Annotated in this window: 53 protein-coding genes (2 of these 53 cut by a window edge); 33 read left to right on the top strand and 20 right to left on the bottom strand. The window is 40.6% G+C overall.

Going from position 1 to position 57,671, the window contains the following annotated elements; genetic code table 11:
• Positions 1-765 carry the 5' portion of a putative porin gene (locus AM608_RS10800; RefSeq protein WP_053581747.1) on the bottom strand. 1,200 nt of this gene lie to the left of the window's left edge, so 765 of the gene's 1,965 nt are visible here — the first part of the coding sequence; it begins with the start codon at positions 763-765; the stop codon falls past the left edge of the window.
• A 431-nt stretch (positions 766-1,196) separates the two neighbouring features.
• Here AM608_RS10800 and AM608_RS10795 point away from each other — a divergent pair, with 431 nt between their 5' ends.
• Positions 1,197-1,829, top strand: coding sequence for an HdeD family acid-resistance protein (locus AM608_RS10795; RefSeq protein WP_053581746.1), 633 nt, complete (start codon positions 1,197-1,199; stop codon positions 1,827-1,829).
• A gap of 216 nt (positions 1,830-2,045) precedes the next feature.
• Here AM608_RS10795 and AM608_RS10790 read toward each other — a convergent pair whose 3' ends face one another.
• The 5 genes from AM608_RS10790 to AM608_RS10770 all read right to left on the bottom strand — a co-directional run bounded on the left by AM608_RS10790 (position 2,046) and on the right by AM608_RS10770 (position 7,173).
• Positions 2,046-3,752, bottom strand: coding sequence for a DASS family sodium-coupled anion symporter (locus AM608_RS10790; protein WP_053581745.1), 1,707 nt, complete (start codon positions 3,750-3,752; stop codon positions 2,046-2,048).
• Positions 3,749-4,222, bottom strand: a complete 474-nt coding sequence (locus AM608_RS10785) for a CYTH domain-containing protein (RefSeq protein ID WP_009417413.1) — start codon at positions 4,220-4,222, stop codon at positions 3,749-3,751. Before AM608_RS10785 ends, AM608_RS10790 begins: the two co-directional genes overlap by 4 nt.
• A 3-nt stretch (positions 4,223-4,225) precedes the next feature.
• Entirely contained in the window at positions 4,226-4,870 is a 645-nt protein-coding gene (locus tag AM608_RS10780) for a hypothetical protein (RefSeq protein WP_053581744.1), read from the bottom strand.
• 83 nt (positions 4,871-4,953) lie between these two features.
• Positions 4,954-5,784 carry a lamin tail domain-containing protein gene (locus tag AM608_RS10775; protein WP_009411329.1) on the bottom strand — a complete coding sequence of 277 codons (831 nt, stop codon included), beginning with the start codon at positions 5,782-5,784 and terminating at the stop codon, positions 4,954-4,956.
• Positions 5,785-5,811: 27 nt separating this feature from the next.
• On the bottom strand, positions 5,812-7,173 hold the full coding sequence (locus tag AM608_RS10770) for an OprO/OprP family phosphate-selective porin (RefSeq protein ID WP_009411328.1): 1,362 nt from the start codon (positions 7,171-7,173) through the stop codon (positions 5,812-5,814).
• Between the two features lie 1,013 nt (positions 7,174-8,186).
• On the opposite strand from AM608_RS10770, the gene AM608_RS10765 reads away from it, so the two are divergent.
• The 9 genes from AM608_RS10765 (at position 8,187) to AM608_RS10725 (ending at position 19,912) form a co-directional block, all read left to right on the top strand.
• A complete protein-coding gene (locus AM608_RS10765) occupies positions 8,187-10,535 on the top strand; it encodes a hypothetical protein (protein ID WP_053581743.1) in 2,349 nt (782 codons plus the stop codon).
• 7 nt (positions 10,536-10,542) lie between these two features.
• Positions 10,543-11,382 carry a prephenate dehydrogenase gene (locus tag AM608_RS10760; RefSeq protein ID WP_053581742.1) on the top strand — a complete coding sequence of 280 codons (840 nt, stop codon included), beginning with the start codon at positions 10,543-10,545 and terminating at the stop codon, positions 11,380-11,382.
• A gap of 197 nt (positions 11,383-11,579) precedes the next feature.
• The gene (locus AM608_RS10755) at positions 11,580-12,512 is read left to right on the top strand and encodes a YbbR-like domain-containing protein (protein WP_048746829.1); all 933 of its coding nucleotides are present in this window, start codon (positions 11,580-11,582) and stop codon (positions 12,510-12,512) included.
• On the top strand, positions 12,509-13,093 hold the full coding sequence (coaE, locus tag AM608_RS10750; protein WP_053581741.1) for a dephospho-CoA kinase: 585 nt from the start codon (positions 12,509-12,511) through the stop codon (positions 13,091-13,093). Before AM608_RS10755 ends, coaE begins: the two co-directional genes overlap by 4 nt.
• A gap of 27 nt (positions 13,094-13,120) precedes the next feature.
• Entirely contained in the window at positions 13,121-13,822 is a 702-nt protein-coding gene (locus AM608_RS10745) for a cytochrome c3 family protein (RefSeq protein ID WP_053581740.1), read from the top strand.
• Positions 13,823-13,845: 23 nt separating this feature from the next.
• Positions 13,846-16,725, top strand: a complete 2,880-nt coding sequence (locus AM608_RS10740) for a 4Fe-4S dicluster domain-containing protein (RefSeq protein ID WP_053581872.1) — start codon at positions 13,846-13,848, stop codon at positions 16,723-16,725.
• Positions 16,715-18,538 (top strand): quinol:electron acceptor oxidoreductase subunit ActD, encoded by a 1,824-nt coding sequence (locus AM608_RS10735; protein ID WP_053581739.1) that lies wholly within the window; start codon positions 16,715-16,717, stop codon positions 18,536-18,538. The genes AM608_RS10740 and AM608_RS10735 overlap by 11 nt, the downstream gene beginning before the upstream one ends.
• Positions 18,539-18,548: 10 nt before the next feature.
• A complete protein-coding gene (locus AM608_RS10730) occupies positions 18,549-19,145 on the top strand; it encodes a cytochrome c (RefSeq protein ID WP_371179192.1) in 597 nt (198 codons plus the stop codon).
• Between the two features lie 5 nt (positions 19,146-19,150).
• Positions 19,151-19,912, top strand: coding sequence for a hypothetical protein (locus tag AM608_RS10725; protein WP_053581737.1), 762 nt, complete (start codon positions 19,151-19,153; stop codon positions 19,910-19,912).
• Between the two features lie 4 nt (positions 19,913-19,916).
• On the opposite strand, the gene AM608_RS10720 is transcribed toward AM608_RS10725, so the two are convergent.
• Positions 19,917-21,083, bottom strand: a complete 1,167-nt coding sequence (locus AM608_RS10720) for a class I SAM-dependent RNA methyltransferase (RefSeq protein WP_053581736.1) — start codon at positions 21,081-21,083, stop codon at positions 19,917-19,919.
• A gap of 64 nt (positions 21,084-21,147) precedes the next feature.
• Here AM608_RS10720 and AM608_RS10715 point away from each other — a divergent pair, with 64 nt between their 5' ends.
• Complete coding sequence (locus tag AM608_RS10715) at positions 21,148-22,371, top strand: exonuclease SbcCD subunit D C-terminal domain-containing protein (RefSeq protein WP_053581735.1); 1,224 nt, start codon at positions 21,148-21,150, stop codon at positions 22,369-22,371.
• 431 nt (positions 22,372-22,802) lie between these two features.
• Here AM608_RS10715 and AM608_RS10710 read toward each other — a convergent pair whose 3' ends face one another.
• Positions 22,803-24,434, bottom strand: coding sequence for a C45 family autoproteolytic acyltransferase/hydolase (locus AM608_RS10710; RefSeq protein WP_053581734.1), 1,632 nt, complete (start codon positions 24,432-24,434; stop codon positions 22,803-22,805).
• Between the two features lie 424 nt (positions 24,435-24,858).
• On the opposite strand from AM608_RS10710, the gene AM608_RS10705 reads away from it, so the two are divergent.
• Both AM608_RS10705 and AM608_RS10700 read left to right on the top strand, forming a co-directional pair.
• The gene (locus AM608_RS10705; protein WP_053581733.1) at positions 24,859-27,495 is read left to right on the top strand and encodes a valine--tRNA ligase; all 2,637 of its coding nucleotides are present in this window, start codon (positions 24,859-24,861) and stop codon (positions 27,493-27,495) included.
• Between the two features lie 11 nt (positions 27,496-27,506).
• Positions 27,507-28,322: a 2,3,4,5-tetrahydropyridine-2,6-dicarboxylate N-succinyltransferase gene (locus AM608_RS10700; protein ID WP_016479662.1), complete on the top strand. Its 816-nt coding sequence runs from the start codon at positions 27,507-27,509 to the stop codon at positions 28,320-28,322.
• 67 nt (positions 28,323-28,389) lie between these two features.
• Here AM608_RS10700 and AM608_RS10695 read toward each other — a convergent pair whose 3' ends face one another.
• From AM608_RS10695 to AM608_RS10670, 6 genes are all read right to left on the bottom strand, one after another.
• The gene (locus AM608_RS10695; RefSeq protein WP_009411308.1) at positions 28,390-28,917 is read right to left on the bottom strand and encodes a DUF3575 domain-containing protein; all 528 of its coding nucleotides are present in this window, start codon (positions 28,915-28,917) and stop codon (positions 28,390-28,392) included.
• Positions 28,918-29,261: 344 nt separating this feature from the next.
• Complete coding sequence (locus AM608_RS10690) at positions 29,262-29,771, bottom strand: gamma carbonic anhydrase family protein (RefSeq protein ID WP_053581732.1); 510 nt, start codon at positions 29,769-29,771, stop codon at positions 29,262-29,264.
• Entirely contained in the window at positions 29,752-29,979 is a 228-nt protein-coding gene (locus AM608_RS10685) for a DUF3820 family protein (protein WP_009414122.1), read from the bottom strand. The genes AM608_RS10690 and AM608_RS10685 overlap by 20 nt, the downstream gene beginning before the upstream one ends.
• Positions 29,980-30,027: 48 nt before the next feature.
• Positions 30,028-31,161: a biotin synthase BioB gene (bioB, locus tag AM608_RS10680; RefSeq protein ID WP_053581731.1), complete on the bottom strand. Its 1,134-nt coding sequence runs from the start codon at positions 31,159-31,161 to the stop codon at positions 30,028-30,030.
• 53 nt (positions 31,162-31,214) lie between these two features.
• A complete protein-coding gene (gene cmk, locus AM608_RS10675) occupies positions 31,215-31,889 on the bottom strand; it encodes a (d)CMP kinase (protein WP_002675478.1) in 675 nt (224 codons plus the stop codon).
• Positions 31,890-31,920: 31 nt separating this feature from the next.
• Entirely contained in the window at positions 31,921-32,406 is a 486-nt protein-coding gene (locus tag AM608_RS10670) for a hypothetical protein (protein WP_053581730.1), read from the bottom strand.
• An 860-nt stretch (positions 32,407-33,266) separates the two neighbouring features.
• Here AM608_RS10670 and AM608_RS10665 point away from each other — a divergent pair.
• From AM608_RS10665 to AM608_RS10590, 16 genes are all read left to right on the top strand, one after another.
• Complete coding sequence (locus AM608_RS10665; protein WP_002675473.1) at positions 33,267-34,295, top strand: rod shape-determining protein; 1,029 nt, start codon at positions 33,267-33,269, stop codon at positions 34,293-34,295.
• Between the two features lie 35 nt (positions 34,296-34,330).
• The gene (mreC, locus tag AM608_RS10660; RefSeq protein WP_002675472.1) at positions 34,331-35,167 is read left to right on the top strand and encodes a rod shape-determining protein MreC; all 837 of its coding nucleotides are present in this window, start codon (positions 34,331-34,333) and stop codon (positions 35,165-35,167) included.
• Positions 35,164-35,670 carry a rod shape-determining protein MreD gene (mreD, locus tag AM608_RS10655; RefSeq protein WP_009411304.1) on the top strand — a complete coding sequence of 169 codons (507 nt, stop codon included), beginning with the start codon at positions 35,164-35,166 and terminating at the stop codon, positions 35,668-35,670. Before mreC ends, mreD begins: the two co-directional genes overlap by 4 nt.
• Positions 35,667-37,526 carry a penicillin-binding protein 2 gene (mrdA, locus tag AM608_RS10650; RefSeq protein WP_053581729.1) on the top strand — a complete coding sequence of 620 codons (1,860 nt, stop codon included), beginning with the start codon at positions 35,667-35,669 and terminating at the stop codon, positions 37,524-37,526. The genes mreD and mrdA overlap by 4 nt, the downstream gene beginning before the upstream one ends.
• On the top strand, positions 37,526-37,717 hold the full coding sequence (locus tag AM608_RS10645; protein ID WP_053581728.1) for a hypothetical protein: 192 nt from the start codon (positions 37,526-37,528) through the stop codon (positions 37,715-37,717). Before mrdA ends, AM608_RS10645 begins: the two co-directional genes overlap by 1 nt.
• Before the next feature lie 6 nt (positions 37,718-37,723).
• The gene (locus AM608_RS10640) at positions 37,724-37,957 is read left to right on the top strand and encodes a DUF5053 domain-containing protein (protein WP_009420625.1); all 234 of its coding nucleotides are present in this window, start codon (positions 37,724-37,726) and stop codon (positions 37,955-37,957) included.
• Positions 37,958-38,178: 221 nt separating this feature from the next.
• Positions 38,179-38,730: a Maf-like protein gene (locus AM608_RS10635; RefSeq protein ID WP_053581727.1), complete on the top strand. Its 552-nt coding sequence runs from the start codon at positions 38,179-38,181 to the stop codon at positions 38,728-38,730.
• A 177-nt stretch (positions 38,731-38,907) separates the two neighbouring features.
• Positions 38,908-39,354: a polymer-forming cytoskeletal protein gene (locus tag AM608_RS10630; RefSeq protein ID WP_002675467.1), complete on the top strand. Its 447-nt coding sequence runs from the start codon at positions 38,908-38,910 to the stop codon at positions 39,352-39,354.
• Positions 39,305-39,547, top strand: coding sequence for an AtpZ/AtpI family protein (locus AM608_RS10625; protein WP_082315870.1), 243 nt, complete (start codon positions 39,305-39,307; stop codon positions 39,545-39,547). The genes AM608_RS10630 and AM608_RS10625 overlap by 50 nt, the downstream gene beginning before the upstream one ends.
• The gene (locus tag AM608_RS10620) at positions 39,537-39,920 is read left to right on the top strand and encodes a hypothetical protein (RefSeq protein ID WP_053581726.1); all 384 of its coding nucleotides are present in this window, start codon (positions 39,537-39,539) and stop codon (positions 39,918-39,920) included. The genes AM608_RS10625 and AM608_RS10620 overlap by 11 nt, the downstream gene beginning before the upstream one ends.
• Before the next feature lie 637 nt (positions 39,921-40,557).
• Entirely contained in the window at positions 40,558-40,899 is a 342-nt protein-coding gene (locus AM608_RS10615; protein ID WP_009417595.1) for a TM2 domain-containing protein, read from the top strand.
• Positions 40,900-41,307: a DUF2752 domain-containing protein gene (locus AM608_RS10610; protein ID WP_053581725.1), complete on the top strand. Its 408-nt coding sequence runs from the start codon at positions 40,900-40,902 to the stop codon at positions 41,305-41,307.
• Positions 41,304-41,735: a hypothetical protein gene (locus tag AM608_RS10605; RefSeq protein WP_053581724.1), complete on the top strand. Its 432-nt coding sequence runs from the start codon at positions 41,304-41,306 to the stop codon at positions 41,733-41,735. Before AM608_RS10610 ends, AM608_RS10605 begins: the two co-directional genes overlap by 4 nt.
• On the top strand, positions 41,735-42,547 hold the full coding sequence (locus AM608_RS10600) for a M48 family metallopeptidase (protein ID WP_053581723.1): 813 nt from the start codon (positions 41,735-41,737) through the stop codon (positions 42,545-42,547). Before AM608_RS10605 ends, AM608_RS10600 begins: the two co-directional genes overlap by 1 nt.
• 2 nt (positions 42,548-42,549) lie before the next feature.
• Positions 42,550-42,960, top strand: a complete 411-nt coding sequence (gene ruvX, locus AM608_RS10595; RefSeq protein WP_053581722.1) for a Holliday junction resolvase RuvX — start codon at positions 42,550-42,552, stop codon at positions 42,958-42,960.
• Between the two features lie 5 nt (positions 42,961-42,965).
• On the top strand, positions 42,966-45,014 hold the full coding sequence (locus AM608_RS10590; protein ID WP_053581721.1) for a S9 family peptidase: 2,049 nt from the start codon (positions 42,966-42,968) through the stop codon (positions 45,012-45,014).
• An 86-nt stretch (positions 45,015-45,100) separates the two neighbouring features.
• Here the strand turns inward: AM608_RS10590 and AM608_RS10585 are convergent, their stop codons facing one another.
• From AM608_RS10585 to AM608_RS10560, 6 genes are all read right to left on the bottom strand, one after another.
• Positions 45,101-46,498, bottom strand: a complete 1,398-nt coding sequence (locus AM608_RS10585) for a DUF1735 domain-containing protein (RefSeq protein WP_053581720.1) — start codon at positions 46,496-46,498, stop codon at positions 45,101-45,103.
• A gap of 52 nt (positions 46,499-46,550) precedes the next feature.
• Entirely contained in the window at positions 46,551-47,810 is a 1,260-nt protein-coding gene (locus AM608_RS10580) for a DUF1735 and LamG domain-containing protein (protein WP_053581719.1), read from the bottom strand.
• 12 nt (positions 47,811-47,822) lie between these two features.
• Complete coding sequence (locus AM608_RS10575; RefSeq protein WP_053581718.1) at positions 47,823-49,181, bottom strand: hypothetical protein; 1,359 nt, start codon at positions 49,179-49,181, stop codon at positions 47,823-47,825.
• 18 nt (positions 49,182-49,199) lie between these two features.
• Positions 49,200-50,858, bottom strand: a complete 1,659-nt coding sequence (locus tag AM608_RS10570) for a SusD/RagB family nutrient-binding outer membrane lipoprotein (protein WP_053581717.1) — start codon at positions 50,856-50,858, stop codon at positions 49,200-49,202.
• Between the two features lie 18 nt (positions 50,859-50,876).
• Entirely contained in the window at positions 50,877-53,903 is a 3,027-nt protein-coding gene (locus AM608_RS10565) for a SusC/RagA family TonB-linked outer membrane protein (protein ID WP_053581716.1), read from the bottom strand.
• An 817-nt stretch (positions 53,904-54,720) separates the two neighbouring features.
• Positions 54,721-55,026 (bottom strand): hypothetical protein, encoded by a 306-nt coding sequence (locus tag AM608_RS10560; RefSeq protein ID WP_053581715.1) that lies wholly within the window; start codon positions 55,024-55,026, stop codon positions 54,721-54,723.
• A 299-nt stretch (positions 55,027-55,325) separates the two neighbouring features.
• Between AM608_RS10560 and AM608_RS12290 the strand changes: the two genes are divergently transcribed.
• The 4 genes from AM608_RS12290 to AM608_RS10545 form a co-directional block, all read left to right on the top strand.
• Positions 55,326-55,502, top strand: coding sequence for a CAL67264 family membrane protein (locus AM608_RS12290; RefSeq protein ID WP_002675432.1), 177 nt, complete (start codon positions 55,326-55,328; stop codon positions 55,500-55,502).
• Positions 55,503-55,588: 86 nt separating this feature from the next.
• Positions 55,589-57,163, top strand: a complete 1,575-nt coding sequence (locus AM608_RS10555; RefSeq protein WP_048748099.1) for an NADP-dependent glyceraldehyde-3-phosphate dehydrogenase — start codon at positions 55,589-55,591, stop codon at positions 57,161-57,163.
• Positions 57,164-57,358: 195 nt separating this feature from the next.
• Positions 57,359-57,547: a type II toxin-antitoxin system HicA family toxin gene (locus AM608_RS10550; RefSeq protein WP_048748100.1), complete on the top strand. Its 189-nt coding sequence runs from the start codon at positions 57,359-57,361 to the stop codon at positions 57,545-57,547.
• A 9-nt stretch (positions 57,548-57,556) separates the two neighbouring features.
• Positions 57,557-57,671: the beginning of a helix-turn-helix transcriptional regulator gene (locus AM608_RS10545; RefSeq protein WP_009411287.1), read on the top strand. 287 nt of this gene lie beyond the right edge of the window; the window shows 115 of its 402 coding nt (coding positions 1-115); the start codon lies at positions 57,557-57,559; its stop codon lies off the right edge, out of view.

Genomic DNA, 57,671 nt, shown 5'->3' with positions numbered 1-57,671 from the left:
CTCCCGGATATTCTCAGCATTGAGTAATTGCACGTCTATTGTCGCACGGTTTTTAAACTGTTTTTCACCTCCCTCAAACTGCTCGGGCGTTACTATACCTCCATTCTCCTGACTGGTGATGTCGTGAGAGGCAAAGTGTGCAAAGGCGGTGTATTTCTTGTTAGGCGATACGTAGGAAAAGCCCGCTCTAAAATTGCCATTGCTCACTAATATACGTTGGTATTTACCCAAGGAACGCAAACCTTTGTAAGCGATAAAGATATTGAGGTTGGGCTGTAAATTGATTGAAAAAAGGGTGTTCAAAAACTGACCTTGTTCCATACCGCTCTTGTAAGTAAACTCAGTAAGTGGCGTAGGCAAATGGTAATAAGTTACCTCTTCGGGAGTAAGGTAGAGTTGCTTTTTAGCTTCTGCCCCCATCGAAGGCAGGTAATCCTGACGGCGGAAGTCGTAAGAGAGTGTATTATAAGGTTGCCCCATATTCGAGAAAGGCATCTTGCCAAACATATCCTTTCCCCACTCGTTGTTCAGGTAATACTTTTGCATCGTAAGCGAAGTATCTACCGAGGTGGTATCGCGAGTATAAGTAATAATTTTGTAGTCGCGTGCAGTGAAAGTAATGCTGTCTTTCTTCTTTTTAGGACGCAACGACTTAAAGGTTACCCCTCCCTCCTGATTGTGGTTCGCACTATCGTCTTCTTGTGCCCAACTCAGCAAGGGGAATAGTAACCCTATAAGAAAATATATAGTTTTTTTCAGTGTCATTCGTTTCTATTTGGGGGCAAAGATAGGAATAATTTGTCAATTAGCCAATTTGTTAATTTTAGATACAGGTCAAACATACCAAATTTATTCGCTAGTGCGAGCTTGTTATTTGTGTCTATCTTGTTATATCAATTGCTGAGACTGTCCGAAAAGTCTTAAAATCGCATTTGCGTCGCTACACTTTGCTAAAGTTTCAGTCTTTGAAAAAGTTGATTACCTTGATAATCAATTTCTTCTAGTTATATTGTAGGGGCGATTTGCTAATCGCTTTCACAGAACAAAACTTTTGGGACAGTTCAAGCTTTTATAATTAACCAATAAACTACATAACTGACAAAACAACTATATTTTTAATCTTTTATTTGTAAATATTTTTGCTAATCAATAAAATATCCTTACCTTTGTGTCATTAAATTATAAATGATAAAGTTATGTTGTATTTTTTCAAATCCATCAGAAGACCAGTAAAACACTGGTACATTCCCCTTATTTTAGGGATTTTGTTCATTCTTTGTGGTATAGGGGTAATTATATCACCACAAGCTTCTTATCTTACCCTTTCAGTACTCTTTAGTCTCTCATTCTTAATATCAGGGATAACTGAATCCTTCTTTGCTCTACAAAATACTAAAACTCTCAACGGTTGGGGCTGGTATTTGGTAAGCGGACTCATTTCATTGATAATGGGTATTTTTTTACTTATGTATCCCGCCCTATCAATGTTTATATTACCATTGGTAGTAGGATTCACATTGTTATTCCGTTCGTTTCAGTTACTCGGTTTTGCCTTCGAAGTAAAAGAAGCTGGTGTACTGAATTGGGGTAACCTAGCCATAGTAAGCGTATTGGGTATTATCCTTTCGTTCATTTTGATTGCTAATCCTATCTTTACAGGTATCTCATTAGTAGTGTTCACAGGTTTAGCGTTTATCTTCACAGGTATTTCTTCTGTAGTACTTTCGTTCAATCTAAAAAAGTTAAAAAGTTCTGCTCAAAAGTTGTCAGATGATTTAAAGAACCGTATAGAAGACCTCGAAAAAGAAGTGAGAGAAGCTTTAAAATAACAGCAGATTAGCAAAATACCACTGGCACGAGTCTATAGTTATACCTATGACTACAGAACTATAGTGCTTTTTTACAGAAAATACCTCCAAAGAATTAAATACTCTTTGGAGGTATTATGATTTTATAATTGACGCGCCTACACCCAATATCCAGCACCCTTTTTAAGAGTTATCTTTACTCTTACCTTCAGTAATTGTCATTATTGCACTGTGGTATTAAAAGAATACTCCATTGGTAAACCCATACCACCGCAATACCGTTTCGCCCCACAAGAGTATCATCAACCAACTGATAAACATCATCGTGATACCAAACTTGAAGGTGTCGCTCCAGCTGTATTGATTGGTAGTGTACAGCAAGGCAGCAGGTTTACTGTTAAAGGGCAGTACATACACGTGTCCCACGAGCATTGCTACGGGGAAAGCCAGACTCATAATCGGATACCCGTTTTTCTGAGCTACCCCTATGGCAATAGGAATGAATATGAGGGTAAGCATTGTTTTAGATTGGAATATAAGCGAGAAAAGCAAAATCCCTCCTGTGAGTATCATATACAATACCCAAAACGGAGTGGCTTGAGTAATCCCTAAACTACCAAAAAGTGCATCTATAAGCGTGCCAGGTAAACCTGTCGCATCAAGTCCTGCCCCTAAGGTATAAGCACCTGCCGAGAACAATAGCAAGTGCCAAGGAATATCTACATCGTTCCATTTCACTACGCCTACGCCCGGAAGCAAGGCTACTACGGCACCCATAAAAGCTACTGCTGTTTGGTTGATACCGTGTTGCTTATCAGTAGCCCACAAGATGAGTACACAAACAAAAATAGCAATCGCTTTATACTCCTCAAACTTCATTTTGCCGAGCTTGTTAAGCTCTTCCCTTAGCCTTTCCATACCTCCTTCAATCTGTGGTACGCGTTCTTCTTTTTTCAGTGGAAAATATATTTTCGAGCCTACGAACCACGCGATGAGAATAAGCAACACGCTCATCGGAAAGGCTGCTTTAAACCAATCCTGATAACTAAAAGAGCCTATACCCATAGCTCCTGCTATAAGAGAGCCCGCTAAAAGGGCTGCCCCTGAGCCTGTCAAGAAGGCATTAGCTCCTAAATTGATTTGGAAAAGGTTCTGCAATATCAAATTCCTACCGAAGTTATTGCGGTGTTCTCCTCCCGTAGCTCCGTAGATAGCGGCTATTACCATAAAGATAGGCAACAATATAGCAGCTTTGGCAGTAGTTGCCGAAATAAATGCCGATAGTACTAAGTTAATAATGATAAAACTCAGTATAATACCTCCCGAATTTCTGCCAAACTTCAACACAAACCACAAAGCAAATCGCTTCGCCACCTGTGTTTTCACTAACATACTCGCTAAGATAAACGAAAGAATATTAAGCCACATTACAGGGTGTCCTAATTGAGCATATGCCGTCTTGTCGGTCGTGACTCCACAAAGTACAATGCCCAGTATTACCAGTAATGAAGTGAGGTAATTGGGGATTGCTTCGGTAATCCATAAAATAATAGCAGCTACAAAAATAGCCAGCATCGCGTAGTTTATGTGTATAAACTCGTTGTGTGTTGCCTGCTGTAGGGTTACTTTTTGCTCGTCCGAGAGTTGTTTTTCTCCCTTCATCGTAGCTGTTAGTTGTTTGGTTTTAGCCTTTTCTATTTGGGCATACCGAGCCATCGCCGATTCAGTAAGCGGTGTCGTCTTCTCATTGGTATCAATCCGGTTGATAAACGAAATATTGGCTACCCAGTAAATAAGCACAAAGGCGAGGATAGCAAGCGGTCCTCCAATGCGTTGGAGGAACCGCTCTACCCCTGTTTTTTGTACCTTTGGCAACTTTTCGATATGATAGTTATTCATATCCAAAGGGTCAAAGGGTGGCGTGTGGTCGGTATTGTTTGTCATTTCCAGTTTTTATAAGGGTTCTTCATTAACATTGAATTGTAATAACGCTTGTCGCCTGTTACTTCTTCTCCCAACCAATCAGGACGGGCAAAAGTAGCTTTCTCGTCAGGTAATTCAATCTCTGCCATTACAAGTCCTTCATTATCTCCATAGAACTCGTCAATCTCAAAACAATAGTCGCCGTTCTTTACCAAATAACGTGTCTTGTCTATAATACCTGGTTCACATAGCTTCAATAGCTCTTGCACTTCAGCTACGGGTATTTCCTTTTCCCATTCAAACCGGCTTGCGCCACTTTCATTACCGATGCCTTTTATGGTAATGAAACCTTTATCGCCTTTTATGCGCACTCTCACGGTGCGTTCGGGAACGGAGCTCAAATAACCTTGGGTGATACGAGTCGCCTTAAACGATGCTGCTTTATAGGCATCGCTCTTCACCATAAATTTTCTTTCTATTTCTTGTGCCATAACTTAATTTGCTAAGGGTTTATGTATCATTCCAATCACGCGTTTAATCGCTTGCAAGTAGTTGATGTTCTCTACTCCTTCCAACCCGCAATCGGCAATGGTTTTCTTAATATCTTCTATCTCGGTAGACTCTGAGTTAATGGTTTTCACCAAAGCCCCATTGATATATACGTTGCCGGTTTCGCAAATGGTATTGTTCACCATATAACCAAAACGCACCTTCTCAACGGTTACTGCTTGCAAGTCGGGGTGTGCTTCCACCATCTGTAAGAACTCTCCTAAGGTGTATTCTCCTTTGGTAAGCTCAGGCATTCCTTGCACTTTAAAAGCGGGGAATACTTCTTCTTTAAGCATTTTTGCCGAGATGGGAAACTCTCCTTTCATCAGTGGGTTCCATTGTTCTAAGCCATCTACCTTTTGTACAAAGGTTTTGATGTCCATCTTACCATCGCGAATTTTAGTGTTGTTCACATCGTTAGTCCTACTCACAATATAGGTTTCGGTACTGCGGCGTTCCCATACTTTTTCAGGAACAGGTACACTTAGGCGTGCCATACGCTCGGCTTGTTTAGCAAAGCAACGCCCAAAACTGCGAAACTCAAAACGCGGTTTAGAAATTTCGCCAATCTTTAATTCTTCTTTTGCCATAATTATGTTTTTATATCATTTATTGTTTAATCGCTTATTTTGTAATATTTCCCTACAATAACCGTCCTTACACTCCTCCTCTCTCACTGCTTAACAGTCTCATCTTCTGTTCCTGTCGCAGGGTTCGCTTTCCCTTGGGTTGGGTCTGCTTGCATAAATTTACCTGTACCATCAGGACATCGGCTCCACGATTTCGTAACTGCCGCAAGACTCACTTTGCCCCAACCATCGCCTTTTTCACCTCGTTGAAAGGTGTTGAGCTTAGTTCCTTCAGGGCTGTAAAGCTCTATAAGCACATTTTTCTTGCTCGAAAAACCCGAACTGAACCCTCTTGGGGTAGTGCCTTTGGCGCCTACGATAGCAAAATGTGAGTGAGGGGCTACCACTTCACCCTCAATACCCGTCCACACAAGTTCTTCGTCTTTTTTAATGGTTACGTCTTTTAGTTTGATAGGAGTGTCGCCGTTGTTGTAAAGTTCTATAAATTTTTCGGCATCGGCGCCTGCTCCGTAAAGCTCGTTGAGAACCAATTTAGTGTAGTCCGAAGGCTTATCGCCTACCACATAGCTACTTTCTTTTACGGTCGAAAATCCTGCGGTATTCACTACTGTTACTTTGTAGGTTACTTTTGTTTTATCGGCTTGTGCCGGAATAGTCCCTGTAAAAGTATTGTCCTTGCCCGTCATCGCTACGGTTTGGTTGCCTGCTCCTGCGTTGTAAACCAAAGTTACTGTCGAAGGTGCTTGTAGCCCCGGAGCTATTACAGCGGTTACCACTACGTTGTCAGTTGAGGTAGGGGCTGCGGGTGTAAGCTTCACCGATTTGATAGTCGAAGCTCCCTCGTACACTGCATCTTTCACACAACCTGCTGTGATGACCAATATTAATAGAAGTATGTATCTTAAACTTTTCATTTTAGTAATGGTTTAAAAGGTGAATGTTTAGAAATTAATTTCAAAGCGCATAGCGAGCATATGGTAGCTCACACCGCCTTTGCCTTTGCCTTCCACCGCTTTTTTATAATCGGTAGTTGGGGCTCCTGTGGCATCGTGCCCAATAATCAGTTTGCCTCTGCCGTTTGCATAACGGTCGTTGTTGGTATACTGATAGTTCAGAGCTATTTTCACGTTGTTATTCACATAAAAGTTCAACCCCGTAGTGAAGTTTGCACCTGAACCACCATACACGTCTTTGTCGTTCAAGCTGAGGTAATCACAGCGCATTGCCAGCTCCACATCACCCCATTCCTTGCCTCGGGTAGGTTGAGTAAACTCGCCTTCCGATACGTTAAACTTCTGTTTGCCACCAAAGAGCAAATACGCTGCTTGCACATACCAACCTGTGAAATTGTAATAGGTAGCTTCCGTAGTAACGTGGTTGCCTATCCACTCTCCTTGTACGCGGAAGCCTCCGTAGTAAGCAGCAGCTTCTACCCCGCGCAACCATTCGTGGTCTACATTGGGTATAACATCAGTGTCTAAGTACTTTTTGCGGTTAATCGAGGTAGAGTTGCGGGTACTGAAACGCGCTCCGCCGTAATCCTTAGGCGCTACATCAGTTTTAGGAGTGCGGTAAGAGCCCTTAACTCCTAAATAACAACCTTGCATACGGTCTTCGGTATAAGGCATCCAGCCCACTTTACTGGTGATTGAATACCCCTGGTTGCGTCCGTAATCCTTATTGTTGTCTTGCACATTGGTCACTTCCTCAACGCCAGCCACTCGTTGCAAAAACATACCAAGCGAAGCCCTAAAATGGTCGCGCAAGTACTCTCCTTGAATACCCAAATGTCGTGACGGCACTAAGGCTTTACACACCATAGGGCGTTCCATAAAAGTTAAGTAACGCGAACTGGTAGTTTGCTCCATCGAGAAATCTTCTTTGAAGTTCCCCACCTTCAAGGCTACGTTCTTAATCCCGTCGTATTCCACGATAGCATCTTTAAGTTCAAAAATACCATCTGCAAAATCAACGTCCACTTCACCGTACCAATCTTTGGTAACTTGTGCCTTTACGGCAAATCGAGCACGGCGAATAGAAGCACCGTTGCCTATCTTGTCGTAATCGCTCTTAGCGCCAAAAAACGTAGCAGCATCCACTTGCACACGGTTATCAAACCAAAACTTATAGTTCTGATGTTTTGATTCAAAAACCAAGATATTGTTACGTGCCTCTGAGCGAAGTTCTTTTCTATCGACTGCCACGCCATATTGGTTATAGCGAATGGTATCGAGCTCTTGGGCTATAGCTGTACTGAAGAAAGACAGCAATAGCCCCAAAATTAAAAAGGGTAACTTTTTCATCGGTTAAAATAATGTTTGTTAATGGAGTTGGTAAATTATTATTATAGTTCTTTTAACGCCACAAAGGTAAAAACTATTTTCCAATTAGCAATGAATTATTTTCTTTTTTTTTGATTTAAACTGAAAAATCCTTAATTTTAACATAACACACCTTTATCTCACCTCTATCTTACTTTCGATTATTTTTCTATTTTCAATTTTTAACTATTCACTTTTAAGCTATCCACTCTTTAAACGTTCACTATCAACTCTTCCTATAATTTTATTCTACCATACCTCTATCTCTTCCCTTTTCCGTCATACTCCCCCTAGCACCTATGACCTAAGACCTCACACTTCCCCATTTACTAATTTTCTAATTTGCTAATTCCCTAATTATCCTTTCTCCTTTCCGTCATACTCCCCCCTAGTACCTATTGCCTAAGGCCTATCACCTCTTCCTCTTTCTTTCGCCTCGAAACCCCGTTTTTAACATTTTTAGCGCTGTTGTATTATATTATAAATCACCTTTTTATATACCCTTCCTATACCAATCGTCCAAGATTCGTATAAGCTTCCTATAAGCTCTCTATAAGCTAACCCCACCCAATTTACAGCTCATCTTTTACCTTTCACCTCAACACACCCTTCCGTTTCTCTCCGATATCTTCCGAACCCTCAACCCTTCCCCATTTGCTAATTTTCAATTTTTCTAATTCTCCAATTTTTCCACCTGCCCGTCGCTTTTCCGTCACTACATTCCCCCTTTGAACGGAAGTCCGCGGAAGCGGAGTATGTGAGAGGGGAATGTTTATACAACAATAACTACCGTTGCTTCTCCACCCTATCGCCTGTGATCTAAGGACTCACAGCTACTCATTTCCTCATTTTCTAATTCTCTCATTTTCTAATTTCTGGCATTATTTAGTATTATTGGCATTATCAGCATTATCAGCATTTTTGGTATTAAAAAAAATTTTCCTACCTTTGCACTTCATTGCATATTACACTGCTTTCATTGAAACATCTTAATTATGCGCATTCTTTTTTACATAACGCTGTTTTTATCCCTGCTCGCCTGCGATTCCAAAGAGAAGAAAGAGGAGGTAACACCCTTGCTCTTCCCCGATAATACGCAAATGCTTTTCCGCATCAACGATAAAGACAACTTCCTCAGTGCCATTGCTAACAATACCTTTTGGAAAACGCTCAATCCTCATCAGTTGCGCCCACACGAGGTAAAACTCCTTAATAGCATTCCCACCGATGATAACTTGTGGGTAGCTTTTGATACCGAAGGTCATTTCTTTGCCATAACTCCCCGTATTAGTAACGATACTATTAGTTTTTGGCGCAATGCCGATACTCAAATCCAAAAACAAGCTCAGTTTGGTAAAGAATGGTTTTACACCATAGCCGATAACAACTTGGTTATAGGCGATTCCGAGACTGTTTCGGCTTATCAACAACTGAAACAAGAAACTAAAACCCCACGGCAACAGTCTTTGGAACAACTCCAAAAAGTAGGTAATACCGAATGCGTTGCCACTCTTTTCTTCCAAAAAGACGAAGCAAATGCTTACTTCAAATCGTTTTTCGGAACCGAGATATTGCAAAATGTAAAAGATTGGGTCTCTCTCGACCTTTTCTTAGAAGAAAACAACATACGTTTTAGCGGTATGGCGCTCATTGCCAATGCCAATGCCGATATAATGGCACACACCCTACCCTATCAAAACAATGTGTTAAACGTACTTCCCGCGCGCTTGCGTTCACTCGTTTCTTATACTTTCGACGACGGCGATAAGCTCGCTCAAAACGATAGTACAGCTACCAATAATCCGTTTAAAACCTCTATCAATGGGGTAGCTTTTGCTCAAACCCCCGAAGGTCAATTTGCGGTCGCCTCTTCTTTTGATGTAGATGAGACCATTAAACAGTTGCCCGTACTCTCAGAAGACTTTCAGCACAACTTCTCTATGTACGAACTCAACCCCGACCTCCCAATGGATTTTTTCACGGCTTTTGTACCTCAGTTTGTCCCTAAATACGTCGGAGTGTATGAAAAGTTTCTCGTATTTACTACCACCAAAGATCTTCTTACCTCAGTAATCAATGATATGCAACGAGGCAATGTGCTTTCAGCCAATAAATCTTACGATTGGTTAGAACAAAACAGCGCTTCCAACGTGAGTGTTACGCGACTCACAAATCTTTATGACAACACCGCTTTTAGCAGTAAATATCCTTATATAGCCGAAAACTATCGCTGGGCAGTATTCCAACAAACCCCTCAAAACGACTATTACGTGCTCAATTTCATCAGTCAAAAACAAACTGAAAGCACTCTTTCCGATGAAATGAAAGAACGTTTCCGCCTTACATTAGACGACCAAATGGTTATCCCTCCTACCATTCTCTTAAACCACCGCACCAAACAACTCGAAATAGCCGTGCAAGACACCAATAACGATTTATATCTGATTGGTAACAACGGCTCTCTCTTGTGGAAAAAACGCTTAGACGGAAAGATACAAAGCCCTATTTACCAGGTCGATTTATTTAAAAACGGCTTCTTGCAAATGGCTTTCACTACCGAAAAGTCTATCTGGATTATTGACCGCAACGGCAATGTGGTAGAGCCTTTCCCTCTAAAATATCAAAACCCTATCACACCTTTGGAGGTGTTCGATTACGATAGCAATCGCGAATACCGCTTCCTCTTTGCCGAAAACAATATCTTGCACCTGTTAGACAGAAAAGGACAACAAGTGAAAGGCTTCTTACAGCGCACCAATGGAAAACCTTTGTTTACTCCTAAGCATTACCGTTTCAATGGCAAAGACTATCTTATCTACCCTTCCGATAATGGTATCTTTAATATCTTGCACCGCAACGGTGAAAACAGAATAACAGTAAAGGGTAACTATCGTTTCTCTAACAATCCTCCTTTGGTATTCAATAACTTGTTTATGTTCACCACTCAAGAAGGTAACCTTATTTCTATCGATGAGAAAGGAGGAATGAATCGCACAAATCCATCGCTGGTAGAACCCTTTTATTGGGAAGGTAATCGTTATGCACTTACCTCTCTTTCAGCCAATATACTCACCATAGGCGGGCAACGCATTGAACTTCCCGAAGGTAAATATGCCCGTCCTAAACAGTTCCGCATTCGTGGCATCAACTACGTCTCAGTAAACGAACAGAACACCAAAAAAGCCTATTTATACGACGAAAAAGGAAAATTGTTAAAAGATTTTCCCGTAGAATCAGTATCCCCCATTGCAATAGATGTAGATTTAGATAAATCTATTTGGATAGTTACTGAAAAATCACCCACTGAATTGGTGCTCTACACTATGAGACAATTAGCTAATTAATATCGAATTGAAAAAAGCAGTCATCATAGGCTTAGGTCTCATAGGAGGTTCCTTTGCCTTAGAATTAAAAAAACGTTTGGGCTATCACATTGCAGGTATCGACCTAAACCCTAATCATATAGAAAAAGCCTTAGCCTTAGGCATCATCGATGAAAGTACAGATTACAACCATCTCACCGATACCGACCTCGTGCTCATAGCAGTACCCGTGAACCATATAGGCGAAGTGCTTATAGAGGTACTCAATAAAGTAGGCGAGCACACGTTAGTAATGGACGCAGGTTCTGTAAAGGGTCACATCTGCGAGGTAGTAGCTACGCACCCCCATAGGCAAAATTTTGTAGCAGCGCACCCTATGGCAGGTACCGAGCATTCAGGACCTGAGGCAGCTCTTTACAATCTCTTCGATGGGAAAGTAATGGCTCTTTGTGAAGTAGAAAAAAGCAATTGGCAACTGCTTGACCGTGCGTTGAGTATTGTAAAAGCCCTTAATATGCGCGTGAAGATGATGCAACCTTCTGACCACGACTTGCATACTGCCTATGTATCACACCTCTCGCACGTGAGTTCGTTTATGCTGGGCAAAACCGTTTTAGAAATAGAAAAAGACGAAGCTCAAATCTTCGATTTAGCCAGTACAGGGTTCGCCTCTACGGTGCGTTTGGCAAAAAGTGACGCTCAGATGTGGTGCCCTATCTTTTTGGAGAACAAGGACAATGTGCTAAAAGCCCTCAATGAATATATCAAGAATTTAGAAGCTTTCAGAACCCTCATCGAAACTGAACAATCCGAAGCCCTTACCCAAAGTATCCACGAAGCCAATTATATTAGGAAAATACTCAAATAGTATTCTAATACCAAACGGGTATATACGCGAGCTGTAACGTGTATATACCCGTTTAGTGATAGATATATACCGCTGACCCCACAGGTATATACTTTTCTAATAATAGGTATATACCGCATTAAAGTATTAATAAGTATTATTTTGCGCTCTCAATAAAAGTTTATACCTTTGTGCCAAATTTTACCCTTTACCTAATTATGAAGCCATTTCGCCTCTTTTTCACTAATCGTCGCAACCTCACTTTTGTGATATGTCTGTTGCTCTCGGTATTCATTTGGTCGCTGATGAAACTCTCTAAAAACCTCATTAGAGAATTATCGGTACCAGTAACGGTTATCAATCCGCCAGCCGACAAGGTATTTCTACCCTCTGCTCCTAACTACGTGAGAATAACAGTAGAAGGCAATGGTTTTTCTCTTCTGAAATCCTACCGACAAAATGCTACCCTCACCGTAGATTTCTCCGATTTACAAGAAGTGGGCGAACACTTTTATACACTCTCTAAAAGCAGTAAGGACAAGCTCAGCAATACTTACCTATCGAATTTCAGAATACGCTCGGTAGTCTCCGATACTCTACAACTATACTTAGTACCCAAACACACCAAAAAAATACCCGTAGTAGTACACCTAAACGTAGAATTCCCTAAAGAATACCAACTTACGGAACTGCGCCTCTTACCCGATTCGGTAGTAGCTTCAGGTAGCCAAAAAGTGATAGATACGCTCACACAAGTAACTTTCCAATACCGACACAAACGTCCGCTAAAAGACAATTTCGGTGAAACTTATACGCTCAAAAGCACTCCTTGGGTACACTATAACGCTCATAAAATTGTGATGCAAGCCTTTGTCGATAAGGTGAGCGAGCAGGAATTGCGCGTGCCTGTGAAGGTGATGGGCGTACCGAAAGAGAGTCAAGTAAAAGTCTTCCCCGACGAAGTGAGTGTACTTTGTACAGGTGAATTGAGTATCTTAAAGACACTTACACCTAACGATATAGAAGTAACTGCTGATTTGTGCGAAGCAACCGACAACCATATACCACTACAACTCAATACTCATAAACGACGCATAAAGGTAGCTTTTATGAAAGAAACCTCCGTTGATTTTCTAATACGCAAAGAATGATGGTAATAGGACTCACAGGAGGTATTGGCAGTGGCAAAAGCACTATAGCCAAAGAATTTGCTACCTTAGGCATCGCAGTATTCAATTCAGATGAACAAGCTAAAGCACTCATCGCTAACAATGCGCAAGTAAAGGAGAAAATTATCACTGCTTTTGGTGAGGAAGCTTACGAAAATGGAGAGTATAACCGTGCTTATATCGCCCAGATTGTGTTCAACAATTCTGAGAAATTGGCGATACTCAATGGCATTGTACATCCTGCCCTTGCAAAATATTTTAAACAGTGGGCAAAGAAGCAAACTTCGCCCTATGTACTGAAAGAAGCTGCTATCCTTTTTGAGAGTGGAAGCTATAAGGATTGTGATTATATCATCACGGTTACAGCACCTGAGGAGGTGCGCATTGCCCGCGTAATGGCACGCGACCATTGTACCGAAGCCCAAGTGCGAGCGCGTATGGCACAGCAGTGGAGTGATGCCCAGCGCATTGCCCTTTCAAATGCAGTAATTGAGAACGTCGATTTGGAAAGTGCCAAAGAACAAGTGAAGAGGATACATTTTCAACTTTGCCAAAGTTTGTAACGCAACGACATTTGTCAATTGTCAATTATGAATTATCAATTGAAAAAGATTATTATTATATCAACCTTTATTATTGCCTTTTTGGGCATTACTTACGCTCTTTACGCCTTTCTGATGCAGATAGGGGTAGACGAGGGCTATGAACCTATACAACCTATTCACTTCTCTCATAAAATTCACGCAGGTGATAACCAAATCGATTGTAAATATTGCCATTCGGGGGCACGGACTTCGGCAGTGGCAGGCGTGCCCTCACTCAATGTATGTATGGGTTGCCATAATACCATTTCGGAATATGAAGGTGAAGAGGATCTCGCTAATGGTTACACTAAAGAATTTTATACCAAAGAAATCAAGAAATTATATGAAGCAGTAGGCTGGGACGAGCAGAAATTTCGCTATACGGGCACTCCTAAAGGGGTGCAGTGGGTGCGCATTCACAAACTTCCCGACTTTACTTATTTCAATCACAGTCAGCACGTAGCTGTAGGTGGATTGGAATGTCAGAAATGCCACGGCGAAGTACAACAAATGGAGGTGGTACACCAGTACGCTCCTCTTACAATGGGGTGGTGTATAAACTGCCACCGCCAAATGCCTGTGAATGCTAACAACCCTTATTATCAACACTATGAAGAAGTGCACAAGGCTTTGGCTAAAAAGCTAAATGTTAGCAAACTAACCGTTGCCGAAATGGGAGGCTTAGAATGTGCAAAATGCCACTATTAATAATTACGAATTACGAGTTACAAATGACTAAAGAGTCCATACATAACATACCAACATCACGGCGGGATTTCCTAAAATTCTTAGGTTTTTCTACAGCGGTGGCAGCCTTAGCAGGTTGCGAAGGGGCGGTACACAAAACGATTCCGTATGTAATACAGCCCGAAAGCATTGTAGCAGGTGAAGCCAATTATTATGCTACTTGCATAGCCGATGGTTTTGACTTTGCCAGCGTACTAGTGAAAACTCGCGAAGGGCGACCCATTGCTGTATTGCGCAACCCCGAAGCCAAAGCAGGAGGAGCAGTGAATGCAAGGATATTGGCATCGGTATTGAGTTTATACGATGAAAATAGGAAACCTCCCACTATTGCAGGGGAAGGCTTTTGGCAGAAAATTGACACCGATACCCTTTCAGCCTTAGAGAAAGCAAAAGCTGAAGGGAAGCAAATAGTGATGCTCAGTCAAACACTCGCAAGTCCGTCGAGTTATGCTCTTGTAGAACTCCTAAAAGAAAAATACCCTACTTTTAAACTAGTTGAATACGACACCGTTTCAGAAGAGGCTACTCTCAGAGCTTTTGAAAAACGTTGTGGACTGCGCGCGATGCCCGATTACGATTTTAGCAAGACAAAGCTCATCGTTTCTTTTGATGCCGATTTCTTGGGCGATTGGAATGGTGGAGGCTATGAAGCAGGCTATGCGCAAGGGCGTATCCCCAGCAAAGCAAACGGAATGTCGCGCCATATTCAGTTAGAAGCCAACCTCAGCCTTACAGGCGCTAATGCCGATGAGCGTATCGCCCTCACCCCTCAACAACTGAAAGTAGCTTTAGCACAATTCTATATTTTTTTAACAGAATATCAAACTTCTCATTCTGAAAATCTTCCTGCTGAAATTAATAAAAAACTCAAAGCAATAGCCGATGAAGTAAAAAAAGCGGGTAGCGATGCCGTAATCGTAACAGGTATTGACAAGGACAATGCCCAAGAACTCACCTTTGCGCTGAATAAAAGACTGAAAAGCAAGGCTTTCATACCTGAAACACCCGTATTCACGCGAAAAGGAGATATAGTGTGGAAATTCAAACCATTGCTCACCGATATGAACAAAGGCAAGGTAGGCGTTCTCTTTATCAACAATCTCAACCCTTTATACAGTTTGCCTAACGCTGAAGTGTTTATCTCAGGCTTGAAGAAAGTACCTTTTTCGGTATCCTTTGCGATGCGCGCTGATGAAACTGCCCAGCAAACGACCCTTTGGGCGCCTCAACCGCATTATTTAGAGTCGTGGGGCGATGTAGAATTTAAATACGGGCACTACGGACTGATGCAGCCTTGTATACGTCCGCTTTTCAACACCCGCCAATGGCAAGACTGTTTTTTGCAATGGATAGGACACAAGGAGAGCTATTACGATTTTATCAAAGCTCATTGGGAAACCCATATCTTAAAAGGATTTCCTTGGGAACAAGCCTTACACGATGGCACTTTTGTAGATAAGGAAAAAAGATTTGATTTTGAACAACAAGAAGAGGAACGACTAAGTTTATTCCGCACCAAAGAATCTTTTACCGATATATCTATCAGTCAATTGCTTATAAGCCAAACAGAATCGCCTTTTGAACTCACCCTCTATACCAGCACTGCTTTGGGGGACGGACAACAAGCTAACAATCCTTGGCTACAAGAGCTCCCCGACCCTATCCACCGCACTACGTGGGATAACTTCCTCACGATGCACCCCAGCGATGCCCAGCGTCTAAATATTGAGAATTGGCATACAGCTGATGGTGCTTTGGACGGGCATCAGACGAAAATCAGTGGTAATGGCAAAAGTATCATCGCTCCCGTACTTATCACCCCTGCACAAGCACAAGGCAGTGTGGGGCTTGCCTTAGGTTATGGGCGCAAGGCAGGCATACAAGCCGAAATGCAAATAGGTGTAAATGCCTTCCCTCTTTATAAAGACCATTGTAAAACCCAAGGCGTACAGATAGAAAAAGTAGATGGCACACACGAATTTGCCTGCTTGCAACTGCAAAATGAATTGGTAGGGCGCAAAAATATCCTGAAAGAAATCAGTTTAGATACTTTCTTAAACTCCTCTGCCGAAGTGTGGAATCCTCACCCTCCTAAAACCAAGAAAGCCCCTACTACCCCACATCACTTTAAACTCTCTATCGACCTGAATGCTTGCACGGGTTGTGCGGCTTGTGTGATCGCTTGCCACGCCGAGAACAATGTGCCCGTAGTAGGCAAAGAAGAAGTGCGTCGCTCGCGCGATATGCACTGGTTGCGCATCGACCGTTATGAATCAAGAGAAAACGAACAAAGGTGTGTTGGTTTTCAGCCCGTGATGTGTCAGCATTGTAATAATGCCCCTTGTGAGACTGTTTGTCCCGTAATCGCTACCGCTCACGGACAGCAAGGACAAAACCAAATGGCTTACAACCGCTGTGTAGGTACGCGCTATTGCGCCAACAACTGCCCTTACAAAGTACGCCGGTTCAACTGGTTTCAGTATAGTGAAAACAAGCAGTTCAACTACAATATGAACAACGAAATAGGGCGTATGGTGCTCAACCCCGATGTAACGGTACGTTCGCGAGGGGTAATGGAAAAGTGTTCCCTCTGTATCCAGAACACCCAAGCGGTAATACTGAAAGCCAAAAGAGAAGGTCGTGCGGTTGCTCCAGGAGAGTTCAACAATGTAGTAGCTTGTGCCGCTGCTTGTAATACAGGAGCTATGGTATTTGGCGATGCCAACGAAGAAGGAAGCAAAATCGCCCAACTCAGTGCCAGCGAACGTATGTATCAGCTTTTAGCAGAGTTGGGGACAGACCCTAATGTGGTGTATCAAGTGAAAGTAGTGAATAGTGAAAAATCAAAAGTAAATGGTAAATAAATCCTATCATACCATCAGTGAAGATATAGCGCGCCCCATCGAAGGTCGTGCTTCGCGTGCGTGGTGGATTGCCTTTGGCATTACCCTTCTTGCGACCCTCTGGGGGTTATGGGCAATATGGATAACCTTGCGCGACGGCATAGGCGCGTGGGGGCTCAACAAAAGCGTAGGTTGGGCGTGGGACATCACCAACTTTGTGTGGTGGATAGGTATCGGGCACGCGGGGACGCTCATCTCGGCAGTATTGTTGCTCTTTCGCCAACAGTGGCGGGTAGCTATCAATCGCTCGGCTGAAGCAATGACTATCTTTGCGGTGCTACAAGCGAGTATCTTCCCGATACTGCATTTAGGCAGACCGTGGTTATTGCATTTCAACTTGCCTATTCCTAACCAATACGGCTCGTTGTGGGACAATTTCAACTCGCCTTTGCTATGGGATGTTTTTGCTATTGCTACCTACTTTTCGGTATCCTTAGTGTTTTGGTGGGTAGGCTTACTCCCCGATTTTGCGATGCTCCGCGACCGTGCTCTCAAGCCTTTTCAGAAGAAGATTTACAGCTTGCTGAGTTTTGGGTGGAGTGGTCGCGCCAAAGATTGGCAACGTATGGAAGAAACAATGTTGCTCTTGGCAGGTATTGCCACTCCGCTAGTAATTTCGGTGCATACTATTGTCTCTTTTGATTTTGCTACTTCGGTGGTCTCTGGCTGGCACACTACTATCTTCCCACCCTACTTTGTAGCAGGAGCTATCTTTTCGGGTTTTGCAATGGTGAGTTTGCTACTGATTATCTTGCGCAAAGTATGTAAGTTAGAAGCCTATATCACCCTCAAACACATCGAGCTGATGAACACTGTAATGTTAGTTGCAGGTAGTATTGTAGCAGTTGCTTACCTCACCGAGTTTTTTATGGCAATGCGCTCTCACTCGGAGTTTGAAAAATACATCTTCATAAACCGTGCTACAGGTGCTTACGGGTGGGCATTCTGGACGATGATTATTTGCAATGTAGTCCTTCCGCAACTCTTATGGTTCAAAAAGTTACGACGTAGTATCACTTTCTCTGTATGTGTTGCTTTGGTGGTATGTGTAGGGATGTGGTTCGAGCGTTTTGTGATTATCGTTACCTCACTACACCGCGGTTATCTGCCGTCGTCATGGACGATGTTCAGTCCTACGTGGGTGGATATAGGAATATTTGTAGGCACTTTGGGATTTTTCTTTTTGTTGTTCTTATTATATGCAAGGAGCTTCCCCATGATTGCACAAGCTGAGGTGAAAGGAGGCAGGTATCAAGGGTCAGGGGACAGGTGTCAGGTGTCAGGGAATAGGTATCAGGAGACAGGTGTTAGGGAGCAGGAATCTCTTAACTCTTATCTCTTAACTCTTACCTCTCCTGAAGAGCTTTTAGATAAAATAAAAGAATTAAAATCAGAAGGCAAGGAAATTCAAGAAGTATATACGCCTTTTTATGTACACGGTTTAGCCGAAGCCTTAGGGCTCAAGCGCACTCGCTTAGGAAAAGCTACTTTTCTATACGGACTCATTGGTTTGTTTTTTGGGTGTTGGCTTACCTATTTCACAATGATAAAAGACTGGCCTATGGATATTGGTGGAAAGCCTAATGCCACTTTCTGGCAAAACCTCCCCGCTTTTGTACCCGTAATATTTGAGTTGGTTGTATATTTTGCAGCGCATCTATTGGTGATTAGTTTCTTTATCAGAAGTAGGTTATATCCATTCAAAAAAGCTGAAAATCCTATAAAGAGAAGTAGTGATGATAAATTTGTAATTCAGGTAAGAGATAAGAAGTAAGAGGTAAGAAATGAAACATTTTAATAACTATATAAAATATAAACTTTGTCAAAGAGGCAAGCCACGCGGGCTATTAAGGACTTTGACAAAGTCTTTGATGTATTTATTGCTAATATTATTGGTAGTTGGTTGTAGGAACAAGCAACAGCGCAATATTGAGTTTATGCCCGATATGTACGAGAGTCCTGCTTATAAAACTTATGAAGTTGCTCCGCTCTCTCCTCCTGAACACACTGTAAAAAGAGGTGAGTTGCCCTACCGTTACCCTAATACCATTGAAGGTTATGAGCAAGCTAAAGCACAATTGCGCAACCCCTTAGCAACTGACACCCTACAACAAACTCAAAACCTAACCGATGGCAAAAAACTTTACGGCATCTATTGCGCGCTCTGTCACGGTGAGAAAGGTGACGGCAAAGGAGTTTTAGTGCAAAGGGAGAAGATTTTAGGCGTTCCCAACTACAAGAGCAGAGAGCTCACCGAAGGTAGCATTTACCACGTACTCTACTACGGACGCAATACAATGCCCGCTTTTGCTAATCAGCTGAGTGAGAAAGAACGCTGGCAAGTAGCAATGTACGTTGAACAGCTAAGAGATAAGAGGTAAGAAGTATGAGCATATTGTTTTTAACATATTCAATTGTATTGTTTGTAGCGCTTACGTTGGTAGGGGTATTGATATTCTATGCTATCAACAAAGTTACGCACGCTGAGTGGGCTATGAGTTTGTACCCTATAATGAAGCGTATCACAACACCTTTATGGTTAGTGTTATTAGTTTTGTTAGGGGTGCTGTATATAGTGCATCACGAACCTTATTTTTTATTGCGTACTGTGGGCTATATGGCAGTATGGGTGGGGTATCGCCATACTTTAAAAAAGTTTAAGAGTTTAACGCCTCACGTACTATTTTTAGTTATTTTCTTTCTTACCGAAACTCCAATGGCGTGGGATTGGCTTTTAAGTCTTACTCCCGAATGGCACAGCACCCTCTTTGCGTGGCAATTGCTCAGCAGTTTTCTGCTCTCAAGTATTGCCCTCATTACCTTATTTAGCAAGCCAGAACACTATTCTGATTTAGGCAAATATCTCTTTGGATTCTCTATATTCTGGGCGTATTTGTGGTTCTCACAATATATGCTGATATGGTACGCCAATATTCCCGAAGAGACTATTTATTACCAAACTCTTCTTAGCAAAGGCTATGGAGAGGCTATTGTAGCAATGCTTATTCTGAGTTTTGCGCTACCTCTTCTCATCTTGTTATCTTCACGAGCCAAACAAAAAAAGCTGCTCCTTTTGGGAACAGCTGTCCTTATATTATTGGGGCAATACCTCAATTTCTATTTAATGGTAATGCCATTTGTAAAATAGAACTTTATTCTTCGGCTTGTTTTTTAGCTTTCTTACTTCCTTCGTACATCTTATATTGTAACAATCGGCTTTCTAATTTACCATTAAAGAGTTTTATTTTTCGTGAAGGACGCAATCCTACATATTTTATACCTTCTAAATTAGAAGTGATAAACCACGCATCGGTATTGGGATAATGATGTTTAAGAGTGTTGCCTATCGATGAGTAAAGCTGTTCTACATCGGTTTGTAGGCGCTCATTGTAAGGAGGATTGAACACCATATGTAATGGTTGCTGTTTATCTTCTTTTTCAGTAGCAAAAAAGTCTTTTTGGAATACTTGAATGTACTCAGATAGGTCGGCGTTTTTTAAGTTATCTTTGGCTTTGGCTACTGCTGAGGGTGCTTTATCATATCCTACAATTTGGTGGTGAAACTCTCGTATTTTTTTAATACAACTGCTAAAGATAAGATTAAAGAGGTCTTCATCAAAATCGTTCCAACGTTCAAAAGCGAACTCTTTTCGGTGTACATTGGCTGGAATATTACAAGCTATCATAGCTGCTTCTATCAAAAAAGTACCACTACCACACATAGGGTCTAAGAAATCACACTGCCCTTGCCAACCGCTGAGTAGTAGGATACCAGCAGCAAGCACCTCGTTGATAGGAGCTATATTGGTAGCTGTACGATACCCGCGCTGATGCAGGGAATTGCCCGAACTATCGAGTGAAATAATTACTTCGTTGCGCTGAATATGAATATGTATCTCCAAATCGGGGTGTAATACATCTACATTGGGACGACGACCTGTGGCATTGCGAAAAGCATCAGCAATGGCATCTTTGGCTTTTAAAGCCACGTATTGAGAGTGATTAAAAAGTTCGGTTTGTAAGGTAGCTGTAACAGCGAAGGTCTGGTCTACTTTTAGGTAGGTTTGCCAATTGAAGTTATAGAGTTTTTGGTAATATTCTTTCTCGTTACGCACATAAAAAGAAGCAATAGGTTTCAGTATTTTTAAAGCGGTACGCAAGCAGAGGTTCGCCTTATACATAAAGCCTTTATCACCTTCGAACTGTACACTGCGAACGCCTTTGGTTACGTGCATAGCCCCTAAATTGCGCAATTCATCAGCTAAAATATCTTCAAAGCCAAAGAAAGTTTTGGCTACCATTTTATAATTATTTTCCATTAGTATACAAAAATATGGCAAATATACATTATTTTTGCCATTTGAGAAAATAAATAACTGAAAAATGAACTTGCTACATACTGCCGATTGGCACTTAGGACAAACGTTTTACCAATACGACCGCTATAACGAACATCAATATTTCTTGGATAATCTTTTGCAAATTATTGAAGAACAACATACTGATGTTTTACTTATCAGTGGTGATGTGTTTGATACTGCTAACCCTGCAGTGGTATCGGTAAAGCAGTTTTATCATTTTCTTCATCAAGCAACTGAGCGTTTCCCCCAACTGCAAATTATAGCTATTGCGGGTAATCACGATTCGCCTGTACGCCTTGAAATGCCCCAACCACTCTTAGAAGATACACAAGTGCATTTGGTGGGATATGTGAAAAGAAATGAACAGAGAAAGATAGATTACAAACGTCTTATTATTCCGCTTTACGAAAGAGGGGAAGTAATGGCTTACTGCCTTGCTGTGCCTTTTCTCCGCTTAGGGGATACTCCTAAAAATGAAGATACTAACCCCGATTATACTCAAGGGGTGGAGGCTTTCTACCGTGAAATTACGGAAAAGGCTTTAGCTATTGCCAAAGGAAAACCGCTGATTGCTATGGGGCATCTGCACGCTTTGGGAGCAGAACTCAGCGATGAGGACACGGCTGAGCGTCCTATTATTGGGGGAATGGAAGGCTTCAAACCTACGAACTTTCCTAACGTGTTACAATACATTGCTTTGGGACATATTCACAAAGCTCAAGCCTTAGGTGGTAAAGCTCATATACGCTACTCGGGAAGCCCTATACCCTTATCATTTTCAGAAAAGCATTATCAGCATCAAGTGGTGGCTTTTTCATTAGAAGAAGGACGTGTACAGGATATTAAAACTGTCCCCATTCCGTTGCATACTCCTATGTTAAGCGTGCCTGAGCGACCTCTACCGGTTAAAGAAGTGCTGAATGCTTTGGCTTCTTTGCCTAAGGGAACTACTCATACTCCTGCTCCTTATTTAGAAGTAAAAGTATTACTAAACGAACCTGCTCCTGAACTCAAAAACAGCATACTGAAAGCTATCGCTCATAAACACGTGCGTTTGGCGCGTATAGATGTGCGCTACCAACAGCAACAAAGTACTACAAAGGAGAGTTTGCAAAAGGAAATTACTTTAAACGACCTGCAACCTTATGAGGTACTCCAAAGAGTTTACCAAAATAAATTCCAAAAAGAACTGCCTGAATTCTATAAACCTTTGTTTGATGAAGCAATGGAGAAAGCGACTGATTAATGGTTAATTGATGTGAGTTCGATGTAAGAAAAGTGTAGCTTACGCTACAGAAATTTTACAAATATTAAAAAAATCAAACAAATAAACAGCTTTGCTGTTTTAAATGTCTCGCACAGATTACACGGATTGCACGGATTTTAGCAACGAGTTGCTTAAATTTCATTGATTATAATGTAAACACAACTGTAAATCAGTGTTATATATATCAAACTGATGCTAATTAAAAGTGTAGCTTACGCTACAGAAATCTCTCAAATCTTAAAAAAATCAAACAAATAAACAGCAGGGTGAATTAACTTATTGATTATAAACCTCCCCCCTTACACATACCCAGCTTTCGCTGGCTTCCTCCAAAGGGGGAGATGTGACGCAAAAACGACTATGAAATTGTAAATCAGAGACAATCATTTCTCAAACCTTGATTCACATTACTAATTTTTATTGACTAACTTTTGAATCTTTTCTCGTTCTTCACTATACGGTATTTCGCATTGGAGGGCTTTTTGGAAGAGTTGGTGTGCGGTTTCTTTGTTACCTTGTGTTTGATAAGCTCGCCCTAATAAATAATAGGCTTTCCAATAATGCGGGTTGAGACTTGTTATGGGCTTTACTTCATCTATTACAATAGGGGTATGTTCGCGCAAATGTGTTTCTATCTGTTGCTCTAATACCCTATACGCTTCGTAATCCTTAAACGCTTGGGTGTACATAAAAGGGTCGGGCGGAATATTTAAGGAAGTTTGAGGATAAGGACTGTGCGACGGATAAGCTTTGGTAGCAAATATCTGCTTTAAATCATAGGCTACAAAAGTGCCCAACTGATAAGGAGCTGTCGATACCCATACCAAACGTTCTTGAGGTTTAAAAATCACTGCGTGATGTGCCAATAGCTGGTTGAGCGCTTTCTCATTGCCATAGCCTATGGAATCGGCGTGTAAGCCTTCGGTACTGCGGAGGAGTGTAGCTATTTTAGAGGGGTTCAGCTTAGGTTCTTCTGTTAGGAACTCCTGCATTTTGGCATATCTATACGCTGAATGCGAAGTGCGTATCTGTTTGAGATTCTTCTTATCTTTCTTATAGACTTCACTTTGGAAATGATTGGCGCAAAGCACTGCATTAGGAGCTTCGTACACCCCAAACTTTTTGGGTGATACCTCGATGATTACTGCTTTGCCGTCGGTAGCACTACCCACCATTATAGCTTCGGACACGAATACCTTTCGTTTTTTAGCAATGGCAATCGCTTCATCGATATTTTTGGCGTACTGCAAAATTTCACGGCAGAGGAGGGAAATGGGAGTCCGAGCTTTCAGCGGAATAGATGACTTCCCCGCATTGATAGTAACCGTAAGACCTTCGAGATTCATACCCGAGAGCACACCTATCATTCCGCCCCAAGCGTAACTCATAAAAGGAATGCCTTCGTCAGGACGCACAAATCGCACTACTTTTTCAGTAGCAAAGTCATCGGAGAGATAAAAATCGAAATTGCGCCCTATGAGGAGCTGACCATCTTCGGTTTTATCGCCCCAAACCGCTAACGAAGAACAGCCTACGAGCATCAAATCTTGCAAAGCGTGCCCTAAATCGTGAGCCGAATGCAGGTAAAGGGTACGCTGATAAGCAGGGGCTATGTAGTTAAAAATCGTATCGGAGTACTGCGCTTGTCCCCAGAGTTCTTGCCGGAAAGGGGGTATCACACAATTATTAATATCTCGATTGAACCACTTGACGAACTTGCGCAAAAAACGCTGTTTGCGCTCTGAAGGCACAAACTGATTGAGTTTGACAAAGAGCAGACTGTCCTGACGGTGGTACAAAGGCTCAGTAAGTGCGCCCGAATTGAGCCCTAACTGATAGGGATTTCCTGAAAGGTAGAGTTCCCACAAGCCTTGTTGATTTTTTGCAATATAGTTATCCTGAAAATACCGCAACGTATCATTTAGTACGGTAATTTGAGGTTTCTGGTACGGATAGGTTACCTCAGGCGGAGTGATTTTCTTGTAGAAAATACCGCAAGAGGTGAGCAGGAGGTAAAAAGTAAGAAGTAAGAGTTTTTTCATTTTGCCGACTCTTCGAACTGCTGATTAAGGTGCAAAAATAGGGATAATTTTTTAATACTCAAAATGCCAATAATGCCAATAATACCAGAAATGCAAAAATTGCAGTTTTCTGAGCATACAGTAAAAATTCGTACGGATTCGGAGAATATCGGAGATAGTCGAAGGTAGTAGGAGAGTATACTTAGCTTATAGAAAGCTTATAGGAAGCTTATACGAATGTTGGACGATTGTTATAGAAAGGGTATACAAAGAGTTGATTATTAATGATTAAGAGCTAAAAGTGAATTGTTAAAAAGAGTTAAATAACCCAAAGTAAGACAGTAGTAAAAAGAAAGTAATACAGAGCAAAAGTAGTTTAAAAATTGGTAATTGGTATTTTTTTACTACTTTTGCAGTCAGAATAGAAATTGGCAAATTAGCACATATGACAGAACCTAAAAAATACAATCCTACAGAATTAGAAGAAAAATGGTATGCCTATTGGCTTGCCCATAACTATTTTCACTCAACCCCCGATGAGCGTACGCCCTATACCATTGTGATTCCGCCTCCTAACGTTACAGGGGTACTCCATATGGGGCATATGCTCAACAACACCATTCAAGATGTACTTATTCGTCGTGCACGCCTCAAAGGCTTCAACGCTTGCTGGGTACCAGGTACTGACCACGCTTCTATTGCAACAGAAGCCAAAGTGGTGGCAAAACTCAAAGAACAAGGTATTAAGAAATCCGACCTCACTCGCGAGGAGTTCCTCGTACACGCGTGGGAATGGACACACCAATACGGTGGGGTAATTCTCGAACAACTCAAAAAATTGGGTTGCTCTTGCGACTGGGAACGCACTAAATTCACTATGGACGAGGAACTTTCGGCTTCGGTTATCAAAGTGTTTGTGGATTTGTACAACAAAGGGCAAATATACCGCGGTCACCGTATGGTGAACTGGGATCCAGAGGCTAAAACCACCCTTTCTGACGAGGAGGTGATTTATGAAGAACGTCAAGGATTTTTATATCATCTGAAATATCAAATCGAGGGGACGAATGAGTACCTCGTGATTGCTACTACCCGCCCTGAAACGATTTTTGGCGATACGGCTATCTGCATCAACCCTAACGATGAGCGTTGGCAACACCTCAAGGGCAAAAAAGCGATTGTGCCTATCTGCAACCGCGTGATTCCAATTATCGAAGATGAGTATGTAGATATGGAATTTGGTACAGGTTGCCTGAAAGTAACCCCTGCACACGATCCTAACGACAAGGTTTTGGGCGACAAACATCAGTTAGAAGTCATTGATATTTTCAATGATGATGCAACCCTTAATCACTACGGCTTGCACTATGCTGGCAAAGACCGATTCGTAGTGCGCAAGGAGATAGTAGCCGAATTAGAAGAAAAAAACTTACTCGCTAAAAAAGAGACTTATACTAACAAAGTGGGGACATCTGAGCGTACCAAAGCCGTGATAGAACCCCGCCTTTCCGACCAGTGGTTCCTAAAAATGGATACCCTTATCCAGCCAGCTATCAAGGCAGTATTGGAAGACGAAACCATCAAGCTATACCCTAAAAAGTTCGAAAATACTTATCGCCATTGGGTAGAGAACGTACGCGATTGGAATATCTCACGCCAATTGTGGTGGGGACAACAAATTCCTGCTTACTACTACGGCGAGGGCAAAGACCAATTTGTAGTAGCCGAAACTAAGGCAGAAGCGCTTGTGTTGGCTAAAGAAAAGAGTGGCAATGCACATCTTACTGAAGCCGATTTGCGACAAGATGAAGATACCCTCGATACTTGGTTCTCGTCTTGGTTATGGCCAATGAGCGTTTTCAACGGTATTTTAGAGCCTAATAATCCTGAAATTGAATATTATTACCCTACTAACGATTTGGTAACGGGACCTGATATTCTTTTCTTCTGGGTAACCCGAATGATAGTAGCAGGTTATGAGTACAAAGGTGAGCGTCCGTTTAGCAATGTGTATCTTACCGGATTGGTACGTGACAAGCAACGCCGCAAGATGTCTAAATCCTTAGGCAACTCACCCGATGCACTCAAACTCATCGCTGATTATGGTGCTGATGGCGTACGCGTAGGACTCTTGCTCTCATCGGCAGCAGGTAATGACTTGCTATTTGACGAAGCCCTTTGTCAGCAAGGAAAAGGCTTTGGTAACAAATTGTGGAATGCCTTCCAATTGGTAAAAGGATGGCAAGTGGATAGTTCGGTAGCACAACCTGCAGCTGCTCAACTCGCTTTGCAATGGTTCGATGCCAAGTTCAACGTGGTACTCACCGAAGTAGAAGACCATTTTGAGAAATATCGCATCTCCGATGCTCTAATGGCAATTTATAAACTCGCCTGGGACGACTTCTGTGCGTGGCTTTTGGAAATGGTAAAACCCGAATACGGCAAACCAATGGACAAAGCAACTTACGAGGGTGTAGTAGTCGCTTTTGAGAATTTACTAAAACTCCTCCACCCCTTTATGCCATTCCTTACCGAGGAAATATGGCAAAGTTTAGCGCCTCGTACCCCTGAACAAGCCCTTATCGTGGCTACCTACCCCACCGTACAGCCGTACGACGAAAAACTATTAGCAGAATTCGATTTTGCTGCCGAAGTGATAGCAGGTATCCGCACGGTACGCAAAGAAAAGAATATACCTTTCAAAACACCGCTTAGCCTTTCAGTATTAAACAAAGAGCAAGTGAGCAATCGTTTTGATGTGGTACTTAGCAAAATGGGCGGGCTTGAGGCTATTACCGAAGTGAGTACAGCCATAGAAGGCGCAATGTCTTTCCGCGTAAAAGCTAATGAATACTTTATTCCTATCGGGGGGGCTGTAAATGTAGAAGAGGAACTTAAAAAACTACAAGAGGAACTCACCTATACACAAGGCTTTTTAGCATCGGTGCGCAAGAAACTTTCTAATGAGAAATTTGTAAATTCAGCGCCTACCCAAGTAGTAGATAATGAGCGCAAAAAAGAAGCTGATGCGTTAGCGAAAATTGAAACACTTGAAAAAGCAATAAAAGCAATTAACAATTGATAATTAGATAAATGGAACACTTAAAACAAATGATAGATGAGGCGTGGGAGAATCGCTCACTGCTTCGTGAGGAAATCGTACAACAGACTATCAGAGAGGTAATTCACCTCTTGGATTTAGGTAAGTTGCGAGTGGCAGAGCCTACTGCCGATGGCTGGAAAGTAAACGAATGGGTGAAAAAAGCTGTTGTGCTTTACTTCCCTATCCAAAATATGAAACCCGTAGAGGTGGGTATCTTTGAGTTTCACGATAAGATTCCGCTCAAACACAACTACGATGAGAAAGGAGTGCGTGTAGTACCTCCTGCCGTAGCACGTCGTGGTGCTTTTATTGCCAAAGGCGCTATACTGATGCCCAGCTATGTGAATATAGGGGCGTACGTAGATGAAGGTACAATGGTAGATACGTGGGCTACTGTGGGTAGTTGCGCTCAAATAGGCAAGCACGTGCACCTCAGTGGTGGCGTAGGTGTAGGAGGTGTATTAGAACCCTTGCAAGCAGCTCCCGTGATAGTAGAAGATGGAGCTTTCATCGGGTCGCGTTGTATCTTGGTAGAAGGAGTGCGCGTAGGCAAAGAAGCGGTACTTGGTGCTAATGTAGTGCTTACAGCCTCTACTAAAATCATTGATGTAACGGGCAGTGAACCTAAAGAACTGAAAGGCTATGTACCTGAGCGCTCAGTAGTAATTCCTGGTAGTTACACCAAGCACTTCCCAGCAGGTGATTACCAAGTGCCTTGTGCCCTTATCATCGGGCAGCGCAAAGCCTCAACCGATAAGAAAACTTCACTAAACGATGCTCTAAGAGAATATGGAGTTTCTGTATAAGAAAAGTGATGAGGACATAAAATAGAAAAGGCTACCCAAAAGGTAGCCTTTTTAATAGATAATAGATTTAGAATTTATATCCTATCTTAATACCAAAGTTAGGTTCGATAGCCCAGAACTTCTTATTTTCATTAACTTGTTTACCAAAGTTTCGTGCAATATTTGCAAAAGGAGCGATGATAAAGGTATCGTCGAGATTCCATTGGTAACCTGCCCCTACACCTAAAATAAAACTATCCAAACGTGTTTTTACTCCATCTTCAGAGAATGTTCCAAAACGTTGTTTGATAAAAGGATTTACATAAAGCCCTGTGCCTCCGTCTTCTTCAAAATAATAGTTATATCCTATTTGAATACTAGTAGCTCTGTACTTTTCTCCACTCTTTTTAGGGAATACAGAAAAGCGGTCGTTAAAGAAAATAGTTCCTTCGATAGACTGATTAGGAGCTATGTAATGTTCATAACCTAACTCTACAGAAGCTAACCATATAACATTCAAGATATTCAAGTTTACTTGATGTTGAGGAAAATCACTTTGGGCAAATGTTTTTGCTGAGAAAAACATAAGCATTACAGCTACAATAATTTTTTTCATCGGTTTTCTTAGTTTAAAAATAATGGCAAAGATACTACTTTTATGCTAATACACAAAAATAATACTATAAAATCAAAAAAAGTCCAGTGTGTAGCACACTGGACTTTTATATGTAAAACTAACTAATTCACTTGTGAAGAAAAGGTAACAACTATTAAAAACACTAAAAAAGAATACAGACTTCACAAGGAATCGCAAACGAAATATAAAGACTTTACTACTATTATATTCCTTTACTAATAGTGGGGCAAAGGTATATATTATTTTGAATATATCCAAATAAATAGTAGAATAATTTTAAATAACATATGCTTAATACTGATAATCAATACGTAGCATATTATCTATTTTTCTATCCAACTTGCATATTTAGGATAGTTTAGGGCAGTTCGCTCGATGAGAGTTTTCTGTTCATCGGTAATATTTTTGAGTTTTTTAGCAGGAACACCAGCATAAAGGCTCCCTTTTTCTATATGGGTATTAGGAGGTACTACGGCTCCAGCAGCTACAATGCTATGGCTTTCTACCACACATCCGTCCATTACGATACTTCCCATACCTATAAGCACATCATCTTCTATCGTACAACCGTGTACGATAGCGTTATGCCCTATGGACACGCGATTGCCAATGGTTGTGGGGTGTGTTTGATAGGTAGTGTGAATCACTACACCATCTTGGATATTGGTGTCATCACCTATGCAAATAGTGTTTACATCGCCACGAATAACCGCATTATACCACACCGTACAGTGGTCGCCTAAGTGCACATCACCGGTAAGGGTAGCATTTTCAGCAAAAAAGCAACCTTCCCCAAAGGTAGGTTGCTTTCCGTTAACTTTCTTGACTAACATATTCTTTTAGTTTATCTATTATCTCTTGTAGACCATTAGTTTTTATCTCGAAAGTGGTAGCCAATAGCATTCCTAATTTTCCTTTGGGAAATCCTTGGGTGCTAAACCACTCGAGGTAATAGGAAGGCAAATCAGCAATCATAGTACCCTTGTACTTGCCATAGGGCATTGGGGTTGTGATGATTTCTTTGAGAATTTCGGGGGACATAGAATTAGAAAATTAGGAAATTAGATAATTAGAAAATTAGCAGATTTACTAATGTGCTATTTTAACCATCTTCCTCTTTTCTTCGTTGCGCTCTATTTTATGGTTAGGGCGCGTCCATTTAGGGTTTTCACCTAAGGAGTGATATTGAGAATCGGCTGCTTCTACCGTTTTAGGCTGTGGATGTGTTTCAAAAGGTTTCTGAATACGCATACCGAGTACACCGAGCATTTGCATATCCTCATTGATATCGGGGTTAGGAGTGGTGAGGAGCTTATCGCCTGCGAAGATAGAGTTGGCTCCCGCAAAGAAACAGAGAGCTTGTCCTTCTTGGCTCATTTGGGTACGACCTGCGGAAAGGCGCACTTGCGATTGTGGCATCACGATACGCGCGGTGGCTACCATACGCACCATCTCGAAGATATCTACGGGCTCACAGTCTTCCAAAGGCGTTCCTTCTACGGGTACTAAGGCATTGATAGGTACCGACTCGGGTTGTGGATTGAGCGTAGAAAGCGCTACGAGCATTCCAGCGCGGTCTTCGAGTGATTCACCCATACCAATAATCCCTCCACTGCACACAGTGATATTGGTTTTGCGCACGTTGTCAATCGTTTTGAGGCGGTCGTCATAACTACGGGTAGAAATGATTTCTTTGTAGTATTCTTCTGACGTATCGAGGTTGTGATTGTAAGCATACAAGCCTGCTTCCGCCAAACGTTTGGCTTGGTTTTCGGTAAGCATACCGAGTGTACAGCACACTTCCATATCCAGCTTATTGATAGTGCGCACCATTTCGAGCACCTGTTCAAATTCGGGACCATCTTTTACGTTACGCCACGCTGCCCCCATACACACACGTGAAGCTCCTGCTGATTTAGCACGAAGGGCTTGGGCTTTTACGTGAGTAACACTCATCATATCGGCGTTTTCTATCTTTACTTCGGTTTCGTAACGCGCCGATTGCGGACAGTAAGCACAATCCTCGGAGCAACCTCCGGTTTTAATAGAGAGTAGTGTAGAGACTTGTACCGAGTTAGGGTCGTGATATTTACGGTGCACGGTAGCGGCTTCGTAGAGCAACTCCATTAGGGGTTTATTGTAAATAGCCATTATTTCTTCTTTCGTCCAATTATGACGGGTTTCGGCATTGCTACAGCCACACGTATGTTGATTTTCGCACATAGTTCTTTTCTTTATTTCGGGGGCAAAGATACAAAACAATTGACAATTGACAATTAACAATTAACAAATGCTAAGATTTTTTGTACTTGTTCCTCTATCGTAAGATTGGTATTATCGATAACTATAGCATCATTGGCTTTTTTGAGAGGTGACTCTTTGCGGGTAGTATCGATATGGTCGCGGTGCTGGATATTGGCAAGCACTTCGTCGAACGATGCTTTATCGCCTTTGGCTTGTAACTCTTTATAACGGCGCTGGGCGCGTACTTGTTCGCTAGCGGTCATAAATATTTTAAGTTCAGCATTCGGGAATACCGTTGTACCTATATCGCGCCCGTCCATTACAATACCTTTGTCTTTCCCCATTTTACGTTGAAGGTCTACTAAGTAAGTGCGCACTTCGGGTTGTTTGGCAACTTCGCTCACCCAATTGGCTATTTCAATACCGCGTATTTCGTTTTCGATATTCTTACCGTCCAAATAAATTTCAGAAAATCCTAACTCAGGGTTGTATACGAATTTTATTTCCGACTTTCGCAGGGCTTTCATCAGCGGTTTTACTTCGATGCCCGAGGTAGAAACATAACCTTTTTCTAAGGCTAAATAAGTAACGGCGCGGTACATCGCACCTGTATCGATATAGACGTAGCCCAACGCTTTGGCTACGGCTTTGGCAGTAGTACTCTTTCCTGTTGAGGAATAGCCGTCAATGGCAATGATAATATTCATTAGTGTTTAGTTATTAGTTTTTAATCGTTAGTTATTTGTAGAGTGATGGGGCTATTTCTATTTCGGTTACAACTTTTTTGTTTTTATCGTAGTAATAATAGTACAGTGTTATATTGTTATCAATGAAAAAGCGCATCTTCTCGCGATTGCTTTTTAGTTTTTGTACAATAGCTTCCTTAGCTGCTGATGCGTCGAACTCTACTCCTTCGGAATCGAAATTAAAGAGGGTTACATAATACCCCATAGTTTTTTCTCCTTTTAGGGCAACACTATCTAAGCGCACCCCCTCTTCTATTATTTGTGGCAACTGCTGGTTCATTTCGGCTACTTGATTCTTCATTTCATCGGTAACTAAATCGTTTTTAGCTTTTGAAAAGAAGGAGCTTGTGAGATAGCGCGTCGTAAAGAATGCTGCTAAAAATACCACAATAAAAGACACCACACCCACTATTACTCCAATAATGTTTTTAGTGCGATTGTTCTTTCGGGATTCCTGAGTGTTAAGAAAATCGTTCATTTTTGTCTCTTTTTAACGCTACAAAGATATAAAACAAAAAGCAAACTGCAATGCCCTGATGCGTTTTTATCTTAAAAAAATACAACTATCTAATGATAAATACTTAAAAACAATGAGATAGGAGAATTTTGGAAATGAGGAAATGAGGAAATTAGAGAATGAGGAAATTTGGAAATGAGAAAATGGGGTATGAGCTACAAGAAACGTGCTAGCGGAGGGATTGTCAGTTTATTCAACTTTGCCAAAGGTCGTAGCACGACGGGCAATTAACTTTGGCAAAGTGTGTACTGCAAAGATGATGTATTAGGGTTGTTAGGAGGAGGCGGAAGATATCGGAGAGAAACGGAAGGGTGTATTGAGGTAAAAAATAAAAAATGAGCTGTAATTTGGGTGGGGTTAGCTTATAGAGAGCTTATAGGAAGCTTATACGAATCTTGGACGATTGGTATAGAAAGGGTATATAAATAATTGATTAATAATACTATACAACAACGCTAAAAATGTTAAAAACAGGGTTTCGAGGCGAAAGAAAAGAAAATGAGTAATGAATATGAATAAGGGCTCGGAGCTTACTCAAAAGTCGGTGAGCTATTGTTGAACAGTATGCGAGATTAGAAATTAGTTTTACGTATACCTAAAAGATGTTATATTATATCGAATAGACATTATTTAATAGAAATTCATATAAACTGATAAACAGCAAGATAAGAAGAGGTTAGCTATAAAGTTTTAAGAAAAAGTGTAAGAATATTTGTGTAGGTCAAAAAAAAATCGTAAAATTGCACCCGCAAAAAGTAGTGTCTACAAAACACTTAAATAACTGATTTATAAGGTAAATATATAATAGAAAGAAAAATAATATGGGTTTTTTTGATTTCTTGACAGAAGAAATAGCCATTGATTTGGGTACTGCGAACACCCTCATTATTCACAATGACAGGGTAGTGATTGATAGTCCATCGATTGTAGCAATAGATAGGACAACCAGAAGAATTATAGCCGTAGGTAGAGAAGCACGGCTAATGCAAGGGAAAACACACCCTAATATCACCACTGTTCGTCCGCTAAAAGACGGGGTAATTGCCGACTTTGACGCTTCGGAACAGATGATAGGAATGCTCATTAAGAGTATACCTGCGTTACGCAAACGCTTTTTCTCGCCTTCGTTGCGTATGGTAGTTTGTATTCCCTCAGGAATTACCGAGGTGGAAACGCGTGCGGTACGCGAGTCGTGCGAACGTGTGAACGGTAAGGATATTTACCTCGTACACGAACCGATGGCAGCGGCTATTGGTATAGGGCTTGACATTATGCAACCTAAGGGTAATATGATTATCGACATAGGTGGGGGTACTACCGAGATTGCGGTGATTGCCTTAGGGGGTATTGTATGCGACAAGTCAGTAAAAATTGCAGGGGATATTTTTAACTCGGATATTGTGCACTATATGCGTACGCAACACAACCTTTACGTAGGGGAAAGTACTGCAGAAAACATCAAGATGACCGTAGGAGCTGCTACTGAAGACCTCGATGCCCCACCAGATGATATTATGGTACAAGGGCGTGACTTGCTCACCGGTAAACCTAAGCAAGTGCAAGTATCCTACCGCGAAATGGTGAAAGCACTGGATAAGTCTATTCTTCGTATAGAAGATGCTATAATGGAGACACTTTCGCAAACGCCTCCTGAATTGGCTGCCGATATCTATAATACAGGTATCTATATGGCAGGTGGTGGATCGATGTTGCGGGGATTAGACAAACGTATTTCTATGAAAACTGACCTCCCTGTATACGTAGCCGAAGACCCTTTGCGTGCCGTAGTACGTGGAACAGGTATCACTCTAAAAAATATTAACAAATTCAGAAGTATTTTATTAAAGTAAAGATAGATAGAGGTAAGAGATAAGAAACAAGAGGTATGAACCAAATCATTCAATTCTTTATGAGGTCGAGGGATTTTTTTGTGTTCCTCGCACTGTTCTTATGCGCTATTGGTTTGGTTTTTAACAGCAATTATTATCCTCAGAGTGCTTACATAAACTCAGCGAATGCAGTATCGGGTAGGCTTTACAGTTTCACAGACTACTGGGCACAATATTTTAGCTTACGCGGTCAGAACGAAACTCTTACTGAGGAGAATAGAGCTTTGCGCTCACAACTCTTACGGATGGAACAGCAAATCCGCAATATATCACTTGTAGATTCGGTGTCATTTCCCACTACCGATTCACTGAAATACAAGGTACTTAAAGCAAATGTGATAAAAAATAGTTTCCGTTTAAAAAACAACTACCTCACTATCGACAAAGGTACGAAAGACGGTGTAAAGCAAGATATGGGAGTGCTCTCGCCACAAGGAGTTGTGGGAATAATAGAGAATACTTCGGAGAGGTTTGCTACTGTACAAAGTGTACTGAATACTAGGTCGGCACTGAATGCAATGGTGAAGCGCACGCAACACTTTGGTTCATTGCGTTGGGATACCAGAGAGGTGAATAAAGTACAGCTGTTAGAAGTACCTAATATAGCCCCTATACAGAATGGAGACACGATTGTAACAGGGGGTATGTCGAACATATTCCCCAAGGGAATTCCTATTGGCAGGATAGTTCATTTTGAAAAGAGCAAAAAGGATAATACGTATATCATTGATGTAAAGCTATTTGCTGATATGTCGAACCTTGAATATGTGTATATTATTGAAGATAGAGATAGAGCAGCCGTTTCTGACTTAGAAAAACAGAACCCAAAATGAGTCACCCAGTAGTAAGAAATGTATATTTATTTGTATTCTTAGTGTTGTTGCAGGTACTCATCTTCAACAATGTGGAGTATTGGGGCTATGTAAATCCGATGGTTTACATAGTGTTTATACTGTTATTACCCTATCGTGAAAACAGAATGCCTTCATTGGTAGCGGCATTTTTAATAGGGTTGTGTATAGACATTTTTTCTAATACGGGAGGGTTGCACGCTGCCAGTAGTGTACTCATAGCTTATTTGCGTAATCCGATACTACTAACGGTATTTGGCAAGAATTTTGAGTATCAAGAATTGGATTTGCTCGCTTATCCGTTTTCCAAGATTTTTAGCTATACAACCTTGATGGTGGTAGTGCATCACACACTGTTTTATTTCTTAGAAGTCTTTAACTTCAATCACTTGTTTCTTACATTAGCAAAGATTGTAGGAGCATCTATCTTCACTATCATCGTTTGTTTGCTATTCATCTATCTGTTTAGTAAAAATAAGAAATGAGAAAATATCTGTTGCCCATTATCATTCTTTTTGTGGCAGTGGTGTTCTTAGTACGGTTATTCTTCTTACAAGTAATATTTCACGAGGAAAATACAGGAATTGACAACATTGCTATTGAAACGGTATACGATTACCCCGAACGCGGGTATATTTACGACCGTAATGGAGAACTATTGGTATCGAACCAACCTGCCTATGACGTGATGGTTGTGCCCAGTGAGGTGAAAACACTCGATACCTTAGAGCTTTGTGGACTCCTTGAAATCAGTAAAGAAGAGTTTAGGGAACGGCTCATAAAAGCAAGAGATTACTCACGCAAAAAACCTTCGGTAATCGTGCACCAGCTCTCCAAAGACGATTATGCTGTACTACAAGAAAAATTGCGCAAATTTCAAGGATTTTATATACAGAAGCGAATGCTCCGCAGTTACCTCACCCACAATGCGGGGAATGTATTGGGATATATCAGCGAGGTAAATGAATGGGAACTAAAAAAGAACCCTTATTACTTAGCTGGTGAACTGATAGGGCGCAGTGGGGTAGAAAAGCAATACGAGGAATTCTTACGAGGTAAAAAAGGCGTACAATTCTTCCAAAAGGACAAACACAACGCTGCCATTGAACGCTATAAGAATGGCACAATGGATACTTTGCCTATCACTGGGCAACCCTTGCAACTAACCATAGACATCAACTTGCAAGCTTATGGCGAAATGCTGATGCAACACAAACACGGCGGAATCGTAGCTATAGAACCTAAAACAGGTGAGATTCTCGCGTTAATATCGGCACCTACTTTTGACCCAGCTCTATTGGTAGGACGTGAACGCTCTAAGAACTACACAGCCCTTTATAACGATTCGATTGCTAAACCTCTTTATGACCGCACGTTATTAGCAGAATACCCACCAGGGTCGCCATTTAAAGTAATAAACGCACTCATAGGCTTACAGGAAGGTGTGATAACACCAGGTAGTGTGTTCAGCTGTGGAGGAGGTTATCGTTTTGGAGGGCGTATAATGCGTTGCCACTGCGGACGCAGTTCTAATGACTTATTACACGGGATAGCTTTTTCTTGTAACTCTTATTTTGCGAATACCTATAAGCGTGCTATTGATATGAAAACCACTTCGGCAGTGGGTATGGACAAGTGGAATGCTCACGTACGAAGTTTTGGATTGGGAAGCTTTTTAGGTGCTGACTTACCGACGGGACGTGCAGGGAAAGTGCCTAATACTGCTTTGTATGACAAACAATATGGTAAAGGTCGCTGGAATGGCACAACCAATATCTCTAACGCTATTGGGCAAGGAGAATTGCTCACCACTCCTATACAGCTTGCTAATGTGATGGCAGCCATCGCTAATAGAGGTTATTACTATACCCCTCATATCGTAAAAAAAATAGATAATAAAATTACTCCATTTCAAGAGTATACCGTTGCTAAGCACACTACGATAGCCCCTAAAAACTTTGAACCTGTGATTAGAGGTATGAATATGGCATATGAGCAAGGTACCGCACGCCGTACCCAAATTGAAGGTATTAATATCGCTGCTAAAACAGGTACCGCCGAAAACTTTATAAAAGTGAATGGCAAGCGTATGCAACTTACTGACCACTCTATATTCGTAGCTTTTGCCCCCATAGAAGACCCTAAGATTGCTATTGCCGTATTTGTGGAAAACGGGTATTACGGAGCACGAGTAGCTGCTCCCATCGCCTCACTAATGATTGAAAAATACCTAAAAGGGGAAGTATACCGCTGCGACCTCGAAAAGCAAATGCTCGAAAAGAGTCTTGAAGACGAATATATGAAGCCTTATAGCGGATTGCCTTTTACCATCAACCGATAATGAAGAAACAAATGAAATTAACAACCAAAGAAGAAAATTTGATTATTGCGATACGGAACTTTAGAGAATCTTTACATAATCCTTCAGAGGAGTTGGAATGGTATGCCCGTAGACTTTTCGAAGAAATTATAGATGGAGAAGATGATGAAGAACGTCGTAAGCTCATAAAAAAAGAACTTAGAAAAAAATAACACAATATGGAAATAGTAATTAATAAAAAGATGGCTACTAAACAACAAATACAAGACATCGCTCTTGATATTTCTTGGGCTAAAATAGCACGTAAGTATTTTGGTAAATCTGCTTCTTGGATATACGACAAAATAGACGATACTAATAACGGCTTCACCGAAACAGAAAAAGATCTTTTTAGAGGGGCTTTATATGATTTGGCAGAACGTATTCGCAAAACTGCAGATAATTTCGAATAAAGTTTAGATAATTATTATAGTCAAACAAAAATAGATTGCGAATAAATAGGCTTGTTCTTAGAGGACGATTTGCAAATCGCTTCTACAATATACTAAAAAAATCGATTGATTATCAGTGTATCAACTTTGCCAAAGTCTGAAACTTTGGTAAAGTGTACGATACAAAATTTGCAAACCAATTCTGATAGACTATACATTAAAATTGCCCGTGTGGCTCACATTTGAAAAAGATTATATTAGCCTCAGGCTCACCGCGCCGTCAGCAGTTCCTGAAAGAATTAGATATCCCTTATGAGGTAGTCCTTAGACCCATAGACGAAACCTACCCTAAACACTTAAAGCGAGAGCAAATCACCGACTATCTCGCCCAGCTGAAAGCTACGCCCTTTGCGGGTGAAATACCTACGGATTGTGTGCTTCTCACCTCTGATACTATTGTGTGGCACAAAGGTAAAGCCCTTGGTAAACCCAAAGACGCTACCGAAGCCTTTGCAATGTTGCGTTCGCTCTCGGGGAAGACTCACGAGGTAATTACCTCTATATGTTTTACTACTAATGAAAAGCAAATAACGGAACACTGTATTACGAAAGTAACCTTTAAAGAGCTTTCCGATGACGAAATAACCTATTACATCAGTCACTATCAGCCATTTGACAAAGCAGGAGCTTACGGTATACAAGAGTGGATAGGACATATAGGAGTTACCGCTATTGAAGGCTCTTATAACAACGTAATGGGACTACCTACACACTTAATTAAAGAACAAATATAAAACAAATAAACTCTGGTAATTCTTGAATTTTACCAGAGTTTTTTCTTATATACTAATTAGCTTAAACTATTAAGAAACAATTTATTAAGAAAAATAATAAAAAAAGAATTATTAAAAAAATTGCAGTTTTAAAATATTTATTGTACTTTTGGGGCTGTATTTTAAATAGAAATACAAATGGCTATATTTAATAAAGAGAGAGATAATAAAAAGATTATTATGGCAGCAGAAAATCCCACAGGAAGTAGCAACCGTATTGTTACTGAAACAAAATTCAAAGGAGAAATCAATTCAAAATCTGATTTTAGAATTGATGGTGAAGTGGAAGGAACTTTCCAAACTTCAGGTAAATTAGTAGTAGGCAGAACCGGTGTAATAAAAGGCACTGTGATTTGCGAAAACGCCGATATTGAAGGTAAAATAACAGGTACCCTCAAAGTGAGTAGTATTTTAAGTTTAAAATCTACCGCAGTTGTAGAAGGCGAAGTGTACGTAGATAAGCTTTCTATAGAACCAGGAGCGGTATTTAACGTTTCTTGCTCTATGAAAGGAGGCAAAAACAGCTTTACCATCAATGAAAAACCACAAGCACCACTTACAGCCGAAAAACAACCACCTAAATAAGTGGATTACCTTTTCACAAATAGGGCTACAAATGGCTATTACCATAGCCATTTGTAGCTTTTTTGGTGTTTGGTTAGATGGTAAATTTCCTAATGAGTACTCTCTATGGACAGTGGTATGTTCGCTTTTTGGGGTATTTGGAGCTATGTATTCAGTAATTAAGAAAGCCCAACAGATGAGCGATGAAGAGTAACATACTCCTGTTTGTAAAATATTTATTATTGCTTATTGCCGGAGGGGTAGGACTCTTTTGGGTGTATGATTATTGCGTAAACACAGAGGGTATTAGTTTGTACTATTCGCTAAAAACCTTGCTCATCTTCCATTGTGGTTTATCTTTCTTCTTATTTAGTATTATCTTCATTGTAAACAAAAGACGCAAACAGCACACTGCTTTTGCTTTTATGGCGGGCTTTGTATTGCGTTTTGTAGCCGTAGTAATTCTCTCACTTCCGCTGGTAAAAACTGTAAGTCCTTCTCCTTTATACGAAATGCTCTTCATCTTATTGCCCTCTCTTTATTTCACAACCATAGAGGCTGTATTAGCGATTCGGTTGATAAAATAAGTGGGAGCCGTATGGCGGGTAGAAAATTAGAAAATTTGGAAATTAGAAAATGAGAAAATGAGTAGTGATAAAAATAGTTTTTTGAGAGGTCTGACTTGTCGAACAAATCGGACTGATCTGAGTTATCGGAGGAAAACGAAAAATATAAAAAGTGAGTTGGGAGGATTTTTGATGAGAAAAGGCTATGAGATGGGTGGGGTTAGCTTATAGAGAGCTTATAGGAAGCTTATACGAATCTTGGACGATTGGTATAGGAAGGGTGTATAAGTAATTGACTCATAGTATAATACAGCGATGTAAAAAATGGTGAAAACGGGGTTTCGAGGCGAAAGAAAAGGAAAAGGCACTAGGCCTTAGGCCATAGGCATTAGGAGGGAGTATGATGGAAAAAGGGGAATATAGTGACGGAAAAGGGAACAAATGACTAATGACGAGGGGTGAGAGACGAAGGCAAGGTGATGGTAAGATAAGGGAAATGTAAAAACCGAGTGTGGCAATTTTGTGGGAAAATACCTTGTTAAAGACACTATTTATGATTTTGAATCAGAAGTATAACTTTTTTTGTTAAAATATTAGGCAATATCAAAAAAATGCTGTAATATTGCACCATAATTTTAATATCATAATTTTACACACTATGGATGCACAAAAAGTGGATATGTTTATCGTAACTAATGGTAAATTTTTCAGACCTGAAATCGTTCCTCAAATTCGTGAAAAGCTTCTTTCTTTGGACGAATCAAAATGGGTAATGCTACAAACGATACAATTTAAAGACCCTACTACTTCTCTCCTCATTTCTATTTTTGCAGGACATTTGGGTATTGACCGTTTCTACATAGGCGATGTAGGTATGGGAGTTGGTAAATTGCTTACTTGTGGTGGTTTGGGTATTTGGACGATTGTGGACTGGTTCCTAATTATGGACGCTACAAGAGACAAAAATGCGGAATTATTAGCTTCAGCACTTAGTTACTAATTGACGACTAAAAGGTTCTATACTTTCATCACACTCCTATGTCTTGCCTGTTGGGGGTGGCTACTTAGCCACTATGTTTTTCACGGGCAGGACATAGGGGTTACTGTTTGCGCAATAAAGAATGTTACGGGGTACCCCTGTCCGTCGTGTGGTACCACGCGGTCGGTTGAGGCTTTTTTTGAAGGGCACTGGGGAGAGGCGTTACTGACTAATCCGCTTGGGGTATTGGCATCGGTATTACTTATCATTACTCCGTTGTGGTTACTTTATGATTTATGCAGAAAGAAAACTACTTTGCAGGGAGCTTACATAAAGTTTGAACAATTCTTTAAACGCCCTTACGTGTATATTCCCTTTTTTATTCTCATAGTACTGAACTGGATTTGGAATATTTATAAAGGTTTATGATAGAATCTAAACAATTAAACGAACGCATCAGCGATGGTGACAAGGAGCGCGCTGCCAATAGCTATATAATGTCGATAGTGGCTATTATGGCGGGAATGCCTTTGCCTATCATCAATCTACTGGCTACCATATTCTTTCTGGTGGCACATCGCAAAGGCTCTTTTTTTGTGCGTTGGCATTGTTATCAAGCCTTCGTTTCACAACTCTTCTTATTTTTTGTAAACACCACTACTTTCTGGTGGACTGTATCAATAGTATTGGGGAGCAATTTAGTAACTAATGCTTATATTGCTTGGCTGATTATTGCCTTTATCTTTAATATCTATGAAATTATAGGCACGTTTTATTCTGCCATAAAGATACGCAAGGGCGAACATTTATCGTGGTGGTTTTACGGTGATATTGTAGATTTAATAGTGAAAAAATAATGAATAAAGTAATATCAAGAGGCACTATTTTACTGTGTATTTTCTTTGGCGGTTGGTTTTTACTGCAACAAGTAAACTGGTTGGGTATTTTTAAGATTAACCCGCTGATAAGGAATGAATATGTGAAGAAAATAGAGGTGAAGCTGGGTGAAATGATGTTTGAGGACTTCACGAGCAGAAACTCAGTAGTAGACGATAGCCTTGCGGTAGCGACTATCGACAGTATGGTGACCAAAATATGTGATGCTAATAACATCGACCGGAAGGAGTTGAAAGTGTACTTATTAGATAGTGAAGAGGTAAATGCTTTTGCTTTGCCTAATCACCAGCTGATGATTTATACAGGACTTGTAAAAAAGACCTCAAGCCCAGAAGCCCTTTGTGGGGTGATTGGGCACGAGCTGGCGCATATTGAAAAAGATCACGTAATGCAGTCGCTTGTAAGAGAATTAGGGATAGGCACTTTGTTTGCTATTATTTCGGGGCGGTCAGACCTTTCGATGATTACAGAAGTAGGCAGAATCGTATCTTCGAGTGCTTTTAACCGAAATATGGAAAAAGAAGCCGACCTTGTGGGACTTACCTATATACAAAATGCGAAGATAGACCCTAAACCTTTTGCTGAGTTTATAGGAGTCATAGATGATGAGAATACTCCGCCTTCGGCATTTAAATGGATAAGCACTCACCCTTTTCCAAAGGATAGGAAAGAGTATTTGCTACAAAATATCGGTAAACAGCGAACTAACTACAAGCCTGTTATTTCTTCATCTACTTGGGAAACATTTAAGGAAATCATAGAGGAAGAATAATTATGCGACTCTTAGCTATAGACTACGGAACCAAACGCACAGGTATTGCTGTAACCGACCCTCTGCAAATCATCGCTTCGGGGCTTTGCACAGTAGAAACCCCTACCCTACTGGCTTTCCTAAAACAATACACTGCCGAGGAAGCCGTAGAAGCCTTTGTGATTGGGCAACCTAAACGACTCAACAACGAGGATTCCAGCGTAGAGGCTGAGATACAAAAGTTTATCAGTAAGTTACAACAGGAGTTTCCGGAGATACCTATCCACCGTCAAGACGAGCGCTTCACCTCCAAACTTGCTTTCCAAACAATGATTGATAGCGGACTAAAAAAGAAACAACGCCAGAACAAAGCGCTGATAGATGAAATTAGTGCTACCATTATCCTTCAAAACTTTTTAGATAAACAACATTAAATAATATGACAACCCCTCCTAAAGCTAAACGACTCCCCCATATATTCCACGAATTTGGCAACAAGCGCACCGATAATTACTATTGGCTACGCGAGCGCGAAAACCCTGAGGTTATTGCTTATTTAAAAGCCGAAAACGCCTACTATCAGGCGCAAACAGCACACACCAAACCTTTGCAAGAAACGCTCTTTGCCGAAATGAAAAGCCGCATCAAAGAGAACGATAGTTCTGTGCCTTATTGCTACAACGGCTACTGGTATCAAACTCGTTATGAAGAAGGTAAGGATTACCCTATTTATGTGCGCTACAAAGAAACGCTCGAAGCTTCCGAAGAAGTGCTTTTCGATTGTAATGCGATGGCTAAAGGCAAAGCCTACTTTCACCTCGATAGCTTTGCCATAAGCGACGACAATCAGTGGGCGGTTTTTGGGGTAGATACTGTATCTCGCCGGCAATATACCCTGCAAATCAAGAACCTCAGCACAGGTGAAATACTGCCTTATAAAATAAAAAATACCAACGGACAAGCAATTTGGGCAGCCGATAGTCGTACCATTTTCTACGTGAAGAACAACCAGCAAACCCTGCGTTCTTTCAAAGTATACCGCCATATTTTAGGTACTGACCCCAAAGACGATGTACTGATTTTCCACGAAAAAGACGATACTTTTGATGTATTCGTCTACCGCGAGAAGTCTCGCAAATACCTTGTAATAGGCAGCGAAAGTACCCTTACATCCGAATATCAAATCTTAAATGCCAATACCCCTCACGAGACTTTCAAAGTATTCCAACCCCGCACACGAGGCTTGGAGTACGATATAGCTCATTATGAGGAGCATTTTTATATTCTCACCAATAAAGATGGTGCGACCAACTTCAAACTGATGCGTACCCCCGAAAGTGCTACAACTTCCGAGCATTGGGAAGAGGTAATTGCCCATCGTCCCGAAGTACGCCTCAACGATATCGAGATTTTCAAAGATTTCTTAGTAGTCGAAGAAGTGTACAACGGCTTAGAACGCATACAAATACGTTCGTGGGACGGCTCAAAAGTACATTATCTCCCCTTTGATAGCGAAACTTATACCGCCTATACTACCCAAAATATAGATTTCAACACCGAATGGCTCCGCTATAACTACCAATCATTGGCAACTCCTGCCTCTATTATAGAATATAATATGCGCACTGGCGAAGAGCGCCTACTAAAAGAACAAGAAGTATTAGGCGGAAACTTCAACAAAGATAATTATATAGAAGAACGCCTTTGGGCAACTGCCCCCGACGGAGTAAAAGTTCCCATTTCGCTCGTCTACTGCAAAGACATAGTGAAAAATGGGCAAAATCCTTTGTTACTGTACGGTTATGGCTCGTACGGAGTAACCATCAATCCTTATTTTTCTACCACTCGTTTGAGCTTGTTAGACCGCGGTTTTATCTATGCTATTGCACATATCCGCGGAGGAGAGTATTTAGGTCGCCAATGGTATGAAGATGGCAAACTCCTCAAAAAGAAAAACACATTTACAGATTTTATTGCTTGTTCTCAGTATCTCATCGCCGAAGGCTACACCTCTCCCGAACATCTATTTGCTGAAGGTGGCTCGGCTGGAGGTTTGCTAATGGGTGCTGTGGTGAATATGGCACCGCAATTGTATAAGGGCATTATCGCCTCTGTACCTTTTGTTGATGTGGTAACCACAATGCTCGACGAGAGTATTCCGCTCACTACGGGCGAATACGACGAGTGGGGAAATCCTAATAACGAGGAATATTACAATTATATGCTCTCCTATTCGCCTTACGACCAAGTGCGAGCCCAAGCCTATCCAGCAATGTACGTGAGTACCGGTTTGCACGACTCACAAGTACAGTACTGGGAGCCCGCCAAATGGGTAGCCAAACTGCGCAAACTCAAAACCGACGACCATCCGCTATATTTAGACACCAATATGGAAGCTGGTCACGGCGGTGCCTCAGGACGTTTTGAAGCCCTAAAAGAAACTGCAAAAGAATACACTTTTTTATTGGAATTAGAGGAAAATAGATAAACAAAAAAGGAATGTTTGTGTAAACATTCCTTTTTATAAAAGATACTACTCTATTAAAAATAAAATAGTATTTTATTTAATTTTTACTACTCTTCGTAGAAATTAATTTCAGAGAAGCCCATCCAATAAGAGGAAGCGTTTTCATCATTAACAAAGTTTCCTACTGATAGACGTATAAGAGGAATAGCTTTTTTAAAGGTTATTACAATATCACCACTACCGTTATAAGTTATAGTTCCTTGATATTGCTCACTTCCTTGTGTCATACCAGCATACGCTGATATATTTTTCACTTGGTTCCCTGATATAGGTTTCAATACTACTGATTTTATAAGTCTTACTTTAGGAAAAGTAAAGTAATAATAAGCGCCATCTCTCACATAAGAATAGGTATTTTCATCTCCATCTAATAGAAATCTTGGAGAGTAATATATGTCTCCATAATAAGAAGCGATAATACCTTTTCTATCTATTATTTTACCTGATGGTTGAGTGCCCACTTCTACATTATCATTTGATGAGACTAACTCTTTAATGTCGAAATTCACGAAGAGTTTGTTATTACTCAATTCTTGTTCATTACCCGAAGCATCTTTTACTACATATTTGAGGGGTAATGCGTATTCTCCCTTATTAGTAAAAGAATCTTCATTTAGATTGAAAGTAAGTTTTTTGCTTAACGCATCGAAATCATCTTCGGGGAGTGTTCCTTCAACTCCTGCAGGTGCAAGGGTTCTACCACTTAGCACAGCTCTATCATCGCGCACTAAGGCTACTTTAAGTCCTGCTGGGAGTTCATAGCTACTCTTTATAGTGAAAGCGACTTCCTTATCACTATTTCCTATATAAACACTACCATTGTAGTAGCCTAAAAGTTTGGAAACAACTTTAGATTCAGCAGTGATTTTTATTTCTTCAGGGAAGACTTTTAGTACAAATACATCTTTTCCTTTAGGAAGTGTAAGACCGCTATCGGTTACTTTTAAAGCATAAGGCAAAATAACTTTTTTGTTAAAATTAGAGTTATTGCTAATAGTAAGCGTGAAAGTAACAGAAGTTTCACCTTTGTTAAGGGTTTTGGTAGCTTCGCTCAACTGAACAAGGTTAGCATCACCTAATTCAAAGCCTAAATAATTAGCTTTTACTTTGTCGTAAGCTGATGCATCGTAAGCAAATGATACTTGAACATCCTTATCATAAGGTTTGTCAAGCAGTCTTACTTCTACTTCTTTGGTATAGTTTCTATTAATAGTTACATTACCAAAAGAGAGCATTGGCAGATCGGCAACAGTGGGTCTGAGATAAATATAGTTAAGACGAGGGTCATACCCTAATTGGGTACGAATATCGTTGTCTTCTATTTTTTTATCAATTTCCCAAGTAGTGCTATCGTTTTTTTCGACAGTAATCTCGTCTTTTTCACAAGATACTAATAGTGAAAAACAGAAAGCGACTGTTAAACTATTGAATATTATTTTTTTCATTGTGTTTATTTTTTAGAGGCTATTTCTTTACAGTATAGCCTCATTGTTATTACTAATCTTCTGTATCTAAGATTTCAGATGGGAATTTTACATTCTCTTTCCATTCTATCGTAGGAGTAAAGGTAGCTTCATCAATATCTTTTACATACGAATCACCATCTTGTTCTCCTGTATTATAGGAAGAAGTACCTTTTCTATAGATAGTGGTATTATTGTACTTGCTCATATCTTTAAAACCGTCTTTTTTGGTGATAGGCAAGTAGGCTACCAAACCTTTACTAGTTGGATCAACAGGTAAGTATAAACCATCTACAATCTCAGCATCGGTAAGAACTCTGTTCCACAATCTAAACTCGCGGAAATAACGATTCGCAGAATAAGAGGTTTGGGTATTTTCGATATTGATACGCATACCAGGAGATACTTTTAAGCTAGGGCGTTGATAAGTTTTAATAAGTTTACCATTGATATACAATTTAAGGAAAGAGTCTTTATAGGTGAAGGTAATTTGTACCCATTTTCCTACAGCAATATCTTTAGATTCTGCCCAATCGTCGGGGCTATCTCCACCACCGTTTTTCACCTGTATTTTACCAGCATCTATACGGGTATAAGGTAACATTTCGCCTTGGAAAAGTGACATATTTACATTGGTATTATTATAGGAGTGAAATTCTTCAAACAAGAACATTCCTTGTACGGTAAATTCATCATTTCCTTGAATATTGTCGGCTACTTTCACTCCTAAACCATAGCCTTGTTTAATTTTGGCTACTGAAGTTTTGAACGGACGACTAAGGCTTATTACCACATCTTTATTAGAAAGAATAGGCAAAGAAGCAGAGACGATACGCAATGGGATAGCGTATTTTATGCCTAAAGGGAAGGTATCATCATTTAAAGGGCGTACTTTCACTCCCACTTGTACAGCTGTTTGTCCAGCTTTTAGAGTGATATTCAAACTACCATTAGTAGATTTATTGGTAGTATTACCTTCTTCATACAATTCGTATTCAGAGACAGGTAACATTTTGTAATTAGTGGTGTTTTTCTCGTTGTATTCAGGGAAAAAATCGGTAGCAGCAATGGTGATGGTTTCATTGCGCTCTCTGAGGTTAGACATACGGATTTCAAACTTAGTGCTACCTGATTCAGTAGACTTGGCAAAGCTCACATTGACATTGTTGTCGTTCATATACACCGCTGAAAGGTTTCCGAGACTGTTACTATTGTCGTTATCTAACTTTTCTTGGCAAGCGGTGAGCCCCAAGAAGAGGGATGCACTCGCTAATTTTATGATTGTATTTTTCATTGTAATAATTTTTTAAGGAAGAATGATTGTAGGTTCCATTTCTTTATAGCCTGAGTAATCAGGGCGAGGATTAGCGATGCGGATCGCTTCACGAGTCCAAGCGTAGTGCAAATACTTGCGAGTAATATTATTATCTTGGAGATATTTTTTGAAGTGAGGGTCACTTTCATTAGTAACAGCGTAATCACTTTGTCCGTGGTATGCTCCTAAACCCCATATTTCTTTATTTTTTACAGCTTCCCCTTTTCCTATCATTACATTAAATTTACCTGCTTGATAATTAGCTGAGGTAGAGTTGTAGTAAACACCTCCTAAATGTTCAATATGATTTCCTACCCCATTAACATTATAGTCTTGTAAAAAGTGTTTATCAAAATAAGTAGTAAAGTGATTATGGAAAATTGCTGCTACGTGACAGGGCACATCGGCACAGAAATAGTAACGTTTGGTAAGATAGTTAGCTGGCAAATAAGATTTGAAACTATTAATATATTCAGCTTCTTTAGGGTGGAATCCTGAAGTAGAAGCGGTAAATAACGCTTTAAGATTAGCTTCGCGTTCTGCTTGAGTTTTTACAGCATGATCTGCCCCTATAGGACCAAAGTATTTAGCCATTTCTTTTACAAATTTAGCTATATTACTATTCTCATTACCCCAATCTACCATTAATGGAGTCTGTTTTTTCTGTTCTTCTCCTGTAAGATTTTGATTATGGTTCCCACAAGTTTCCCAGTCTACGTCATAACCATCAAAATCCATAGCGATGATATAGCGTGCTAATTCACGAGCATAGATTTCAGGCCATTGGTTATAGCATTCAGCATAAGGATATTTGTTATGAAAGTCTTGACTACCTGACACTCCTTCTTTGGTAGCGGGTAAGCCTAAACCTACACTTGGAGTTTGCCAGCACATTAAGATAGAGCCTCCCTTTTTGTGGAAAACCTCAATATCTTTTTTGTGATTAGCGGTTAGAGTTTCGGGGCGCATATTAGTACCTCCCCAAATAGAAAGCGCTACTATCGAGTCGGGTACAGCTTGTAACCAGCCACGTGCTATACCTTTTACAGGTTGCCAAGTAGGTCCATCAAACCAAAAATATACCATAGGCACCTGTCCGCCTGCTTCACCCGTATTGAGCCACGCTTTTTGTTTGTACTCGCGGAGCTGAGCCCAATAGGCTTCAAGAGCTTTTTTGTTCTCTTCAGTACGTTCAGCTTCAGCGAGCCATTTAGCAGCGTCTCTTTTGTTCTTTAAGTCCTCTAATGCCGCTCTTTCAAAATCTTCGGCATTCGACTCTGTTTCTGTCCACTTACTACAGCTTGTAAGTCCGATAGTAAGGGCTAATAGTGTGTATACAAATTTTTTCATCGTATTTTACTTTTAAATTTATTTAGTTTTTTTGTCCCACCATACGTTAGTAGCAGCGTTATCAGTACCACCTAAGAGGCTTTGAGCAGCTGTAACGTTTTCTCTGTTTTGTTTAAATTCATTTTCAGGGAATGGGAAACGACGCATACCGAAATCTTTACCAGAAGCAGGGATATTTTGCACTCCTACATTGGTTCTGTTTAAAGCGGCTGTAAACATACGAGGGTAGCCCGTACGACGCCATTCACTCCAAGACTCGAAACCATTAGGATAGTTAGCGAGGTATTTTTGAGTGATAATTTGCTCTAAATGGTCTTCAGTACTACCGCTGGTGAGCCATTTTTTATCGATAGTACTCGCTGCACTGATGTTGTAAACAGAGTTTTTAGGGTCGGCATAGTTAGCGGGTTGAGCACTACTATTGTAATAGCTTTGCGCTTGAGCAGCAGTTAAACCATTTTCGGCGAAAGATACTTCAATACCTTTTTTGTATAAATTTTCGGCAGTATCGTTAGTATACCATCCTATTAAAGCAGCTTCGGCGAGTAAGAATTGCACTTCGGAAGCGCGCAACCAATAGGTAGGAGTAGTTTGCACTACAGTAGGTACTGAGAAGTTTTTGTAAACAGCTACATCGGTGGTAGGGTCGATACCAGAGCGTACAGCGTAGAAATCGGAGGTTTGAGTATCGGCAGTTGCTTTGGTAAAGTATTTAGCCATACGAGGGTCGTCATATCCTTTTAGGTAAGAATAGATAGTCGCCCCCATTTTAAGCTCACCATAACCTAACATAGTTACCAAGGAATGGTCGAAAATATATTTACTAGAGGTTACTAACTTACCTGCTTGAGAATCGTCTTCAATAAGTCCACCAGGATTCGTAGTAGCTTTGATTACATATTGTTGAGCGAGCGCTTGGTCGGCAAAGCGTACACGCATTGCTAAGCGCAACATCAATGAATTAGCTAAGCGTATCCATTTAGCAGTATCACCTTGGTACACAGGGTCGAAGTTTTCTAACACTTTGTTGTTAGCTCCATATTGATTGAGTATGGTTACTGCATCGTCTAATTCTTTTAAGAAAGATTTGTAAACTTTTTCTTGGCTATCGTATTTAGCTTTGATTTTACCAGGTTCCATATCGCTATAAGGGATAGGACCAAAGAGGTCGGTAGCGCGATGCATAGCCATTATTTTTACGATTTGTGCTAAAGAATAAGCAGCTTGGCTTGTCAAATCTTTAGGGGTATACACCAATTTACCATTTACAGTTTGGACATTGTGCAAGCGGTTTTTAATCTCAAAATAAGGGTTCATCACCTTTGTAATAAGTGTAGAGAAAGTACCATTGGCACGGAAGTCGGACACATAGTAACTAGTTTGGTTATTGCCATTATCCCAGTGATTACGCCCTGGAGAGAAGTAACCTACCCAGTTATCAGTACTCATATTTTGTACTACTTGATAGTCGTTAGCAGGGTCAACACCTACTCCTGTAGGGATCGGGCGTTGTACCAGCTCGGTGAAATATCCACCAGAAGCATAGCCACCACGATTAATATCCTCATCGGTAGGTTGTGTTTTATTAGTATTTACATCGGCAAAATCTTTAGTACAAGCGCCGAGTAATATACCTGATAATGCTACAACTGCTATATTTTTATTGAATATTTTCATTGTTTTGTCGTTTTTGAATTAGAATTTAATTTTCAAGCTCGCACCGTAAGTAGCTGCACTTGGAGTCATAAAGAACTCAGTAGTAGCATAGGTACCTACACCATAAGTAAGTTGAGGGTCGAAAGGAGCTTTGTTGTAAATCATCCAAAGGTTAGTACCAATGGCACCAATCGTTACGCTTTTCACTTTATCCCAGAAGTGTTTACCATCTATAGTATAGTTGAGAGATACTTCTTGGAGGCGTACGTTAGTAGCGTCGTAAGAGTAATAACCAGGAAGGTCTTTAATGGTATTGTAGTATTTTTGAGCGTCGTATTTTTTACCGTTCACTACTACTCCATCGTTATCACGAGCATCGGCAGAAGCTTTTGATACTCCATAAGCATCGAGCATAGGTTGTGTACCTGCTAAAACGATACCTCCAAAGCTACCGTTGAACAAGAAGCTCAAATCGATACCTTTATAAGAAAGGGTGTTGCGCCATCCCATTTGGAAATCGGGGGTAGAACGACCTAATTTTACTTCTTGAGTTTTATCAAATTTGTATTGAGAAGCTTCTTCGATAAGATCACCGTTTACATCGCGGAGCAATACACCTCTTACTACAACATCGGACATACTACCTCCTTCGCGCAATACAGTGCTACCTTTGCGCACTTCGGTAATATCGAATAATTCACCTGTGAAAGGATTGCGGTAACCGCGAACTAATTCTTTTATTTCGTTTACGTTGCGTGAATAGGTAAGAGTAGAATTCCAGTTGAGTTCTTTGTTAAGGAATTCTTTATTGTAATTTACTGACAACTCAATACCGCGGTTTTCAACGTTACCTGCTTGCAAATAGAAAGAAGAGTAGATAGAAGAAGCAGACAATTGTTGTTCAAAGAATTGATTATAAGTGTTAGATTTGTACAAAGTCAAATCTACCGACAAGCTATTACCGAACAATTTGGTATTTAAACCAGCTTCCCAAGAAGTAGTGCGTTCAGCTTTAAATTCTGGATAAGGATATACCTTATTAGTTTTCAAGCCGTCAGCAGTAAGTTCGTGAGTAATAGTACCTGGAGTAATACCTGTTTTGCTGATAGGAGAACCTACCTCAGTATATGAACCGCGTACTTTCAAATAGTTGATAAATTCAGGTAATTTTGCCATTTGAGAAATCACAGCTGAAAGCCCTACAGAAGGATAGAAGAAGGAAGGTTCGGCAGAGTTTACGAGTTGTGAAGACCAGTCGTTACGACCTGTAGCTGAGAGGTATAACATACCTTTATAGCCAAGTTCAGCACTTGCGAATACCGCTACGTTTTTAGCGCGAGAATAGCTCTGACCTGAGCCTCCTCGTTGAGGGTCGAAGTTAGTTGTTGAGAAGAGGTTAGGCAAACGGAACAACACGCCTCTTGCCGAAAGACCTGTGCTATAACGGTCGTTATAACTTGAACCAACGTTAGCTGTTAAAGAGAATTTTTCGCCAAAGTTTTTATTGACGTTAAACATTATATCGGCATAAGTTTGCTCATCTTTAGTTTGGGTATTAGCATAAGAACCGTTGTTGTTAGGCCCCCATTCAGTTTTCCAACCGATTAAGAAGTTGGTAGTGCTGGCATATAGTTTTTCTTCAGCAGTACCGTAGTCGTTATCTAAACGCACACGCCCTGTAACGTTCAACCAATCGAGGATATCGTATTTCAAAGAAGCCGACATCATATAGCGTTTCTTGTTGTTCAAGAAGAGTTCTCGATTCGCTACCCAATAAGGGTTTTCGGAGAAGTAGCTGTCAACTCTATCAGAATAAGGTTGATATCTTTCATAAATACCTCTTGAAGGGTTGTAGCGTTCATAAGCTTGTACATCGCGATAATCCATACTGCGTGGCATTAAATACAAACCTACTAAAGGGTTGAAATAACCACCTCCCGCCATCATATTACGGCTACCTTGGCGGATAAAGTTACCACTTACATCTAAGTGCAATTTATCTTTAGCAAAATTAGCGGTATTGCGCACCCCTACGTTGTAACGATAGTAAGCATTGTTAGGAATGAGACCTTCGGCATTGGTTTGTGCAGCCGATACAAAAGTTTGGTTTTGAGCGTTCCCTGTAGAGAAGGTAAGAGAGTTCATAAAGTTTGTACCTGTATTGAAGAATTTACGAGGTTCGAAAGTAGAAGGTGTTGCTAATTTAGCTCCCCAGCTTTTATCACCATTGCTACCATAAGTATTTTGGAATTCAGGTAATAATATAGGAGTCATCAACTCTACACTGCTAGATAGGTTTACTTCAGTTTTACCTTCTTTACCTTTTTTAGTGTTGATAAGGATTACCCCGTTGGCAGCTTCACTACCGTACAAAGCTGCTGCCGAAGGACCTGTAAGTACGTTGATACTTTCGATATCCTCAGGGTTGATATCTGAAATACCTTCTCCTCCACCTGGACGACCGAAGTTATTACCACCACCATCACTTTGTTTATTGAAGAGTGGCACCCCATCAATTACATAAAGTACACCGTTATTACCGTCCAATGATTTGAGACCACGCATTACCACTTTGGTAGAACCTCCTACCCCAGAAGAACTACGTTGGATATTCACCCCCGCTACTTTACCGTTGAGGCTATTTACCACGTTCACGTCTTTCACTTTGGTAAGTTCTTCCGACTTCACTTGTTGTACGTTATAACTCAAGGCTTTCTCTTGGCGTTTGATACCCAAAGCGGTTACCACTACTTCACCAAGTTGTTGTGCTTCTTCTTGTAACACCACATCTAAAGTAAGAGTACCGCTCGCTTTCGTAACCTTTCTTTGCAGAGTACTATACCCCAAGAAGCTGTACTCAATAGTTTCATTGGCAGCTGCTTGTAGTTCATACTTCCCGTCAAAGTCAGTTGAAACACCACGTGTTGTACCTTTAATCACAACACTTACACTTGGCAGTGGCATACCATCACTGCCTGTAACTGTACCAGTTACTTTCGTTTGTGCCATTAGCGCACCGCTAAACAATGCAAAAACGAACATTAGCATTGATATTTTTACTTTCATTACTTTATTGAATAAATTAATTTGGGCGCAAAATTAGGAATATTTTAACATAGTGCAAATTTTTTGCTTTACTTTTTTCCTTTTTTTTCTCTTTTTCTTTATTTCAAAAATATATATTATTGATAATCAAACAGAATCAAAAGTACTAATTTTATATTTTTCTCCTTCAAAAATCTCCAAAGATTAAAAAATAATCTTCTTTATATTTATTTTATTAAAGAGAAACTCATTTTATATGGTTATTTTTTAAATCTATTTAATTATTATAACCAAAATAGTTCACACATTAAATTAAAGTCTTTTTTTCTAAATCAATACTCACTCTTAATATTTTCTTAAAACAAATGTTAAAATCTTCTCCCCTTCATCTCAGCGTCATTTCATCACTCCCTTTCAAAATCGCAAACCACTATTCTTCTCCTCTTTTCCCGACCATACACCTTACCAAAGTTTCTAATTGCTTTTCGTACTACAACCTTTTACAAAGTCAAAAACTAACAATAACCCTCTTTTTATCTCCACCTTACCTTTAACTTAACTTCACTTTTTCTTCGTCTATTCTTCGTCTATTCTTCGTCTATTCTTCGTCTATTCTTCGTCTATTCTTCGTCTATTCTTCGTCTATTCTTCGTCTATTCTTCGTCTATTCTTCGTCTATTCTTCGTCTATTCTTCGTCTTTGCATCGCTACAATTCCCCCTTTGGAGGTAGCCAGCGATAGCTGGGTATGTGTACCGCAAAAGCTGGGTATGTGTAAGGGGGAGGTTACCTTTGTCTTTTCTATATCTGTCCGTGTAACTCACACTGTCTTTTATCCATTATAGACCCACTGTAGACCCACTGTAGACCCACTGTAGACCCACTGTAGACCCACTGTAGACCCACTGACTGTAGACCCACTGTAGACCCACTGTAGACCCACTGTAGACCCACTGTAGACCCACTGTAGACCCACTGTAGACCCACTGTAGACCCACTGTAGACCCACTGTAGACCCACTGTAGACCCACTGTAGACCCACTGTAGACCCACTGTAGACCCACTGTAGACCCACTGTAGACCCACTGTAGACCCACTGTAGACCCACTGTAGACCCATTGTAGACTCACTGTAGACCCACCCATTATTCAATTATCCTATAAGCTTTGTACAATCCTCTGCCAATTCCACCATTAACCACTAACCATTAACCACTAACCATTAACCACTAACCATTAACCACTAACCATTAACCACTAACCATTAACCACTAACCATTAACCACTAACCATTAACCACTAACCATTAACCACTAACCATTAACCATTAACCACTAACCATTAACCACTAACCATTAATCATTGACCATTAATTCAAAAATTTGTTCATTTGCTAATTATTTTCTACTTTTGCCTACTGATAACCGATACTTGTAATCATAATAATGAATAAAAATGCTGTATTAGGGTGGGCAACCCTCATAATGATAGTAGTAGGCTTAGGGCTTATCGCTTTAGGAGCCTTTAAATACAACGAAGTAGCAGGCTTTGGATTCGGAGCAGTAGGCATCGGCTTTTTTGCTATTGCTTGGGTATTCAACGCCCTCAAAGGAAGAGTATGACAATTTGCTAATTTGTTAATGTGATAATTAGCAAATGTACATACCCTACTCATTTGCTAATTTACTAATTTGCTAATTAAAAAATTATGAATATACCAGAACAATTTCAAGTAAAACCCTTTCGCCAAGACACTTACCTTATCGATGGCGAACTCCGTGAGTGGAAAGGTGAGTTCACCAATATCTACTCCACTATTTCTTCTACTGAAAAGTATGAGCATACCCTCTTGGGTAGCGTGCCTTCGTTAGGCAAAGCTGATGCTTTAGAAGCCCTTCATTCGGCTACCGAGGCTTATAACAAAGGTAAAGGTTTATGGCCTACAATGAAAGTAAAAGACCGCATCTCCGCAATGCTCAAATTTGTAAAACAAATGGAAAAGCAACGCGATGAGGTCGTAAAACTGATGATGTGGGAAATCGGCAAAAACCTAGACGACTCGCGTAAGGAATTTGACCGTACCGTAGAGTACATCTACGACACTATCAATGCTTATAAAGAACTCGATAACGAGTCATCTAAATTCGTACAACGCGATGGAGTCTATGCCCTCATTCGTCGTGGCCCCTTAGGGGTTGTACTCTGTTTAGGCCCTTATAACTACCCACTGAATGAAACCTTTGCACTGATTATCCCTGCACTTATTATGGGCAATACAGTGATTTTTAAGCCCGCTAAACACGGGGTATTACTCTTCACGCCTCTATTGGAAGCCTTCCAAAACTCCTTCCCTCGTGGGGTGATTAATATTCTTTACGGACGCGGTCGCACCGTTGCACCACCCATTATGGAGAGTGGCAAGGTAGATGTATTGGCTCTTATAGGCAACAGCAAGACAGCTATTGCACTGCAAGACCAGCACCCTAAGAAAAACCGCTTGCGCCTTGTCTTTGGCTTGGAAGCTAAAAACCCTGGAGTAATACTTCCTGACGCCAATCTTGATTTAGCAGTAAACGAATGCGTGAAAGGAGCTTTGTCTTTCAACGGACAGCGTTGTACAGCACTAAAAATCCTCTACGTACACGCCAAGATAAAAGATGAGTTTCTCAAGCGTTTTGCCGAAAAGGTCGATGCGTTGAAGTTCGGTAATCCGTGGGACGAAAAAGTAGCTCTCACTCCCTTACCCGAGGTCGATAAACCTGCTTTCTTACAAGAACTCATAGACGATGCTCTTGCCAAAGGTGCTACTATTCAGAATAAAAAAGGTGGTCAGCGCACTGATAACTTCATTTTCCCTGCGGTACTTTATCCCGTTACCAAGGAAATGCGAGTATATAACGAAGAGCAGTTTGGTCCCCTTATTCCAGTAAAACCGTTCTCCAATATCAACGAGATTATAGATGAGATTTCCGATTCTAAATACGGACAGCAAATCAGTCTGTTTGGTGAAGACCCACACGAGCTCTCTCCTCTCATCGATATGTTGGTGAATATGCTCTGCCGTGTGAACCTCAACAGCTTATGTCAGCGAGGTCCCGATGTGTTCCCTTTCACCGGCAGAAAAGACTCTGCTGTGGGTACCCTAAGCGTACACGATGCCTTACGCTCGTTCTCTATCCGCACCTTTGTATCGTTCCAAAACAACGACTACAACGACAGGATAGTAGAGAACCTCCTCCGCACTGGCGCTTCTAACTTCATCAACACCGATTTCATTTTATAATCGTTAAAATATCTCAACCAAAAAAGCAGGTTACTGAAAACTCAGCAACCTGCTTTTTTATATCCGCAAAACAGCTGATTTAGATAAATTAATTTAATAGGAATAGAAGATAACCGTAGAATCTTTAACACTAAAAATTTGTATAATGATATTAATATTCGTATCTTTGCCACACCAATTTAAGTAATAAAATAAATGAAGTATTCTGAATTACACAAAAAACTACGTGAAGCAGGTTGTTATATAGTAAGGCAAGGAAGTAATCACCCCATTTGGTTTAGTCCTCTCACTAATAAAGAATTCCCAACCAGTAGACACGAAAGTCAAGAAGTAAAAGCAGGTACTTTAAATAGCATTCTTAAATTAGCTGGTCTTAAAAAATAAACAGAAGATATGAAAGTAAAAGCAATTATAGAAAGAGGTAACGATGGCTCTTATGGCATCTATTTAGATGATGATAATTTAAATTTTGGAATCATAGGAGAAGGTAATACAGTAGCCGAGGCTA

Origin of the sequence: Capnocytophaga sp. oral taxon 323 (assembly GCF_001278825.1) — a bacterium.
Classification (GTDB): Bacteria; Bacteroidota; Bacteroidia; order Flavobacteriales; family Flavobacteriaceae; genus Capnocytophaga; species Capnocytophaga ochracea.
This window is presented reverse-complemented; position numbering and strand designations above follow the sequence as displayed.

Bases quoted from the DNA above. Each gene is read 5' to 3' on its own strand.
- AM608_RS10735 (WP_053581739.1), top strand. From the start codon at position 16,715: ATGGTAAATAAATCCTATCATACCATCAGTGAAGATATAGCGCGCCCC.
- AM608_RS10785 (WP_009417413.1), bottom strand. From the start codon at position 4,222: ATGGCACAAGAAATAGAAAGAAAATTTATGGTGAAGAGCGATGCCTAT.
- AM608_RS10755 (WP_048746829.1), top strand. From the start codon at position 11,580: ATGAAGCCATTTCGCCTCTTTTTCACTAATCGTCGCAACCTCACTTTT.
- AM608_RS10555 (WP_048748099.1), top strand. From the start codon at position 55,589: ATGAATATACCAGAACAATTTCAAGTAAAACCCTTTCGCCAAGACACT.
- AM608_RS10775 (WP_009411329.1), bottom strand. From the start codon at position 5,784: ATGAAAAGTTTAAGATACATACTTCTATTAATATTGGTCATCACAGCA.
- AM608_RS10695 (WP_009411308.1), bottom strand. From the start codon at position 28,917: ATGAAAAAAATTATTGTAGCTGTAATGCTTATGTTTTTCTCAGCAAAA.
- AM608_RS10630 (WP_002675467.1), top strand. From the start codon at position 38,908: ATGGCTATATTTAATAAAGAGAGAGATAATAAAAAGATTATTATGGCA.
- AM608_RS10605 (WP_053581724.1), top strand. From the start codon at position 41,304: ATGATAGAATCTAAACAATTAAACGAACGCATCAGCGATGGTGACAAG.
- mrdA (WP_053581729.1), top strand. From the start codon at position 35,667: ATGAGAAAATATCTGTTGCCCATTATCATTCTTTTTGTGGCAGTGGTG.
- mreC (WP_002675472.1), top strand. From the start codon at position 34,331: ATGAACCAAATCATTCAATTCTTTATGAGGTCGAGGGATTTTTTTGTG.
- AM608_RS10560 (WP_053581715.1), bottom strand. From the start codon at position 55,026: ATGGGTGGGTCTACAGTGAGTCTACAATGGGTCTACAGTGGGTCTACA.
- AM608_RS10700 (WP_016479662.1), top strand. From the start codon at position 27,507: ATGGAACACTTAAAACAAATGATAGATGAGGCGTGGGAGAATCGCTCA.
- AM608_RS10795 (WP_053581746.1), top strand. From the start codon at position 1,197: ATGTTGTATTTTTTCAAATCCATCAGAAGACCAGTAAAACACTGGTAC.
- AM608_RS10550 (WP_048748100.1), top strand. From the start codon at position 57,359: ATGAAGTATTCTGAATTACACAAAAAACTACGTGAAGCAGGTTGTTAT.
- AM608_RS10570 (WP_053581717.1), bottom strand. From the start codon at position 50,858: ATGAAAATATTCAATAAAAATATAGCAGTTGTAGCATTATCAGGTATA.
- AM608_RS10725 (WP_053581737.1), top strand. From the start codon at position 19,151: ATGAGCATATTGTTTTTAACATATTCAATTGTATTGTTTGTAGCGCTT.
- AM608_RS10715 (WP_053581735.1), top strand. From the start codon at position 21,148: ATGAACTTGCTACATACTGCCGATTGGCACTTAGGACAAACGTTTTAC.
- AM608_RS10565 (WP_053581716.1), bottom strand. From the start codon at position 53,903: ATGAAAGTAAAAATATCAATGCTAATGTTCGTTTTTGCATTGTTTAGC.
- AM608_RS10730 (WP_371179192.1), top strand. From the start codon at position 18,549: ATGAAACATTTTAATAACTATATAAAATATAAACTTTGTCAAAGAGGC.
- AM608_RS10790 (WP_053581745.1), bottom strand. From the start codon at position 3,752: ATGACAAACAATACCGACCACACGCCACCCTTTGACCCTTTGGATATG.
- AM608_RS10710 (WP_053581734.1), bottom strand. From the start codon at position 24,434: ATGAAAAAACTCTTACTTCTTACTTTTTACCTCCTGCTCACCTCTTGC.
- AM608_RS10745 (WP_053581740.1), top strand. From the start codon at position 13,121: ATGAATTATCAATTGAAAAAGATTATTATTATATCAACCTTTATTATT.
- AM608_RS10645 (WP_053581728.1), top strand. From the start codon at position 37,526: ATGAAGAAACAAATGAAATTAACAACCAAAGAAGAAAATTTGATTATT.
- AM608_RS10580 (WP_053581719.1), bottom strand. From the start codon at position 47,810: ATGAAAAATACAATCATAAAATTAGCGAGTGCATCCCTCTTCTTGGGG.
- AM608_RS10740 (WP_053581872.1), top strand. From the start codon at position 13,846: ATGACTAAAGAGTCCATACATAACATACCAACATCACGGCGGGATTTC.
- AM608_RS10770 (WP_009411328.1), bottom strand. From the start codon at position 7,173: ATGAAAAAGTTACCCTTTTTAATTTTGGGGCTATTGCTGTCTTTCTTC.
- AM608_RS10690 (WP_053581732.1), bottom strand. From the start codon at position 29,771: ATGTTAGTCAAGAAAGTTAACGGAAAGCAACCTACCTTTGGGGAAGGT.
- AM608_RS10600 (WP_053581723.1), top strand. From the start codon at position 41,735: ATGAATAAAGTAATATCAAGAGGCACTATTTTACTGTGTATTTTCTTT.
- AM608_RS10640 (WP_009420625.1), top strand. From the start codon at position 37,724: ATGGAAATAGTAATTAATAAAAAGATGGCTACTAAACAACAAATACAA.
- AM608_RS10590 (WP_053581721.1), top strand. From the start codon at position 42,966: ATGACAACCCCTCCTAAAGCTAAACGACTCCCCCATATATTCCACGAA.
- AM608_RS10670 (WP_053581730.1), bottom strand. From the start codon at position 32,406: ATGAACGATTTTCTTAACACTCAGGAATCCCGAAAGAACAATCGCACT.
- AM608_RS10720 (WP_053581736.1), bottom strand. From the start codon at position 21,083: ATGGAAAATAATTATAAAATGGTAGCCAAAACTTTCTTTGGCTTTGAA.
- cmk (WP_002675478.1), bottom strand. From the start codon at position 31,889: ATGAATATTATCATTGCCATTGACGGCTATTCCTCAACAGGAAAGAGT.
- AM608_RS12290 (WP_002675432.1), top strand. From the start codon at position 55,326: ATGAATAAAAATGCTGTATTAGGGTGGGCAACCCTCATAATGATAGTA.
- AM608_RS10665 (WP_002675473.1), top strand. From the start codon at position 33,267: ATGGGTTTTTTTGATTTCTTGACAGAAGAAATAGCCATTGATTTGGGT.
- AM608_RS10625 (WP_082315870.1), top strand. From the start codon at position 39,305: ATGAAAAACCACAAGCACCACTTACAGCCGAAAAACAACCACCTAAAT.
- AM608_RS10585 (WP_053581720.1), bottom strand. From the start codon at position 46,498: ATGAAAAAAATAATATTCAATAGTTTAACAGTCGCTTTCTGTTTTTCA.
- AM608_RS10765 (WP_053581743.1), top strand. From the start codon at position 8,187: ATGCGCATTCTTTTTTACATAACGCTGTTTTTATCCCTGCTCGCCTGC.
- mreD (WP_009411304.1), top strand. From the start codon at position 35,164: ATGAGTCACCCAGTAGTAAGAAATGTATATTTATTTGTATTCTTAGTG.
- AM608_RS10780 (WP_053581744.1), bottom strand. From the start codon at position 4,870: ATGGCAAAAGAAGAATTAAAGATTGGCGAAATTTCTAAACCGCGTTTT.
- coaE (WP_053581741.1), top strand. From the start codon at position 12,509: ATGATGGTAATAGGACTCACAGGAGGTATTGGCAGTGGCAAAAGCACT.
- AM608_RS10615 (WP_009417595.1), top strand. From the start codon at position 40,558: ATGGATGCACAAAAAGTGGATATGTTTATCGTAACTAATGGTAAATTT.
- ruvX (WP_053581722.1), top strand. From the start codon at position 42,550: ATGCGACTCTTAGCTATAGACTACGGAACCAAACGCACAGGTATTGCT.
- AM608_RS10705 (WP_053581733.1), top strand. From the start codon at position 24,859: ATGACAGAACCTAAAAAATACAATCCTACAGAATTAGAAGAAAAATGG.
- bioB (WP_053581731.1), bottom strand. From the start codon at position 31,161: ATGTGCGAAAATCAACATACGTGTGGCTGTAGCAATGCCGAAACCCGT.
- AM608_RS10575 (WP_053581718.1), bottom strand. From the start codon at position 49,181: ATGAAAAAATTTGTATACACACTATTAGCCCTTACTATCGGACTTACA.
- AM608_RS10620 (WP_053581726.1), top strand. From the start codon at position 39,537: ATGAAGAGTAACATACTCCTGTTTGTAAAATATTTATTATTGCTTATT.
- AM608_RS10685 (WP_009414122.1), bottom strand. From the start codon at position 29,979: ATGTCCCCCGAAATTCTCAAAGAAATCATCACAACCCCAATGCCCTAT.